Genomic DNA, 55,305 nt, shown 5'->3' with positions numbered 1-55,305 from the left:
GCTGAGGTGGCTCCCGGCGGTCAGCGGATCATCGGCTATGTGGGAAGGCTGGCCGTGGAGAAGCAGGTGGAGGACCTCGCCGCCCTGGCCGGGATGCCTGGCACCCGGCTGGTGATTGTGGGTGACGGACCGCAGCGGGCGGCGCTGGAGGAGGCTCTGCCCGATGCCGTCTTCACCGGGTTCCTGGGCGGCGGGGACCTGGCCCGCGCCGTTGCCTCCTTCGACCTCTTTGTCCATCCCGGCGAGTTCGAAACGTTCTGCCAGACCATCCAGGAGGCCATGGCATCGGGGGTGCCGGTGGTGGCCACGGGCCGCGGCGGCCCCCTTGACCTCGTGGAGAACTCCCGGACGGGCTGGCTATACGAACCCGGTGACCTCTCCGGCCTGCGCACGCGCGTGATGGACCTGATGGGCGACGACGCCAAGCGCCGCGCCTTCGCCGCAGCAGCCCACGCGTCGGTGCAGGACAGGACCTGGCCGGCCCTCTGCCGGCAGCTGGTCCGGCATTACGACGAAGTCATCGCCGGCACCGGACTCCCCCTCGCCGCCGGCAGCGGAACCCGGACAACCAACGCCGAAGGGGCAGCGCTGTGAAGATTTCCGTGATCGGCTGTGGCTACCTCGGCGCCGTCCACGCCGCCACGCTGGCGTCCATGGGCCACACCGTGGCGGGCATCGACGTGGATCCCGCCCGGGTGGACCAGCTGTCCCGGGGCGCGGCCCCGTTCCATGAGCCGGGCCTGGACGAACTGCTGCAGGACGGCCTGGCCACCGGAAGGCTGGCCTTCTCCACAACGGCGGCCGCCGCCAAGGGCGCGCAGGTGCACTTCCTGTGCGTGGGAACGCCCCAGCATAAGACGTCCGACGCCGCCGACCTCACCTATCTCGTCTCGGCTGCGGAGGCGCTGCTGCCGCACCTGGCCGCGGGCGCCGTCGTCGTCGGAAAATCAACGGTGCCCGTGGGCACTGTGGACATGCTCCGCAGGGTGCTGCGTACCCGGCCGGATGTCTTGCTGGGCTGGAACCCGGAGTTCCTCCGGCAGGGCACCGCGGTCAAGGACTCGCTGGTGCCGGACCGGCTGGTCTACGGCGTGGACGGCGGGCGGGCTGCGGCCTTCAGTCCTCAGACGGGTGCGCCCACCGGCGTCACCGCGGCCCTTGACACCGTCTACGAGCCGCTTCTCGGCGCCGGGATTCCCCGTCTGGTCTGCAACTTCGCTACAGCGGAACTCATCAAATCAGCCGCGAACGCCTACCTGGCCACCAAGGTCAGCTTCATCAACGCCGTGTCCGAACTCTGCGACGCGGCGGGTGCGGACGTGGCGGAGCTGAGCGAGGCGATGGGCATGGATCCACGGATCGGCGGGCGCTACCTGCACGCCGGACTCGGATTCGGCGGCGGCTGCCTGCCCAAGGACATCCGCAGCTTCCGGTCCCAGGCGGCGGGCCTGGGCGTCACCGCCGTGGCGGACTGGATGCGGCTGGTGGATGACGTCAACCTGGGCCAGCGCGGCCGGACCGTCACCCTGGCCCGTGAACTCTGCGGCGGCAGCCTCGCCGGCCGTTCCATCACGGTGCTGGGCGCGTCCTTCAAGCCGGACACCGATGACATCCGGGACTCCCCCGCCCTCGACGTTGCTGACCGGCTCGCCGCTGCCGGGGCGCACGTGACCGTCACCGACCCCAAAGCCGTGAACCACCCCTGGCGGCGCTATCCCCGGCTGCGGTTTGAGGCCAAAATCCTGCGCGCGCTGGAGGGGGCCGAGCTGGTGCTGCTCCTGACAGAGTGGGATGAGTACCGGCAGCTTTCGCCCGGGGTTGCGGGCGCGCTGGTACGACGGCGGGTGGTGCTGGATGCGCGCAACGCGCTGGATGCGGCGGCCTGGCAGTCAGAGGGCTGGGTAGTGCGCGGCCTCGGGACCTCCGGCACTGTTCCCGCAGTTGTTGGCCACCTCCCCGGGCCCTACGCGTCACTGCACCCGAGCCTACCGGCGGAAGCGCTCCATAATCTGAGGTGACGGCTGCAGGCCCAGCCCGGCCAACTGAGGCCAGTCCTAGTCGAGGAGCCCCAGGCCGGCAAAGGCGAGCGCCACGCCGTTGCCGGCCGGGCCTGGCGTCAGCCGGTCGGCCACGGCCAGGACCTTGGGGTGGCCGTCCTCCACCGCAATGCCAATGCCCGCGTACTGGAGCATCTCGATGTCATTGGCGCTGTCGCCGATGGCCACGATGTCCTCCCGCTTCAGGCCCAGGCGCTGCTCCACCACCTGGATGCCCACCGCTTTGTGGGTTCCGGCCATAAAGATCTCCCCCGCGGTGTCGCCCAGGGCGGACAGTGAGCTGGGGATGAGCCCCACATCCGGGCCGAGCCCGTCCATCAGGCCGGTCAGCGGGACCGGGGAGTCAAAGCAGGAAATCTTGGCGAAGGACGCGGACCGCAGGTCGTCGCTGTACTGCACCGGGCCCAGGATGTCCTCCACCGGATCAACATCGGTGCTCAGGACGCCGTCGTGCCCGGACCTGCCGGCGAACACCGGCGTCAGCACCCGCCGCAGGCGCTCGTCCACGCCGGTCCTGCCGTGCAGGGCTTCGGGCGCCTCGAGGATGTACGCAACGTCGTTGGAGTCCAGCGTGTCCACGATGCGCGCCGCCAGGTCCGGACTGAAGCGCGTGTCCTTCAGTACCTCCCCGTTCAGCTCCACCCGGGCACCGGCGCCGGTGATCACGCCGTCGAACCCTGCTTCCAGGATGTGGCCCGGGACCATGGCCAGCGGTCGTCCAGTGCACACAAAGACCAGGTGTCCGCGCCGGCGGACTTCCTGCACGGCGTCCACGTGGGCGGCGGGGGCCAGACCGTGGTCCGCGTAGGTCCCGTCAATATCGAGGAAGATGGCACGTGGCCGGGCGGTCTGCTGGCTGGACATGCCGGAGCTCCTTGGTTTGGCGGCGGGATTATTCAACTCTATCGAAAGGGGCTGACCCGGGACCGAAAACGGCGGCTTTCAGGGCTTTACCGCCGCCCCGGCAAGCACCGCCGGCTTTATGAGGCCCGAACTGACAGTCATCCCGTGATAAACAAACCCTTGAAGTGTAGTAAGCACACTGATTGAATTAGGGAACCGGATATGGGGGCACGGCACAACTTACTGATTAAGGAGTGACAACATGGGTATTCTCGGATTTCTCATTTTGGGCCTGATCGCGGGTGCTATTGCCAAGGCCATCCTGCCAGGCCGCCAGGGCGGGGGCTGGGTAGTCACCATGGTCCTCGGCGTTGTCGGCGCCATCCTGGGCGGCTGGATCGGCTCACTGATCTTCGGTGGTGGACTGGCTGAATTCTTCGATCTCCGTACTTGGCTGCTGGCCATTCTCGGATCGATTGTTGTACTGCTGATCTACGGTGCAGTCACCAACCGGAGCAGCCGCCGCGTATAGCCGCAGCTCATAATTCTCTAAGGCAAAGCGCCGTTCCCCGCACGCGGAGGGCGGCGCTTTTGCATGCAGGCTGCCAGGCGTCCACGGCCCGCACCGGAATTTCCAGGAAACCTTCTTCCCGCCCATCAATTTTCCGGCCAGGCACTTTATGATGTGCGAGGGGGTGGTGTAATGGCTGATTCTCAAGGCCACAGCAACGGTTTAACGGCGCAGGCCTTTGGTGCCGTCCTGGACGCCAGCCCCGATGCGCTGCTCGCAGTGGCCGCGGACGGCAGCATCACCATGGCCAACGCCGCTGCCGAGAGGTTTTTCGGAATCAGCCGGCAGGACCTGGCGGGCCGGAGCCACCGGTCGCTGTTTACGGCCGGCTTCCGTGACGAGGTGGACAAGCTGTTTCGGCAGTTGGGGACGGAGCCGGGGAAACCGCCGCCGCTGCGCGAGGTGTTCTGCGTCCACAGCGGCGGGGCGAAGTTTCCCGCAGAAGTGGCCGCGTCGCTGCTCCCCGGCCTGGAAGCGGACGGGCAAACGCCCACCGGCGCCGCACCCCAGCTGCTGCTCTCGGTCCGCGAAACGTCACACCGCGCCGCGGCGGAGGAGGACCTGCGCGAGGCGATGTCCCTGCTGACCGCCACCCTGGAGTCCACCGCGGACGGCATCCTGGTGATGAGCGACCAGGGCCACGTTGCCGGTTTCAACGACCAGTTCCTGTCCATGTGGGGCATACCGCCGGAACTCATCAAAGGCGACAGCGCGGAACCGATCATGCAGCTGGTCAACGCCCAAGTGTCCGACCCTCTGGCGTTTGTGGACCGGATCAACGAGCTGGAGGACAATCCGGCGGCGGAAAGCCATGACGTCCTGGATTTCAAGGACGGCCGCACCTTCGAACGGTATTCCCGCCCGCAGCGCGTGGGCGACATGATTGTGGGCCGGGTGTGGAGCTTCCGCGACGTCACGCCGCGGCGCAAAGCCCAGGAACAGGCGCAGCAGGCCATGCTGGACCTGGCGGCGCAGGCGGAAAAACTCCGGGCCATGGCATTCCAGGATCCGCTGACCGGGCTGGCCAACCGCGCCGTGTTCAACGACGGACTGGCGCAGGCGCTGCAGGAGCCGCGGCTGAAAGCGGTGGACGTGCTCCTGCTGGACCTGGACGACTTCAAGGAAGTCAACGACATCCTGGGGCACCAGGCGGGCGACGACATGCTGATCGAGGTGGCGCGCCGGCTCCGCGGCTGCGTCCCCACCGCGGACGTGGTGGCACGGCTGGGCGGCGACGAATTCGTCGTGTTGCTGACCGCCTGCCCGAACGCCGATGAGATCGCCGCCTGCATTGTCCGCTGCCTGCATGTCCCGGTCACCATCAGCGGCACCGTGCTGCGGCCCAGCCTCAGCCTGGGGCTCGCATCCCTGGGACAGGACAACGTGGGCGCTTCCGAGCTGCTGCGCCGGGCTGACATCGCCATGTACGCCGCCAAGGCCGCCGGAAAGAACCGCTTCCTGCGGTTCCACCCGGACATGATGACAGCCCTGGTGCAGCGCACCGACATGGAAAGCGGGCTGCAGCTGGCGGTGTCCCGCGGGGAGATCTCGGTGGACTTCCAGCCGATTGTCTCGCACCGGATGGGCCAGGTGGTGCAGTTCGAGGCGCTGGCACGGTGGGACAGGAGCGGTGAGCGGGTGCCGCCGTCGGTCTTCATTCCGCTGGCCGAACGCACCGGGCTGATCAGCGAGATCGGCTCCGAGGTAATGGCGCTTGGCATGGTGCAGCTGGCCCCGTGGCTCACGGAGGACCCGTCCCGCTCCCTGTCAGTGAACGTCTCCGGCGTCCAATTGCAGGACCCGCACTTCGCCGAGGAAGTACTGCGGCTGGCGGCCGCGAGCGGAGTGGCCCCGTACCAGCTGATCCTGGAAGTGACGGAAAGCGTATTTTTCGACGCCGACTGCAGCCTGATCAAACAGCTCAGCACGCTGCGCGATGCCGGCGCCCGGGTTGCCTTGGACGATTTCGGCACCGGCTATTCGTCGCTGGGCAGGCTGCAGGACCTGCCGGTGGACACGGTGAAGATCGATAAAACCTTTGTGTCCATGGTGCGCACCGGCACCGAGCGCCTGCCCATCCTCAGTTCCATGATCAACATGGCCCACAGCCTCGGTTTGACTGTCACGGCGGAGGGCGTGGAAACGGTGGCCCAGGCGGATTACCTCACTGCCCTGGACTGCGACTCCCTGCAGGGGTACCTGTTCTCGCTTCCGGAGCCGGGCCGGCGGCTGGAGTACGCCCTGCACCACGCCGAGGAAGCACTCAACGCACTCAACGCACTCAACGGACGGTAGCGCCCACCGATTCCCGGGCCGTTTTCGGCACTGTGAGGCATATCATGGGAAGGCGTCTCCACCCAGGTCTCTGGTGGGCCTCGGGGTCCCGATTTCCGGGGTTTCCCCAGGGTTCCAGGGCGCACCAATGGGGAGGGTTCCGCGTGTCTCAGACTGGTCTCCTGCAGCACCGGCGCGCCGGCGGCAGCACTTCGATGCCGGTGAAGTGGCTGGCCGTGCTGACGGCGGTGGTGCTCGCCGCGCTCGGCCTGTTCTTCGCGGCCAACAGCGGGACGCCGGCCGCCCTGGTGACCGGCGACTTCGTGATTCTGGCGGCTTCCCTGTTGGCCGGTGCGAGCTGCACCCGGGCCGCATTGCGCGGTGGTACGAACGCCAGGGCCTGGTCCTTCATGGCGGCCGCCGCCTTCATCTGGGCCGCGGGAATGGCCGTATACGCGTACTTTGGACTGGCCAACAACCATGTCTATCCCTTCCCTTCCCTGGCGGACGCCCTGTTCATCAGCTACTCGGTGCCCGCCGTCGCCGCGCTCTTCGCGTTCAAGCGGCGCGGCGGCAACCATGTGGCCCTGTACCGGGCGGTGATGGACGCCGCAGTGATCGCCGGGTCCGTCCTGGTGGTCAGCTGGTACATCGTGCTGGGTCCCGCGTTCGATGCCCAGGGGGACCCGCTGGCGCGCCTCGCCGGCATGGGCTACCCCGTGGTGGACCTGGTAATCACCTCACTGGTGCTGGTCCTGGCGATGCGCCGCCAGCCGGGCGAACGGTTGCCGTGGCTGTGTTTCGGCGGCGGCCTCCTGGTGCTGGCCGTGACGGACAGTACCTACGTGCGGTTGACGTTCGACGGCGTCACCGGCACCACAGGTTCGCCCCTCGCCCTGGGCTGGATCGTTGCCTTCCTCCTGGTGGCCCTCGCGCCGCTGGCTCCGTACCGGGAAAGCCCCGGGCCCGACCGGACCGGCTACACCCTGGCCCTGGAGCTGCTGCCGTACGTGCCGCTGCTGGCGGCGGTGGTGCTGTTTGCAGGTCCCCACCTGGCGGAGCTGGATCCCTTCCTGCTGGTGGCGGGCGCCGCGGTGCTGGTGTTCGTTACGGTGCGGCAGGTCCTGATTATCCTGGAGAACGTCACCCTCACCACCGGGCTGGAGGCCGAGGTGGCGGTCCGCACCCGGGAACTGGAGACGGCCCGCGAGGCCGCCATGGAGTCCAGCCGGTTGAAGTCGGAATTCCTGGCCACCATGAGCCATGAGATCCGAACCCCCATGAACGGTGTGGTGGGGCTGACTGCCCTGTTGCTGGAAACCCCGCTCGAGCCCACCCAGAAGCAATATGCCGAGGGCGTCAAGGGTGCCGGCGAGGCGCTGCTGGCGCTGATCAACGACATCCTGGACTTCTCCAAGCTGGAGGCCGGCAAGGTTGACCTGGATGTGCGCCCCTTTGATCCGCGCGTCCTCATCGAGGAGGTGGCCGGGCTCCTGGCCGAGCCGGCGCTTGCCAAGAACCTGGAATTGATCGCCTACTGCGAACCCGAGGTGCCGGCACGGCTGGTGGGCGACTCCGGCCGGATCCGGCAGGTCCTCCTGAACCTTGCGTCCAACGCGGTGAAGTTCACGGCTTCCGGGGAGGTGGCCATCAGGGTCACCACGGAGAATCCAGGCGCCGCTGCCGGGAGCAGCGCCACGGTGTACTTCGAAGTCCGCGATACCGGCATCGGCATCGAGTCATCCCAGCACGGCAGGCTCTTCCAGTCGTTCTCCCAGGCCGATGCTTCCACCACCCGTCGGTACGGCGGCACCGGACTGGGCCTGGCCATCTGCAGCCGGCTGACCGACGCCATGGAGGGCGAAATAGGACTGGAGAGCACCCCGGAGGAAGGCAGCACCTTCTGGTTCCGGTTGCCCCTGCCGGTGGCGCCGCCCTCCACGGATCCGGTGCCGGCGGCCGGCTTCCTTGACGGATTGCGGGTCCTGGTGGTGGATGACAACGCCACCAACCGGCTGGTGCTCGAATCCCAGCTGCGCGGGTGGCGGCTGCAGCCGGAAGCCGTGCCCGATGCCGCCTCGGCGCTGGTCCGTGCCCGCGAAGCGGATGCTGCCGGCGAACCCTTCCACCTGGCCGTCCTGGACTTCTGTATGCCGGACACCGACGGGCTGGAGCTGGCCCGAAGCATCAAGGCCGATGCCGGACTTGCCGATATCGAACTGATCATGCTCACGTCCACCATGCAGGTCAATTCGGCCGAGATCAGCCGGGCGGGCGTCCGTGAATGGCTGATGAAGCCGGTCCGGAGCTCAGAGTTGTACAACCGCCTGGTCCGGCTGATGTCCACGCACGGGCCCTCCGTTCCGGCGGCTGCCACGTCCCAGGCCTCGACCGCTCCGGACGGGCCGTCCCGGGGCCGGATCCTGGTGGTGGAGGACAACGAGGTGAACCAGCTGGTGGCCCGCGCCACCGTCAGCAGGTTGGGCTATGTTGTGGATGTGGTGTCCAACGGTGCCGAGGCACTCACCGCCACCGCGGAATCCCGGTATGCAGTGGTCCTGATGGACTGCCACATGCCGGTGATGGACGGCTTCGAGGCCACCCGCCGGATCCGGCGGCGGGACGGCAGGCACCCGCGCCTGCCCATCATCGCCATGACGGCCGGGGCACTGGACGGTGACCGGGAACGGTGCCTCGCTGCCGGGATGGACGACTACCTCGCCAAGCCGGTGGACGCCGCCGCCCTCGAAGCAACCCTGGCCCATTGGGTCCCGGCGCCCGAGGTCCGGCTGGTTCCCGAACTGGTCCCCCAACTTGTCCCCCAGGCTCTGGCCGTTACGGGCGGACCGGCCGGCTCTGCTACTACCCCGGCCCTGGACCCGGACCGGATTGCCATGCTGCGGGACTTGGGCCCGGACGACGGCCACGGCCTGCTGCCCGAGGCGGTGGCCGCGTTCCGCCGGGACTTGCCCGCCCGCGTCGCTGGCGTGCGGGCGGCCGTGAACGACGGCGACGGGCCGGCTGTGGCGGAGGCGGCGCACGCGCTGAAGGGGTCGGCTGCCAACATCGGAGCCGCTGCCGTTGCAGCGATCTGCGGCGAGCTCGAAGGGCTGGGCAAGGGCGGCACGACCCATGGCGGAGAGGCCATGGTCCGCCGCCTTGAGGCGGAATTGCCCCGGCTGGATGCGGAACTGGACGCGGCGCTGGAGGGGGCCAAATGAAAGTCCTCGTGGCCGACGACGACCCGGGGTCGCTCCTCGTGGCGAGGGCCGCCGTCGAACGTTCCGGCCATGACTGCCTCACGGCCGCCGACGGTGACGAGGCGTGGGCCCTGTACCTGGAGCATCAGCCGGATGTGGTGGTCACGGACTGGATGATGCCGGGCATGGACGGGCTGGCGCTGTGCCGGGCCATCCGGGCGCGCGAACAGGACCTGTACACGTACGTGGTGCTGCTGACTTCTCAGGGCTCACGGGACGATGTCCTGGCGGGGCTGGAGGCGGGCGCGGACGATTACGTCACCAAGCCGCTGGACCCGTTTGTGCTGCACGCCCGGCTGCTGGTGGCGCGGCGCATCACTACCCTGCACGCGGACCTGGCGCACTACCGCCGGGTCCTGTCCCGGCAGGCGCGGACGGATCCGCTGACGGGGCTGCACAACCGGCTCAAGCTGTCGGAGGACCTGGAGCAGCTCCACCTGCGGAGCAAGCGGTACGCGGAGCAGTACAGCGTGGCCATGTGCGATGTGGACAATTTCAAGAGCTACAACGACATCTACGGCCACCAGGCGGGAGACCTGGCCCTGCGGGCGGTGGCGGCGGGGCTGCTGGGTGCCGTCCGCAAGAGCGACGGCGTGTACCGCTACGGCGGCGAGGAGTTCCTGCTGGTGCTGCCCAAACAGTCCGCTTCGAAGGCCAAGGCACTGATGGAGCGGGCGCTGGAGGCTGTCCGGGACCTGGCGATCGTGCATGCCGGTGATCCGTCCGGGCAGCTGCGCCTCAGTGCCGGGATCTCATCGTTTGGTGCGGAGCACGCGGTGGATGCCGACTCGCTCGTGCGTGAGGCCGATGCCGCGCTGTACGCAGCTAAAGCAGCAGGCCGGAACAGGGTGGAACTGGCCCGGTAGGAGGGGTCAGGCAGCCTTTTTGGAGCCGGACTTTTTCAGGACCGGCTTCTTCTGGGCGGGCCGCTGCTGGTGGGCCGGCTGCTGGTGCTTCACAGGCATCTGCTGCGGGACGGCCTTCCCGGCCGGCTGCTGCGGGACCGGTGCTGTGGCGGCTTCCTCTGTGGCAGCGTCTTCCATCGGTGTGAATTCAGCGGCGGTTTCAACAGCTGATGCCACAGGCTGCCCTGCTTCAGCAGCGTTTGCTTCGTCAGCGGCGGCAGCTTCAGCGGCACGGTTGCGCTTCCAGCGGCGGACAAGGTCGATTGCGGCCAGCACGCCCGCAATCGGCGTGAGTACGGCGGCGAGGTAGACGAAAAGCATCCAGGTCAGGGTGGTGAGCGGCGGCTGGTTGTTGTTCAACAGCGAGAGTCCGCCCAACATGCCAACGGCCCAAAAGAGGACCACTGCAGTGAGTACCGCGGCGGCCGGAAAATACTGGTTGGACACGATCTTCTTCAGGGTTTCCACGCACTTCCTCCTGCCTGGCCGGGGCACGGCAACAGCCGCTCAAGACAAGTATGGGGCTGCCTGAGTGCGAATTCCGGCAACACGCAGGCAGTGGTGATGAACATAACGTCCGGCCCAACCCGGCTGGGTTGGTTCCGCCCTCTTCCCAGCCGCCGAGCGCACCTAATACGGTGGTGCTGTCCGGCCCCAGCAGCCGGCGTGCCCGTTCTGTTTCCGCCTGCCTGGAGGTCCCCATGCGAAAAGTCACTGCCGGCCTGTTCCACTCCGTGGATGGGGTTGTGTCCGATCCTTTCAAGTTCCAGTTCGACAGCTTCGATGACGAACTCGGTGTGGGACTGACCAGAATGATGGAGACAGTGGACACCGTGGTGCTGGGCCGGGTCAGCTACCAGGAGTGGGCCGCCTACTGGCCTAACGCCTCCGCGGACCAGGACTTCGCAGCCTTCATCAACCCCGTGGAGAAGTTTGTGGCTTCCAGGTCCTTGAAGGAGCCGCTGGATTGGCAGAACTCGCGCCTGATGGACGCGCCGTTGGAGGAGTTCGTAGGCAAATTGAAGGAGCGCGACGGCGGCGAGATCGCCGTGTGCGGCAGCATCTCAGTGACCCGTCAGCTGCTCTTCGCGGGACTGCTGGATTCGCTGACGCTGATGACCCATCCGGTCATTGCAGGCAGCGGCCGCCGCCTGTTCGAAGACGGCGACCCCACCACCAGGCTCGAACTGCAGGACCAGTACCGGACCAGTAAGGGCAACGTGGTCAGCGTGTATGGACGGCGCGGGGAGTAGCGTTCCCAAACAGCGGGTAAAATTTCCGGGTCATGCATTGCTTGTACTTCGATGCCGGCCGTTGCCGCTCCTGCACCCACATGGGTATCCCCTACGTTGAACAGCTGGCGGGCAAGCAGGCTCACTGCCGGACCCTTCTCGCCGACCACACGTCCTTGCAGTGGCTGCCTCCCCTCGCGGGCCGGGAGTCCGGTTTCCGCAACAAGGCCAAAATGGTGATCGGTGGAACCGCGCAGAACCCCACCATCGGGATCCTCGATGCCGACGGCCACGGAGTGGACCTGCGTAAATGCGGCATCTGCTCGCCAGGCCTGCGCGAGTGCTTCCCGGTGCTGGCGGACTTCATCCGCCAGCACCGCCTGACGCCCTACGATGTTCCGCGGCGCAGCGGCGAGCTCAAGCACCTGATCATCACCGAATCACCGGACGGCGACATGATGCTCCGCCTGGTGCTGCGCTCGGAACAGCTGGTGCCGCGCATCCGGAAGCACCTTCCCGGCCTGTTGACTGCCCTGCCGCAGGTTAAGGTCGTTTCGGCCAACCTGCTCCCGGAGCATAAGGCGGTGCTGGAGGGCGACCGCGAGATCGTCCTGACAGAGCAGTCCACACTGCAGATGCGGGTCAACGACGTCAGCCTGCACCTTCGGCCGCAGAGCTTTTTCCAGACCAACAGCGAGATGGCGGCGGCGCTGTACCGGCAGGGACGTGAGTGGGTGAACGAGCTGGCACCTTCCTCGGTCTGGGACCTCTACTGCGGCGTGGGCGGCTTCGCCCTGCACTGCGCTGCCCCGTCCCGGACCGTCACCGGTATCGAAACCAGCAGCGAGGCCATCGTCTCGGCGCGGCTCAGCAGCGGTGAAGCCGGACTGCAGGGGATGCAGTTCAAGGCCGGGGACGCCACCGCCTTCGCTCTCGCAGCGGAGCAGTCGCCGGAGCTGGTCATCGTCAATCCTCCCCGGCGCGGCATTGGCAAGGAGCTGTGCGGCTGGCTCGAATCGTCGGACGTAGAGCATGTTGTCTACTCGAGCTGCAACGCCCAGTCGCTCGCCCGCGACCTGGCGGCACTCCCCTCGTTCACGGCGCGCCGGGCCCGCGTTCTGGACATGTTCCCGCAAACCACCCACTACGAAACGATGGTCCTGCTCAGCCGGGCGTAGGTTGGTGCCTCAGCCAGTGTTCCGGTCCAGCATCCCGCCGATGATCCGGGCGCCCTCGGGGAAGGCGCCCGGGTTCGTCCCCGAGTAATTGAGCCGGATGAACGGGCCCGCGGGTTCGGCCGGGAACCACTCGTTACCGGGGGCGATGATCACCCCGGCGGATTCGCAGGCCCGCACCAGCCGCTCCAGGTCAGTTCCGTCCGGCAGCCGCACCCACACGTTCAGGCCGCCCTTGGGCACCTGCTCAATGTGCCCCTGCGGCACGTGCTGCCGCAGGCTCATGACCAGCAGGTCTCGCCGGGATTCCAGCTGGTGGCGGACGCTGCGCAGGTGCGTCTGCCACCCCGGCTGCGTGACGACGTCGAGCGCTGCCGCCTGCAGCAGCCCGCTGACGTACATCGACTCGGCCGCCCGGTCAGCAAGGATGCGTTCCCGCGCCGGGCCGCGGGCGATCACCGCTGCCACCCGGATGGACGTCGACACACTCTTGGTCAGCGACCGCAGGTAGACAACATGCCCCGAATCGTCCCGGGAGGCGACCGGAACAGGGTTGCTGGTGATGCCGAAGTCGTGCGCCCAGTCGTCCTCCACAAGGAACGCGCCCTGGGCACGCACCACATCCAGCACCTGGTCGCGCCGCTCAGCCGTCCACTGGGCGCCGGTGGGGTTGGCGTAGTTGGGCTGGGCGTAAAACACCCGGGCTCCGGACTCCTCAAAAGCGCGGGTCAGCTCCTCCGGGTCAGGACCGTCGGGACCTACGGGAACGGGGACCACGCGCACCCCCGCCTGGGCGGCCGCGAGGATCGCGCCCCAGTAGGTGGGCGATTCCAGCAGTAGCGGCTGCCCCCGGCCCACCAGTGCGCTGAAGATGGAGCTGAGTCCGCTCTGGCTTCCCGGGAGTACGACGACGTCGCTCGGGTTCGGCGGCGTTGTCCCGGCGGGCGTCGATGCACCAAGCTCGTGCGCGAACCACGACTGCAGTTCCGGCAGGCCGGCGGCGGGGGGACGCGACAGGGCTGCGTCACCCCGGGCGGCACGGGTAAGGGCGGCACGGACCAGCCGCTCGGGCAGCAACTCGCGCGCAGGATAACCGGAGTGGAACGAGATGACGTCAAGCGGCAGGTCGCGCATGGTGGACGATGCCGGGGGCAGGGCGGCAAGTGGTGACCGCAGCGCCGCCGTCTGCCACCCGTAATCGGACGGCTTCGCTGTCCTGGCGGCGCGCACGAACGTGCCCACGCCCGGCCTGCTCTCGATGAGGCCCTGCGCCGTCAGTGTCTGCAGGGCTTTCTGCACGGTGACAGGGCTCGCCTGGTATTCGGCCACCAGGGAACGGGTGGACGGCAGTTTGGCTCCGGGCGCGGCAGCGGCCATCCACTTTTTCAGGTGCGCCACGATCCGGGAACTGCTATCGTTGTTCATGAGAGACAATAGTAGCGCTACTCGTCCAGAGCGCACAGTGATACTGCCCCCGCAGGCTTCCGGAATTTGGCTGGGACTTGCCGGGGTTGCGGCGTTCTCTTTTACCGTTCCGTTCACCAAAGTGGCCGTTGCCAGCCTGTCTCCCCTATTTATCGGCTCCGGCCGGGCAGTCGTGGCGGCAATTCTCGCAGGCCTAGCCTTGGCACTGACCCGGCAACGGCTCCCCCACGGGATGCAATGGGCACGTCTGGCCGTCGTGGCGGCTGGCGTCGTCATCGGTTTTCCGCTACTGACCTCCTTCGCCCTGACCTCCACGCCCGCCAGCCACGGCGCAGTGGTGATCGCGTTGCTCCCCGCCGCTACTGCAACCGCCGCCGTGATCCGCGGGCGGGAACGTGCGCCTCGCACGTTCTGGCTGGTCACTGGCCTGGGCGCCTGTGCGGCCATCGTGTTCGCTTCCCTTTCCTCCGGCGGCTTCGGGCAGTTGAACTGGACCGACCTGCTGCTCCTCGGTTCGGTGGCTGCCGCTGCCATCGGCTACGCGGAGGGCGGCATGCTGGCCCGCGAACTTGGCGCCTGGCAGACCGTTTCCTGGGCACTGGTGCTCGCGTCGCCGCTGATGGTGCTGCTGACGGCGGTCTCTATAGCCCAGCAACCGCCGTCCGCGGGGCTGGTGCAATGGATGGCGTTCGCCTACCTCGGGGTAATCAGTATGTTCCTGGGGTTCTTCGCCTGGTACCGCGGCCTGGCGATTGGCCCCATCGCGTCCGTCAGCCAGATGCAGCTGATCCAGCCTGTCCTGACCATCTGTTGGGCGGGCCTCCTGCTCGGCGAAAGCCTGACCTGGCCCACCGTCTTTGGTGGCGTGGCTGTCATCTTCTGCGCCGGGGCCGCCGTCCGGGTCAGGCTCAAACCGGCAGCAGCGCCTGCCCATCCCCTCCAGACCCTTCAGCCAGCAAAGGACTAAGCATGTACACCCCAGCCCACTTCACCGCCGGCCCGGATACTGTCCAAGGCCTCCTCGCCAGTCCAGGCGCGGCCAACCTGGTCACTATGACGCCGCAAGGCCTGCTCGCCACGCTTGTGCCGTTTGTTTATGATCCCGGCGCAGGCGCGCACGGTGCGCTGCTGGGGCACCTCGCGCGGAACAACACGCAGTGGTCAGAACCGGCCGTCGGCGAGGCACTGGCAATCATCCAAGGAGGGGACGCCTACGTCTCGCCGTCCTGGTACGCGTCCAAAGCAGAGCACGGACGGGTTGTCCCCACCTGGAACTACACCACTGCTCACGTCTACGGCCGGCTGGTCATCCATGAGGATCCGGAATGGATTTCAAGCCAGGTCTGGCTGCTCACCGGGGTCCATGAGGCCGGCGCCGAGCATCCGTGGAGCGTGGACGACGCACCGGAACGCTTCATCGCCGGGCAGTTGCGGGCAATCGTGGGCGTGGAACTGGTGATCAGCCGCATCGAGGCGAAGGCCAAGCTGAGCCAGAACCGGCCTGCCGCCGATGTCGACGGTGTGGTTGCGGGGCTGACGGCAACGGGGCACGCGGGGATGGCCGCCGATGTGGAGCGCGCCCGTCCCAACTAAGCAGTGCCAAGTGACGCTTCCATGTCTGTCAGGCGGGCGAAACGGGTGCGGACGCAGCTCGTGGTGACCGGCGCGGATCCCGATGCTGACCCGGACCTTGCGGCCGGGCGGAGGTAGGAGCCCCGCGCCGGGAGGTATCACGCGTCAACCGGCATTGGACGATCTGAACACGGTCAGTGCGGGGAAGGGTCTGACGGTGTCTTGCTCGGCTGTGATGCCCTGCGGAGACTTTCGTCGACTCCTGCTTCGTACCAGAAGATTGCCGCGGGGTCCGGGTCGGGGGTATCGAGGCTTTGGTAGAGGCTGTCCAGCAGGATCACCAGGGCACGGTCGGAGAGCCGGGACGTGATGTGTTCGGGCCCGAGGGGGTCATGGATGATTCTGCAGAGCTGCTGCTCTGTCATCGTAGCCCCGGCCCACTTGGGCTCGGGCCGGTAGCTGATGGACCGCGTCCTTGCCGGCCGCCGCAGGGACCGGGCGTGTCTGGTCTTACTGATCATTGTCACTGGGGTGCCTCCTCTGAAATGTTTTGTAGAAGGCGCTGCCGTCAAGCCGGGGCGCCTTTTGGCTGGGTTTAGCTGTTGCCGGTATGGACGATGCTTTCGAGGTCTATCTGGTGGGCGGGGGCGTCGTCGAGTCCGTCAGGTGTGAGGTCCAGGTCCTCGATGTTCGCGGTGCTGCCTGGTGGGGTGGGATTGATGGGTCCGTTCATGAGCGGTACACGTTCCGTTCTGAGGTATGGGATGGGCTCCGGCGCTATCGGGGCAATTCCATTTGGAAACCGCAGCGGCAGCGCAGGACTTTGGTGGCGAAGTAGGCCGCGAGTGAGGCCTCCGGTGGGGAGTGGTTCTCGGCGGGAAAGGTCCGCAGACTGGTTTCGGGACGGGGCCCGGCCGGGACCATGGGCTCGCCGCAGTGGAAGTAGGTGTTGTCCCGGTGGACCAGGTCCCCGTACCGTGCCGAACGATGGGTGAGGGCAGAAAGGTGTTCCCTGGTGGTGTCCAGAACCCTGGACTGGCGGCAGTTGCTGCAGCGGACGGCGACGGCGAGGGTCCCTGTTTGCCGGCCTTGCACAGCCGGGGATTCGATGATGAGGTAAACGTCGGTGTCGCATCCCGGGCACCACGGCTGGTGTCCGCGCGGCTGGTTCTGGTCGTAGGGAAGGTAGCTGCTGGGAGAGGTGGTCATGTCCGGATTCAGACCACTGCCGGGTAGCTGGCCAGAATGTAATCCGCCGCCGCCGGGCCCTTCATCCGCAGGTGCTGCTCTGGAGACAGCCGGTGCTTCATGGCCGCCCAGAAAGCCTGCTCCGGCCGGGGCACCTTGCCGGAGAGGCAGCACCAGCTCGTATAGAGGCCGTAGAAGGAGTCCCCGCCCAAGCCCTTCTCTGACTCCTGCTCGCAGCAGGTGGCTTCCTGAAGGAATTGATCGAAATGTGATGGCGCCATGATGGCTCTTTTCAACAAGGTGCAGGCATCCGCCGAGGGCTACAGCGGATATCAGACCTGATGCTTTGCACGGAGCATCAGACGAAAGTGCCGGGTCCCCGATCGGGTCGCCGGCCTGGTGAGACCAGGTGGAACTGGATAATCACGCCAGCCCTAGAGCTGGTCCGTTACCAAGCGGTCAAGCGGGTCGCTGGTTGAGAGACGTTCTTGTCTGATCAGATGCCTTCCAAAGGTACTGACGTGAAAAGAGCGGCTGCGGGTCCTTGCGAAGTGTGGTCCCGGGGCTGAAACCGTGTCGACAAGTTATCTACACTGTAGACATTAGGCGTAGACTGAGTGATAAGCAAGCCCCTTTATCCTCTCCGAGCGGGTTGGCCCGGCCTAACAGCAGGAGGATTCTCCATGGCCTCATTCAAGAGTAGGCCCAAGCAGCCGACACCCGGCAAAGCCCGGCTGAACAGGGAACTCGTCCTGGTGACCGCGCTCAAGCTGGTGGATTCCGAAGGCTTGGAGGCGTTGAGCATGCGCCGGCTTGCGCAGCAACTGGGGTGTGATCCGATGAGCCTGTACCGGCACGCATCGAACCGCGCTGCCCTGCTGGACGGCGTGACGGAGACGGTCCTGAACGAACTGGCCATCCTTCCCGACGACCCGGACTGGCATGCCCAGCTGCGCCGGGTCGCGCACGACCTCCGCCTCCTTGCTTTGCGGCACCCCAACGTCGTGCCCCTGCTGGTCACCCGGCCGCCCTCCACTCCCCTGGGCCTGAGGCCACTCGGGACGCTGCGACCCCTGGAGCAAATACTGGCGCTGCTGATACGGGCCGGTTTCGCCCCCGCGGACGCCCTGCACGTCTACCGCGCCTACTACGGGTACCTCTACGGGCACATCCTCAACGAACTTCAGGAATTCGTGGTCGACCCCGAAGAATACGAGGCCGTCCTCCGCCTCGGCCTGCACCGCCTGCCGCCCCAAGAGTTCCCCCACCTCCGGGCACTGGGCCCGGCCCTCGCCGACTACGACGGCGGCGCCGAACTCGACCAAGGCCTCAACGTCTTGCTCACCGGACTCACCACCCAACTCACCACCGGGCGCTAGCCAGCAAAACCAGAGGTCCTAACGCACGGGACCAGTGCTGGGAGACGCAGGCACCGGTTCAGCGCACACCCGCAGTCCGGTCAATGCTTCGCTTTAGTCGCTGATCGTGCAGGCTGCAGTTTGTAACTGCCTAATCAAGGTTCCCGTGTCGCCGTCATGCCCACAATGGGAGAGATTTATCCTGGGCAAAACCGCGGGCCAAGCGAACTGCTTCCCCGACTGGGGAACTGGGGCTGCCCGAACCTAGGCTTCCTGAACCAGCTCTTCGCTCTTCTCCCACAGCCCGCGGGCAAGGTCGGCGTCGTAGGCCTGGGGGTTGGCTTTGGCCAAGGCGCGCTTGGCGTAGTAGGCGCCGGAGATCCAGTCCTTGCCCGCCGTGCCGTTGATCAGCCACAGCATGGTGTCGGCACCCTGGTCCGGGGTGAGCATAAACCGGTTGAGCAGCGTCTTGTAGGCGTGCCGGAACGGGCTGGTGGACTCCGCAGCGAAGTTGGTTCGGACCACGCCCGGGTGGAAGGCCGCCGTCGTAATACCCTGGCTGGCGAAGCGGCGGTCCAGCTCGGACGTAAACAGGATGTTGGCGAGCTTGCCCGTGCCGTAGGCGCGGTTGGTGGAGTAGCCGCGCTCGGCGGTGAGGTCGCAGAGGTCCAGTTTGCCGAAGCCGTTGGCCGCGCTGGCGGTGTTGATCACCTTGGCGTTGCTGGCTGCGAGCGTTTCCATCAGCAGTGTGGTGAGCAGGAACGGCGCCAGGTGGTTGACCTGGAACGTGGATTCGTTGCCGTCCACCGTGAGGGTGCGCTTGCCCATGATGCCGCCGGCGTTGTTGGCCAGGACATCGATCCGCGGGTAGTCGGACATCAGCTGCGCGGCGAGCGAACGGACCTGTGCGAGGTCGGCGAAATCGCTGACGAAGTAGTCCGCATTCAGGTCCTTGGCAATGGCGCGGGTCTTCTCTTCGGACCGCCCGACGACGACAACCTGCTCCCCTGCCTTCGCCAGGGTCCTCGCGGCTGCTGCCCCGATGCCGTCGCTGGCGCCGGTGATCACGATGGTGCGAGGAGTCAAGGGATGTCCTTTGGTCGAGGGAGGGCCGGCCTCCCGGCGGGAGCGCCTTGCCTCTGGCACAACGACGACGGGCGGCCGGGTGTTCCCCGGCGCACCCGGCCGGGCATATCCTGCACTCACAGCCGAAGCCGGGGAAGGGAACGATCATGGAGATGCCGAAAGCGTCCGACGAGGACAAAGAGCGGTTCCGGTCGCTGGTCCCGGACCACCCCGATGTGGTGGTCAAGCCGATGTTCGGCAACCTGGGCGCGTTCGTGAACGGCAACATGTTCGCCGGGCTTTTCGGACCCACCATCGGCATCAAGCTGTCCCCGGAAGACCGCGAGGAACTCGAAGGATCGGAACGCACCGTCCCCTTCGGCCCCGCCGAGCGGCCGATGGGCGGCTACACGGGGCTGCCGGAGATGTGGAACGAGGAAGGGGACGGTGACGACGCACGGGCGAAAGCCTGGATCCACAAGGCCTTCGAGTACATCGCGACGCTCCCGCCCAAGGAGCCGAAGCCCTCGAAAGCCCGAGCCGCGGGGAAATAGTCAGTGGGCCGGTTCGAGCGCGAGTTTGAGCCCGAAGCCCACCAGGACCGTTCCCGTGATGCTGTCGATAATGCGGATGCTGCGGGCGCCCTTGAGCCAGCGGGAAGCGTAACCCGTGCCGAAAATCAGCAGGGTGAACCAGGCCATCGTCAGGACGCAGTGGACCCCGGACAGCAGCACGCCCACCAGCAGCGGCGACTCCCCTGCCGGGATGAACTGCGGGATGGTGGCGATGTAGAAGATGCCCACTTTCGGGTTCAGCAGGTTGGTTCCGGTGCCGGTCAGCCAGCCCTTGAACAGCTCATGCCGGCCGGACACCACAGCCTCCGCCTGGGGATTCGCGACAGCCGCCTGGCCGTGCCGCAGGCTTTTCCACAACAGCGACAGCCCCAGCCAGATCATGTATGCCGCCCCGGCAACGGTCAGCAGGCGGTAAGCGAACTCCGACGCCGCCAGCAGCGCGGACGCACCAACCGCCGCAGCGATTCCCCAGATCATCGCTCCGGTACTGATTCCCAGCGCTGTGGCAAACGCGAACGGCCGTGACCTGGAGATGGACGAGCGCAGCACAAGGGCGGTGTCCATGCCGGGCACCAGCGTGAGGAGTCCGGCAACCACAGCAAACGACAAAACAGCCTGAAGCAGAGTCACCATTCAAGGATATGGTGGCCGGCGGGCTTCCCTTGACCCGCAGTTCACTTATGGTTCACGCAGGCAACAACCGATGTCCAACCGTCCTCCCTAGCGTCGAACGCATGGACAACATCTCACGCAGATCCCTTATTTCCGCCGGCCTGGGTGCCGGCCTGGTCGCCGCCCTGCCGGGTGCCGCCGTGGCCACTTCCATCGCGGACGACGCCGGTCTCCGCACCGACCCGTTTATGCTCGGCATCGCATCGGGCGAGCCATCGGCGGACGGCTTCGTGATCTGGACCCGCCTGGCGCTGTACCCCCTCGCCGAGGACGGCCTGGGCGGCATGCCCGCACGCCAGGTACCCGTGGCCTGGGAGGTCGCCGAGGACGCAACCATGCGCACGGCAGTAGCCCGCGGCGTCGAGCACGCCCGGCTCGAAACCGCCCACTCAGTGCACGTGGAACTCAAGGGCCTGAAGCCGGGCCGCGAATACTTCTACCGGTTCCGCAGCGGCCGGCATATCAGCGCGACCGGCCGCACGCTCACCGCGCCGGCACTGCATGAAACTCCCGCCGCATTGGCCATGGCCTTCGCCAGCTGCTCGCAGTACGAGCACGGCTACTTCACCGCGTACCAGCGGCTCGCCGAGGACCACCCGGACCTGGTGCTGCACCTGGGCGACTACCTCTACGAGTACAAGAAGGGCAGCTATGTGATCGGCGGCGGAAATCCGCGCGACCACGCCGGCCCGGAGACGCTCAACCTGGCCGGCTACCGGCAGCGGCATGCGCAGTACAAGGCCGACGCCGACCTGCAGGCAGCACACGCGATCGCGCCGTGGCTGGTGGTGTGGGATGACCACGAGGTAGACAACAACTGGGCGGATGACATTCCGGAGAACCGGGACGCGGGCCAGCTCAACGACACCACAGAACGGTTCCGGCAGCGCCGCGCCGCCGCATTCCAGGCCTACTACGAGAACATGCCGCTGCGGGCCTCGTCCGTCCCGGCCGGGTTCGACATGAAGATCTACCGCACCATCCAGTGGGGCCAGCTCGCCAACTTCCACATGATGGACACCCGGCAGTACCGCGACGACCAGCTGGCCGGCGACGGCTGGCGGAAGAACGTGGCCGAGCGCCTGGCCGAGGACCGCTCCATCACCGTGCCGAGCAGGAGAAGTGGCTGTTGGACGGCTTCAGGAACTCCACCCAGCGCTGGGACATCCTGGGCCAGCAGGTGTTCTTCGCCGAGCGGGACCGGGACAAGGCCCTCGACGTGGACGACGTCTCGATGGACGGCTGGGATGGCTACGCTGCCTCGCGGCGACGCATCACCCAGGGCTGGCTGGACGCGCAGGTACGCAACGCCGTCGTACTCACCGGCGACGTGCACCGCAACTGGGCCAACGACCTGAAGGTGGACTACAAGGATCCCGCCTCGCCGGTGGTGGGCTCGGAGCTGGTGTGCACGTCCATTACGTCCACGGGCAACGGCACGGGCTCCACCACGGACCCCACCATGGCGTGGAACCCGCACCTGAAGTTCTACAATGACAACCGCGGCTACGTGAACACGAAGATCACGCGGGACGCTTTGACGGCCGAGTTCCGGACGCTGGATTACGTCACGACGCCGGGCTCTCCCGTCAGCACGAAAGCCTCCTTCACCATCCGGGACGGCGTCCCCGGGCTCCAGGCCTAGGCGGGTACCTTAAAAAGTAGTAGCGCCAAGCGTCGTTTTAGAGGTTCAAACGACTCTTGGCGCTACTCAGTTGGGGGTAGCTAGCCTGCCAGGCCGGCCACCAGGAAGATCACTGCCGCGATGGCGAAGCCCATCACACCTATGAGCGTTTCCATCACGGTCCAGGTCTTCAGCGTGGTCTTGACGTCCATGCCGAAGAAGCGGCCCACCAGCCAGAAGCCGGAGTCATTGACGTGCGAGACCACCACGGAACCGGCCGCTACGGCGATGACCATGGCGGCGACCTGCATGCCGTTGAGTCCGCCCGCTGCCACGGCGGGCGCGATCAGGCCCGCAGTGGTGGTCAGTGCCACTGTGGCGGAGCCCTGCGCAATGCGAAGGATGGCTGAGATTAGGAAGCCGGCGAGGATCAGCGGGATGCCGAGTCCGCCCAGGACGTCGGCCAGTGCCTTGCCGATGCCGGACGTGCGGAGCACACCGCCGAACATACCGCCGGCGCCGGTGATCAGGATAACGGAGCAGACCGGACCCAGGGAGGATTCCAGCAGCTTCTCCAGGGCGCCGGCATCGCGGCCGCGCCGGGTGCCCAGGACGAACATGGCCACGAGCACGGAGATCAGCAGGGCCACCGGCGTCTCGCCGATGGTGCGCAGGATCTGGAACCATTGCTCCTTCTTGACGTCATCGGAGAGCACGCCGGAGGAGGCCAGGGTGTTCAGGCCGGTGTTGACGAAGATCAGGACCAGCGGAAGGAGCAGCAGCCCGATGATGGTGCGGAAGCGAGGCGGGTGCGATTCGGCCTCGGCGGACGCGTGGCCGAGGATTTCGGGCACCGGCAGGACCAGCTTTTTGCCGGTGTACAGGCCGTAGAGGTAGGCGGTCACATACCAGGTGGGGATTGCGACGATGAGGCCGGCGATCAGGACCAGGCCAACGTTGGCCTCGAAGAACGTGGCGGCGGAGACCGGGCCCGGGTGCGGCGGCAGGAAGATGTGCATTACGGAAAACGCACCGGCGGCCGGCAGGCCATAGCGAAGCACTCCCCCGCCCAGGCGGTGGGCCACGGCGAAGACAACCGGCAGCATGACCACCAGGCCGGCGTCGAAGAAGATCGGGAAGCCGAAGATCAGTGATGCCAGGCCAAGCGCAAACGGGGCGCGCTTCTCGCCGAAGAGTCCGATGAGGTAGTCGGCCAGCACTTTTGCGCCGCCGCTGGTTTCCACGATCCGGCCCAGCATCGCGCCCAGCCCGACAAGGAGCGCCACCGTACCAAGGGTGGAACCGAATCCGTTGACCAGGACGGGAACCACCTGGTTGGCGGGGATGCCGGTGGCGAAGGCTGTGGCGAGGCTGATCAGGATCAGGGCGATCAGGGCGTGCACGCGCAGCTTGATGATCAGGAACAGCAGGGCGAGGATCGCGGCTGCGGCGATGAGCAGCAGGGGGCCTGCTCCCAGCGTCTGGGTCCATCCTTCGATGGTCATGGTTCTCCTTTGAAACGGAACTACTTGTTGGGGATGGGGGTTTAAGAGGCCTGGTCTGCGGGGAACTGCAGTGCAGCGAGGATAGTTTGGACCAGCTCTTCCGGGGACTTTGAGATGTCCAGCCGAAGGCTGCCGGCGGCAAGTTCCTGGTCCGTCAGGGGCTCCAGCGTTGCCAGCTGGCTGGGCAGGAGCGTGGGCGGCATGAAGTGGCCTTCGCGGCCCTCCATGCGCTGGCCGATCAGGTCCGCCTCGCCATGGAGGTGAAGGAACAGGACGCGTCCCTCGGCCTTGGCCAGGAGCTGGCGGTAGCTCTGCTTGAGTGCGGAGCACGTGAGCACAGTGCTCTTGCCGCCATGCGCCTGGGCGGTCATCCAGGCCTGGATTTCCTGGAGCCAGGGCCAGCGGTCCTCGTCCTGCAGGGGATTGCCCTTCGACATTTTCTGGATGTTGGACTGCGGATGGAATTCGTCCGCTTCGGCGCAGGCCCAGCCGAGCTGACGGGAAAGTGCTGCCGCGATGGTCGACTTGCCGGAACCGGCAACGCCCATCACCACCAGGTGCGTGGCGGGATACTGCATGTTCTACCTCCGAAGAAGACGCCGTTGGCTTAGTGAAGAAACCGTGTTTGCGCATTCCTTGCGGTCGTGCGCCGAGAGTTAAGGTATCACCATTTCCTGCGACAGATACTATCTTTTAGTGTCACAAGTCATACCTTTCCCCGTTTCCCGGTAGGCTGGTACCGCGCGCAGGTGCGCAGAGGAAGGCAGGAAGATGTCGACGGCGTCATACCAGTACCAGGGCAACGCGGACGACGGCGGGAGCTCCCCCGCGATGCCCGGCCGGGTTGTCGAGGCCGTGGGCGTGGCCATCGCCTCAGGCGACCTGCCGCCCGGAAGCCGGCTCACCCTGGAGGGGCTGCAGCAGGAGTACGGGATTTCCCGGACGGTCGCGCGCGACACCATGAAGGTCCTCGAATCGATGAACCTGGTGTACTCCCGCCGCCGCGTGGGGATCGTGGTGCAGGAACCTCGGCACTGGAATGTCTTTGATCCCAAGCTGGTGCGTTGGCGGCTTGCCTCGGACCGGCGCGAGCTCCAGTACAGCAGCCTCACGGAGCTGCGCATCGCCGTCGAACCTATTGCCGCCGCGGGGGCTGCCCGGCGGGCAAGCGCCGCCGAGCGGGCCCAGCTGGTTACCCTGGGCGCGGAACTGCGCCGCCTCGGCGAGGCCGGGGATCTCCAGGGGTTCCTGGCGGCGGACATCGAATTCCACCAGCTGCTGCTGCGGAGCTGCGGCAACGAGATGTTCCAGGCGCTGGAAGGCATGGTGGCTGAGGTGCTGACCAGCCGCACCCAGCAGGGACTCATGCCGTTCAAGCCGCGAAACGAGGCGCTGCAGGCGCACGAGGATGTGGCAGCCGCAGTGGCCCGGGGCGATACCGTGGTGGCCGAGACGGCGATGCACCACATCCTGGACGAAGTCCGGAATGCCATGGGCCTGCACTAGAGGGCAGCCAGTCCGGTGCCGCAGAATCACATCGCGCCTGGGACCCGCAGTAGCACGTATGGGTTAAACAAAAGGCAGGGCCGGTCAATGACCGGCCCTGCCTTCAAACTTTGAAACCCTGAGGCCCCAGTTTCCCTAAGAGATTAGAGAGCCTGGATGTTGGTGGCCTGGGGACCCTTGGGGCCCTGCTCGGTTTCGAAGGAAACCTTCTGGTTCTCTTCGAGGGAGCGGAAGCCGTTGGAGTTGATCGCAGAGTAGTGTGCGAAAACGTCCTGTGAGGAGTCATCGGGGGAAATGAAGCCGAAGCCCTTTTCAGCGTTAAACCATTTGACGGTACCAGTAGCCATTATTTTTGTCCTTCGTGAAGGTGGAGGAAAAGTCCCGACTTTCGGGTCCTCCGGTGTGGGGTGTTCAAAACCGCTACTTCAGAAGAACGCGGACTTTCGACCGCGCGTACTGCCTGAACTACCAACTGCATAAACACAACAACAGGATCAACACTACAGGAGATTTGGCACGGCACTTACCACAACGGCTCTACAGGCATATTCTGCGAACAGATTCACACCCCTCCTGACCACCGGGAGAAACCATGGAGAACGCGCAACGGATCAACACCCTGGTTGTCGGCGCTGGCCAGGCAGGGCTTGCCACCAGCTACTGGCTCACCCAGCACGGGGTTGAGCACCGGCTGCTGGAACGGCGTGACCAGCTCGGCGGTGCGTGGCAGGACCGCTGGGATTCGTTCTATCTGAACACCCCCAACTTCGCCTTCAAGCTGCCGGAGCTGACCTACAGCGGAGCGGAGCCGGACGCCTTCATCCCCCGCGACGCCGCTGTTGACCTGTTCCGCGACTATGCCCGGCGCATCGCCGCGCCCGTGCAGCTCGGAACGGAAGCCACCCGGATCAGCCGGACGGACGGTTCCTTCACCGTGGAAACCACAGGCGGCAGGTTCCATGCGACGAACGTCGTCCTGGCGAACGGGGCCTTCCAGCGCCCCCGCATCCCGCCGCCGTCGTCCGCCATCCCTGCCCACGTGCACCAGCTGCACAGCCACAACTACCGCAATCCGCAGCAGCTTCCCGACGGCGCCGTCCTGGTGGTGGGCACCGGCCAGTCCGGCGGCCAGATCACCGAGGACCTGCTGGCCGCGGGCCGGGAGGTGCACCTCTCCGTTTCTTCATGCCCGGAGGCGCCACGACGTTACCGCGGCCATGACATCCTGCACTGGATCATCGAGGTGAACGTGCGTGGGCCCCAGTACGGCATCAACGGCTACCAGGTGGGCAGCCTCCCCTCCCCCGCCGCCCGCTTCATGTGCAACCCGCTGGTGTCCGGCAACGACGGCGGCCACAGCATTCACTTGCGCGATCTGGGCCGGCGCGGCGTTCGGCTGCATGGCCGCTTCGAGGGAGTGGACGACGGTGCCATCAGCTTCTGCGACGACCTCGCCGAACGCCTCGCGATGGTCGAGGCGGGGTTCGGTCTCCGCCTGAAGGCCATGGCCGACGCCTACATCGAGGCCACCGGGGCCGACGCACCGCCCGCGGATCCGGTGCCGGACGATCCATGGCTTCCGGCGGAATCGGGTGCCCGGCTGGACCTGGACAGGGAGAGCATCACCTCGATTATCTGGGCCACCGGCTATGGACTGGACTTCAGCTTCCTCGATGTTCCTGTGCTGGATGAGTGGAACTACCCGCAGCACACCGGTGGCGTCACCAAAGTTCCGGGCCTTTACGCCGTCGGGCTGCCGTGGCTGACCCGGCACCTCTCGGCCACGCTCGCGCTGGTGGGCGAGGACGCCAGGCACGTGGCGGACCACCTCGCCCGGCGCGGGTCCTGACGCCCGGCACGCGAAATGGCACTTCGCGGCAATGTTGTGGTGCAACACTGCTGCGAAGTGCCATCCCGCGTGCGGGTCGCAGTGGGCTACATGATGCCGGTGGGTACCAGCAGGGCCCAGGCCAGCGCCGGAGCCACCAGCACCACGCCGCCGGCGTACATCATGAGCTGCTTGTAGACGCGCTGCCGGTCCTCGTCGCGGGCGTTGGCAACCACCAGGGCGCCGTCGGTGGAGAACGGCGAAACGTCCACCACGGTGGCAGCGATGGCCAGGGCAGCAACGGTTCCGGAGGCGCTGAGGGAGCTGGTGGCCAGCAGCGGGCCGGCCAGCGGGATGAACGCGGTGAGCAGCGCTGTGGAGGAAGCAAAGGCCGAGCCGACGCCGATCACGTAGCAGAGGACCAGGGCCACGAGCAGGGGCGCGCCGAGGGCCAGGGCCTGTTCGGCGAGGGTGTCGATGACGCCCACGTGCTGCAGGAGCGAGACGTAGGTGATCATGCCTGCAACGAGCAGGACCGTGGACCAGGAGACGCCGCCGATGAACGTCTGGTGTTCCTTGATGTTGACGAAGGCGAGCAGGAGCCCGGCGGACAGTGCCACGAAGCCGATGGGCAGGTGGAAGCCCAGGGTGCAGACGAGCATCGCGGTGATCAGGACCAGGGTGAGGATCTGCTGGCCGTGGGGACGGCCGGTGTTGGTGGTGTCGACGTCGGCCAACTGGCCGCCCTTGCCGTCGCGCAGCTTGCCGAAGAGGCCGAACAGCACGATGGTCAGGACCGAGAGGATCAGGTTCAGGGCGAAGCTGGCAATGAAGAGTGCGCCCTGGGAGATGGGAAAGCCGTTCTCAACCGCGATGTTGTGGACCAGCACGCCGGCCACGGACAGCGGGGAGAAGCCGCCGGCGTGGGCACCGTTGATGATGAACGCGCCCATCACCACGGGGTGGATGCGGGACTCGTAGGCGAAGCCGAGGGCTGCCGGTGCGAGTAGCGCGACGGCGGCCGGCGAGAAGGTGCCCAGCGAAGTGAGCGCAGCGGCGATGAGGAAGAAGACCCAAGGCAGCAGCATCGTCTTGCCCCTGACCAGGCGGACGCAGGTCTGGACGATGATGTTGATGGTGCCGTTCCGCTGGGCCATGCTGAAGAAGTACGTGACGCCGATGATGGTCAGGACGATGCTGGCCGGGAACTCCTCCAGGATTTGCTTGTCCGTCATCCCGAGCATGAAATAGCCGACGCCAAAGGAGGCTACCAGCCCCATCACGCCGATGTTCAGCGGCCACTTGGTGGCGACGACGAACATCACCACGAGGATGACCAACGGGATGATCTGTACGGCTGTCATGGTGTGCTCCGGGTCCGCGGCGGCTGCCGGGTTGAGGAAGCCACCCCCCAGCACGAGGGCAGCCAGGCCCAGGATCGTGAGGCCGGCCACCACCATCAGTAGGATACGGCGGCGGCGGTTGGGACGCGGTGACTGTTGGTCCCGGGTCTCTTCAACAGTGTCAGTGGGGCGTTGTGCAGTCTCAGTCATGGTGCTTACTCCTCATTGAGTGGCTCCCGCGAGGGCGGCAGGTGCAGCGCTGCCGGAAACCTCGGGGAGGTGGATGATAGTGGTGGCAATGGTGCGGGCAGTACGGTCGACGCCGACGAGCAGGCTTCCGGCGTGTTCCTCGCTCCAGGTTTCAATCACTCCGGCGGGGGTCCGCAGCCGCAGCGTGGTCCCCTGGACGCCGCCCGTGATGGCGTGCAGCAGGGTGCCCGGGGTGCGGGCGGCCAGGGTCAGCGCGATGCTGCCGGTGATGGCCAGGGCCGGGTGGGGCTTGCCCATGGAAAGCATCATGACGTTGACGTCGGCGCCTGGTTCGCCATCGGCGACGCCGGGGTCCGGGGCGGCCACGATAGCGAGCTTGGGGATGGCCCGGGCTGCTTCGCCGGCGGTGGGAGCCAGCCCCATCAGCACGGCGGCCTGCCGCCGGATGTGGTCCAGGGTTTCCAGTTGGAGCTCCACACCCGCCTGCCAACTCCGGTACCGGGCTGCGTCCAGGCCCAGCTCCTCCGCGCGGACCATCACCACCGGTGCGCCGGCGTCGACCATTGACACGGTCCAGTGGCTACCGCCCGAAGTGATGCTGTCCGTTGCCGCGCCGGTGGGAAGCAGGGCCCCGGTGGTCTTGCCGGCCGGGTCCTGGAAACCGAGGCCCACCGGGTAGCCCGGGAACGGCACGCCGGGCATCTGCCCTTCCGGAATATCGGGCAGGGCGCCGGCCGGGGTGGGTACGCGCTGGACGATGACCTGGTTGGTGTTGGTGTTGCGGGTGACAATGCGGGTGACGTCTCCGGTGGGGACCACCCAGCCCTTCTCGATGGCGTACAGGCCGACCACTGCGGAACCGTTGCCGCAGTTGCTGCCCCAGTCCACGCCGGCTTCTTCGATGCCCACCTGGGCGAAGGTGTACTCGACGTCGACATCCCCGGCAGTGGGCCGGTGCAGGATGATCGCCTTGCTGGTGGTGGACGTTGCTCCGCCTACGCCGTCAATCTGCCGGGGGTCGGGGCTGCCGAACAGCCGCGGGAGAAGCTCATCAAGGCTTGCTCCACCTTTCTGAAGGTGCTCCGCTTCAAACACCCAGCACTTGCTGGTGCCTCCCCGCATCCATTCCGCTTCGATCTTCATCGACTTCCACCTCTCCTTCGCCTCAAAGTTTGTTGAGGGCCTGGAAAAAGATTGAGCCAGATCACACTTTAGGACAATGTTGGATTTTTGTAGGAGGATGTAGGGTTGCTTCATTCATTGCCGCTATAAGCTTGAGGGAACGCTGGCTGGTGCTGTCCGGAGTCATGAAGAGCGGCCGGAGACCCGGGACTGCGGTCTTCCTGCAGGGAATGAACAGAATCTGAAGAAGGGCAAAGCAATGCTTAACGATGAAGACCAGCCCTTATTCGATATCCGCCGGCTGGCCCTCCTCCTGGAGGTGGTGGAGCAGGGGTCCATCACTGCTGCGGCCGAGCTGATGATGTACACGCCGTCAGCCGTCTCCCAGCAGCTCCGCAAGCTCGAACAGGAGGTGGGGCAGCCCTTGCTTAACCGCCGTTCCCGCGGGGTGGTGCCTACCGAGGCCGGCCAGGTGCTCGCCGGGCATGCCCGCAGGATCATCCACCAGATGAAGGCCGCGCAGTCGGACCTCGGCCAGATCGCCGGGCTGAAGCGCGGATCCCTCACCGTAGGCACGTTCCCCACCTTGGCCGGCTCCTTCCTGCCGATCGTCATCCGCACCTTCAAGAAGCGCTACCCCGCCATTGGCCTCTCACTGCGCAGCGCCCGCTTCGATGAACTCGTGGCGGACCTGGAGTCCGGCGTCACGGGGCTGTGCCTCCTCTGGGACTACCCGTGGAACCGCTTCGAGGACGAGTCCATCCGGGTTACCGAGGTTTTCCAGGAGAGCACCGTGATCCTTGTGGCGCGCGGCCACAAGCTGGCCGGACAGGAGCAAGTCAGCATGGAGGACCTGCGGAACGAGTCGTGGATCGTGCGGGCTGAGGCCCACCCAGTGGTGGAAGTCCTGCAGCGGTCCGCCCACGACGCCGGCTTCGAACCAACCATTGGATTCCTTGCCAACGACTACCAGGAGGCCCAGGCGATGGTGAGCGTTGGAATGGGCGTGGCTCTGGTGCCCAAGACCGCCGTTTCACTCCAGCATCCCGATGTGCGGGTGCTCAGCCTTGGCCCCGCGGCACCGCTGCGCCGGATCCTGCTGGCGCAGCGCCACGACAAGGTCTACGCCCCAGCCGAGGTGGCCTTCCATTCCACGCTGGTGGAAATCGCCCGCGAAAGGGCCGGTGACTACCTCTAGAACATTTTTGTGGCCGGGCGCTACGGGCCGCTTGAATCCAGCGCCGGCGAGTACGCCGTGTACCCCTCGCGCAGCCGCACGCTCTTCGCACCGATCATCGCGATGTCCTCCCAGAGCACCAGGAATGAACCCCGGTGGCGCCACCGGAGCAGGGAAGGCAGCGGCCACGGCTGCTGCAGTCCGGTCCGCTCGTACCCCAGGAACGAGGACGCACTGTGGGGACTGACCACCAGCCCCAGCAGGCGGGCCTCGGCGAGAAGCTGCCGCGGGGCGCCGTCCACCACGAACCGGGCGTCGGCCACCCTGCCCAGGCGGGTGCCGTCGTCGTTATAAACGTCGACGCCGAGCAGGTCACCGAGGATCATGGCGGCCTCCCGGGATGCGGGCGATGATCCTGTCGCGGATCCAGCGTTCCACCCAGCCGGCGTCCAGGTTTTCGCCGCTGACGCCCAGCTTCAACACCACGCCCACCTCCGCCACGTCCTCCCAGGGGATGCGGACCAGCCGGGACGCCGGCGGCCTGCCGCCAAAGATGCGCGTCCCCAGCACCGGCCCGGTCAGCAGAGCCGACAGGACCGGGGCCGCCGCGCCCGGCTCCAGCTCCGTGTCAAGGGCAGGCCCGCTCACCTCAAGATCGTCCACGGTGGTGACCGGGACGCCGTCGTGATCCAGGACCTGCCGGTCCAAAAGGTGCAGCTGCGCGTCCAGGATCCGCCCCGCCACCGGAGGCGGGGGCGCCAGGAGGCGGTGGGCAGTCATGCTCCGGCTCCCGTCACAACCATCAGTGGTATGGCTGCCAGCGAGGCTGCGAGGATGATCACCAGGTAGACCATGGCCAGTACGTTGACCGGACGGCCGTTGACGTGCTGGCCCATGTATTGCGGATCGTTGGCCACGATGAGGATGGGCAGGTAGGTCAGCGGCAGGGCGATCGCGGAGAAGACCACGGAGTATTCGGTGACCAGCACGGGGTCCACGCCAGTGGCCAGGACGGCCAGGCCGATGAACAGGCAGATGATCATGGCCAGGTGGAAGCGGGCAGCCTGCGCGGGGCGGCGGAACTTGCCCCAGGACCAGCCGAAGAACTGGGCCAGTGTGTAGCCGCTGGAAAGGGTGGTCTCCAAGGCCGCGCCGAACGTGGCGGCCACCACGCCCACCAGCACAAAGGCCAGCCCTACCTTGCCCGCGCCTTCCGCGACCGGGAGGATCACCTGCGAGAGGGACGTCACGGCGATCCCGGCCGGCAGCAGCACCACGGCCGCGCAACCGGCGATGGCCACGGACAGCAGGCCGCCCAGCGGAAAGCCCACCAGAACGTTGATCCGGGACTGGACCAGGTCCTTGATAGACCACCCCTCCTCCACGGCGCCGGAGGAGAAGAAGAACACTTCGTACGGTGTCATGGCGGCGCCGAACAGGGCGATGGCGTAGTACCAGTACGTGGACACGGTTTCCTCGGCCGGCACTGCAGGCGCCAGGGCCTGGCCGGCGAGGTTTCCCCAGTCCGGTTGGAGCAGGAACAGGGCCACGGCGAACACAATCAGCGTCAGGCCCAGGAGCCCGGTGACGTTTTCCATGCTGGAGAATTTCACCCGCCACACCACCAGCCAGACGGCCAGCGCCGCCACCGGAATCCACAGCAGGTAGTGGACGCTGCTGGCCAGCTGGAGGGCCAGGGCCACGCCGCCGATTTCCGCGGTCACGGTCATCAGGTTGATGAGGAAGGACGCGGACAGGTTGGCCAGCCCCGCGCGCGGCCCCAGCCGTTCGCGGATCACCTCGAACGTTGCCCGGCCGGACGCCGCCGCCACGCGCCCTGACATGTTGGCAAACAGGCAGATGCCCAGCACCCCCACGCCAACCACCCACACGAGGGACAGGCCAAAGCGGGAACCGACGACGGCGTTGGTCACCAGGTCGCCGATGTCCACGAAGCCGCCGATCGCCGTCAGGACGCCGAGCGCGACGCCGAGGAGCCGCTTCACTGTCCGCCGTCCTTTTCTTTTAGTTTGGACACGCGGTCCGCGGCGGCTGCCAGCCCGTCCACGCCGTCCGATACCGCTGGCGTGCCGGTGCTGCTGGCCACGGCGTCCCGGGCGGTGGTCATCGCGGCGGCGCAGTCATCCAGGACGGTGAGCGCTTCCTTGATCGCTTCCCGGTCTTCTTTGCTGGCGGGGGCAAGTTGGAGCACTGTGTTCCGGCTGGTCTGCAGTTCCTTGAGGGCGTCGTCCAGCGCGGTGGCGGTGGCGGCGTTGGTGAGTTTGCCGGCCGTATCGAGGCTGAGTGCGAGGCGGGCGGTGGCGATGGCGGAGGAACTGTCCCGGGCTGCAGCGGAGAGGGTGCTGGCGGTGCTGCCGCAGCCGGTGAGGACTGCGAGGGCGGACAGGCAGGCGGCCAGTGCGGTGCCGCTGCGCCTTTTGATGGGTTGCCGCTCTGTGGGGCACAGGCCTTCGGCGGGTCCCCTCAGCGCTGGTCTTCGCAGCACGGTGCCTCCAGCCTCCGGCACTCCCCCGGGTGGTAGGCATTACCCCTCAGCAAACCGCCGGTAATTTAGTTGCCTTAGGACAGGTATAGCACCCGGGCATCCGTTTGGGGCGAAACAACTCCCTTCCCGGCTTGCTCCAGCAGGCGGACCCGGCGATGTACCGGGCCAAGCACGGCGGCGAGGCGAGGTCCGGAATCCGCGACCGATGAGCGCGAAGAGCCGGTGGAGATTCCCCTCCGCGCTCCCGGGTGTCCTTTTGCTCCAGCAACGCGATGCGCCCGGCGTGTGCACGGCTGCACGACGCCCTCGGCAACGATCCATACGGCGCCAAGTGCTGAACTTGTCCAACAAACGCGTCGGACGCTGAAGTAGGCTGGAACCGCCCACACCAACAGACAAACAAGCGAGGCAAAAACGTGCACCAGGACGCCACCCGGTTCCTGTCCCAGCCGGTGGCCGCCCAGCCCGGCTCACCGCTGCGCGTCGCGGTCTATTCGAGGATCGCCGAGGCCATCCGCAACGGCCTCCTCACCCCCGGCTCCATGATCCCCACCGAAACCGAACTCGGCACGGACATGAAAGTCAGCCGCACCGTGGTCCGCGAAGCCCTCATGCTGCTGGAAGAGGACGGCCTGATCAGGGCGCGGCGCGGCGTCGGACGCTTCGTCTCGGACACGCTCCCCCGCATCGGCATCGAACGCATCCAACCGTTCGAGGAAGTCCTCGCCGGGCCCGGCCAGCAGGTGGAGGTCAAACGTACCCAGGTGGTCCGGCAGGCGGCGTCCGAATTCGTGGCCCCCGGCATCGGCGTGGAGCCCGGCACCGACTGCTGGCTCTGGGAATCCGTCCTGATCCGCGACGGCGAGGCCATCGCCCACCTGCAGGAGAACGTCACCGCCCAGCCGGTCAGCTTCGGCAGCCACGCCGCCGCGCCCCTTGAGATAGAGGACGACGGCGGCGCCACCTTGCTTGCCACGCTCAACAAACAGCTCGGCCGGCTGCCCGGGCCGGGTGAGTGCCAGATCAGCCTCAGCCAGGTGGGTCCCAGCCGCGCGAAACTGCTGGACCTTCGCCCCGCGGACCCGGTGCTGGTCCTGACCCAGTACATCCGGAACGGGAACCGGCCCTTCTACCTGGCCAAGTGCCTTGTCTCCGCCCGCGCCGGCCACCTCTCGGTCATGCAGCAGTTCCAGTCCTGAGGCAGCGAACGTCGGAGTTTTGGTCCAGTTATGCCGGTTTGCGGGCCGCGGAAGCGTGCATACCTGGACAAAAACGCCGTGCGGTGGGAGCGGCTTACCGGGTGAGGGCCCCGGCAGAGGCGAGGGCCGCCGTCGTGCTGTCCAAAACTGCGGCGTCCTCCCCGAGCGTCAGCAGCGTGTCCACCAGGTGCGGGGCGAAGTCTTCCTCCAGTGAGAGCACCACGCGGCACCGCGCCCCCGCCACCGGAGGGTAGCCCGCATACAGGCCCCGCATGTCGCACACGGTCTGCCCGCGGCCGGGCCCGGAGGTGGTGTCGACGGCGGCACGCACCACGGGTGCCAGAGCCGGCCTAACAGCGCCAACAGCGAGCGCCGCCGCCAACGGATCGTGCATGGCGGAGCAGGGCCGGCCGTAGATGCCCTCGTAGAACCGGAAGTAGTAGCCGAGCATCTCCCCCAGTGCCCGCGGCACAGCACCCGAAGACGCCAACAGCTGCTGCTGGTGAGGCTCCTCCAGAACCGAAGCCATGGTCACGTCCAGCGGCACCAGCGTCACGTCCCAGTCGGCAGCCAGCACCAGGGCTGCAGCTTCCGGGTCATGCCAGATGTTTGCCTCCGCCACCGGCGTGATGTTCCCCGGTGCCAGCGCCGCTCCACCCATCACGGTGACCGAGTCCACCAGGGACGGCAGCGCAGGCTCCAGCCGCAACGCCTCGGCGATGTTGGTCAGCGGGCCGATCGCCAGCACCTTCAGCGATCCGGCATGAGTGCGGGCCAGCCGGACCAGCATCTCCGCGGCGCTCTCGCCGGCAAGCGAAGCAGCAGCGGGCGCGAGCGAAACCTCGCCGATCCCGTTCTCGCCATGCACCCACGGCGCCCCGCCGCCAAAGGAGCCCGCCAAAGGATGGTGCGCCCCCACAGCCACGGGGATGTGCGCGTGGCCGGCGAGCTCGAGCAGGTCCAGGGTGTTGCGGGCGCCGACGGCGGCACTGACGTTGCCGCTGACGGTCCCGATGCCCACCACGGAAGCAAGGGGCGAGGCGAGCAGGTAGGCCAGGGCGAGGGCGTCGTCGATCCCGGTGTCGCAGTCCAGGTAGAACGCGGAAGGAGTGGTCATGGTTTTCTTTCGGTTGAAACGGGTTGAAGCGGGGTTAGACCGTCTCGCCCTTGGGGGCGGCGACGAAGAGGCTGACGATGAACGCGGCGGCGGTGATGGCCACCGAGATCCAGAGGGCGGTGGTGTACCCGGCGGCCGTGGCCTGGGCGGCGAAGGGTGCCACGAGCACGACGCCGAGGCTCGCCCCGATCCCGAACGAGGCACCGTTGATGCCGGGCAGCGCAGCCGGGGCTTCCTTGGGTGAGAGCAACACCGAGAGTCCGTTGATGGCGGTGAGGAACAGGCCGTTGTAGAAGATACCCAGGGCCGCAACGGCGATCAGCACTGCGGTCTGGTTGGTGGAGAACGACGCGGCAGCGATGGCGCAGGCCAGGCTGAGTCCCGTGCCAAAGCGCAACGTGCGGATCCAGCCGCGGCGGTCCGCCAGCCAGCCGGCCAAAGGTGCGGCGAAGACGCCAATCAGCGCGGCCGGGGTGAGGAACAGCAAAGCCGAGACTGACGCCGAGAGCCCGAAGCCGCCGTCGTTATCCTGGCTGAGCAGCACCACGGTGAAGTTGATGATCGCGAAGATGCCGGCGAGGGTGAGGACGGTGGTGGCGATGACCGGCCACACCTGGCGGGAGCGCAGGTGGTGGACAGCGATGAGCGGGTGGCTGCGGCGCTTCTCGATGAACCAGAATCCCGCAAAGGACAACACGGTGCCGGCCAGCAGGACCAGGGCGGTGGGCGAGGTCCAGCCGGCGGCCGAACCGTCGGACACGAAGTACGTCAAAAACACCAGGAACAACGAGAGGGAGCCGGCGCCCCACCAGTCCATGGCGCCGCGGACACCGGAAGGCCGTCCGGCGGGTACCAGGCGGAAGATGCAGGAAGCGGCAATGGCGGTCAGCACCAGCACCACCACGAAGATGGACCGGAAGCCGAGGGTCTCGGCCATCAGCCCGCCCACGTAGCCGTCCACGCCGCCGATCCCGCCGTTGATGGCGGCGATGATGCCCACGGAGGTGCCGAAGACCTTGGCCTGCAGGTTCTCGCTGAGCACGATGTAGGCGAGCGCGAACACGGCGCTGGAGACGCCCTGCAGGAACCGGCCGGTGACCAGCAGCGGCAGGGTGGGCGCGGCGATGCAGAGGATGGTGCCGGCGCCCATGATGCCCAGGACCAGCAGCAGCGCGGCGCGGCGGCCGATGAAGTCGCTCCACCGGCCGATCACGGGCCCGGCGATGGCGCCGGCCAGGAAGAACATTGACTGGACGGGCGCGGCGCTGTCGGCACCCTGGCCAAATTCTGCGGCGATCTGCGGCAGCGCGGGCGTCACCATGCTCGCGTTGAGCTGGAAGGACAGCACGCCCAGCAGCAGGGTGGAGATCAGCAGCGCGGCGCGGCGGCCTGTGAAGGTGGTTGCATCCGTAGCCGGGACGACGGCGGGACCGGTTTCCGCGGCAGGCACGGCTGCCGCCGGGGTTGGGGTGTTCACATCAAACTCCTTTGTTCGTGGGCTTCGGGCCATGTGAGTTGTTATACAACCATGTATGACGCACAAGTACAACCGTGCCGTACACTATTTCCTAATCCAGCCGCTTCCGGCTTCATCCCCGTAAGGACTATCCATGAGCAACCACCTTCCTGCCCTCACCGTGGTGGGCAGCATCAACCTGGACCTGATCGCCACCGCCGAAAGGCTGCCCACCGCGGGCGAAACCATCGGCGGCGCAACACTTTCCGAACAGCCCGGCGGCAAGGGCGCCAACCAGGCGGCGGCAGCAGCCCGGCTTACTGGCGGCGCCCGCCTGGTGGGTTCGGTGGGCAGCGATACCACTGGCCGGCGGATGCTGGATGCTCTGGCGAGTGCCGGCGTCGACGCTTCGGACGTCGCCGTCCTGTCCGAGCCCACAGGGACGGCGCTGATTGTGGTGGACGGCGACGGTGAGAACCAGATTGTGGTGTGCCCGGGCGCAAATTCGAGCCTCTCCCTGGACGGGGTGGAGTTTGGCCCCGACGAGACGGTGCTGTGCCAGCTGGAGGTCGGCCTGCCGGTGGTGCTGGAGGCGGCCCGTCGCGCCCAGGGCTTCTTTGTGCTGAACGCGGCGCCGGCGATGGACCTGCCGGCCGAACTGCTGGAGCGCTGCGACCTCGTGATCGTGAACGAGAGCGAGTACGCCCTCATCCCGGCCCTCGCATCGGCCAGGCTGGTGGCGGTGACGTATGGCGGCGACGGCTCGGCGATGTTTGAGCACGGGCGGAAGGTGGCCTCCGCTCCTTCTGTTCCGGTCACCGTGGCGAACACGGTGGGCGCCGGCGACGCGTTCTGCGCCGCGCTGGTCCTGGCCCTGCGGCAGGGACTGGACTACGCCTCCGCGTTGGCCGTGGCCAATGCCGTGGGCGGGGATGCGGTCGGCGACCCTTCATCGCAGCCGGAATTGGCACGGCTGGGCCACTATGTTGAGCGGACCGCCGCAACCGCAGGCGCGCGGTGAACGTCGCACTCAGGCGCGCAACGCCGTCGGACTTTCCGGACGTCCGGCGCATTACGCGCGATGCCTACCTGAAAGCCGGACACTTCTCAGCGGACCATCCCTATATGGGCGTGCTGGAGGACGTGGAGCACCGCGCCGAGCACGCGCAGGTGTGGGTGGCGGAGTCGGCCGGGCGTGTTGTGGCGGCAGTGACGCTGACGTTCGCCGGGCAGCCGTACAGCGAGATCGCAGCTGATGCGGAGCTGGAGTTCCGGATGCTGGCCGTGGACCCATCGTTCCAGGGTGGTGGCGTGGGGCGCACCGTGGTGGGCCAGGTGGTGGAGCACGCCAGGCAATTGCCCGGGATCGAGGCGATCAGCATCACCAGCGCCACGTTTATGGAGCGCGCCCACGCTTTATACGAGTCGGTGGGGTTCCGCCGGGCGCCGGAGCGGGACTGGTATGTGCCGGGCGAGGATGTGCTGCTCTGGGTGTTTACGCTTGAGCTCGGTTGAGCCGTTGCCATCGGTAGTTAGGCCTGTCGAAACCCGGTGGTTGAGCCTGTCGAAAGCCTGTCCCACAGCACGGGCAAATCGGTAAAATGGGACATGCTGTGGTTCGCCTTTCTTTTCGTTGCCATGGTCCTGTGCGGCACCATCTGGGTTATCGTCAACGTCGCTCTGTGGCTACTGGGCGTCGCGTCCCTGCTCAACAAGCGAGGCGGCCGGCCCCTCGCGTCGCGGAGGCCCGCTGGCTACCCTCAGCTGAGCGCGCCCCAGGGACCATTCGTGCGGAGTACTCGGCCGGTCCCTGACCGGCCCGCTGCGGAGGCCAGTGCCGCGTTCGATATGTGGCCCAAATGGACCGCCTCATACCGGCGGTACGTGGCCCAGGAAAAGCTTCTGTGGCAGGAGCAGTTCGACTCGCTGGACACCCAGGAGTAGCGGCATACGACGGCGCATGGCCGGCTGGAGCGCCGGCCATCCGCCGTCGGACTCCAAGAGTGGGTCCCGCTCGCCCGCGCTGCTAGAGGCAGGCGGGCTGGTAGGCGGGATCCGCTGGCCCCTTCGCCCGGCCCAGAGCGTGGGCGACGAACTGGTGCACCACGGGATCGTTGGGCGTCTGGTCGTGTTCAAAGACGTCGGCCGGGCACTTGTCCTGGATGGTGATGTTGGTGACCTGCCGGGCCGGACCGTTTAGGAACTGGCTGTTGTAGGGGATCACTACTTCGTCATAGACGGTGGAGAGCACGGTGTAGGACGGTCCGGCCACCGTGTCACCGGTGGTGTTGAGCTGCTGCATAAACGCGGAACCGGCCTGCTGGTCGGCGCAGGCGGCACAACCGGCAGCGGTGTAGTCAGGTGTTGGCGCCATGTCCGGCGGCGGGACAATCAGGCCTTTGGTGCCGTGATTGGACGGTGCGATGCCCACAAGGTGGTGGACGTACTTGGCGCCGCCCAGGAAGCCCATGTAGTACCGGGGCATCATGCCGCCCTGACTGTGGCCCACCAGGTCCACCTGCCTGGCACCCGTCGCGGAGCGGACCGCGTCCACGAACGGGGCCAGTTGCTTCGCGGATTCGGCCACCGGGGCGGTGGCATAGACGCCGTTGGTCTCGCCGTAGTTGAGGGCAAAGACGCAGTAGCCCTGGCTCTTGAGGTACGGGGAGAGCGTGGACCAGTTCTTCGCCATGCTCTCGAACGTTCCGGGAACCAGGATGACCGGATAGGGGTGCTCAGCGGACGGTTTGCAGGACCAGTCATTGGCCCCCGGCGGGGAAACCTCAACGGCCTGGGCGGGAGCGGCGGCCAGGGAGCCGGCGAGGACGGCGGCAGCAGCAGCGGACAGGATCCGGGATAGGAGTGACATGGAAACCTCTTTGTTTTTGTGCCAACAGGGCTGCCGGAGCTGATGGTCATGGTGTCAATCAGCACCGGCCGGGTTATCCATGCTGGCAGCGCCGCCGCCTCAGCGGACCGGGACTGCACGAACGTGCGGCCCATCGGACGGCTCGTCGGCCCGCTTGGCGAGACGCCGAAACCTACCGTTGTTACTGGTCAGTAGCCAGAATGCGACCGCCGGCACGGTGCACGGGCTTCCATCGTCCCCTGCACGTATGTGCAAACCGCGTTCGCGACCGTAAGAGAACGCGTCTCTAATAACCTGGCCACAAGTGAGCCCGCGTGGGGAAACCCTCCATAAGTGGGCTCGCGTCTCTGGGAACCCCTCCACAAGTGAGCCCGCGTGTGGGGAAAGCGTGCGGGAGGTGATGGGGCGTGGTTTTCTTCCGGCACCGTTCCGGCGCTTGGAGGGAGATTACGACAGGCTCAGGCACGCGGCACCTTCCTGCGCGTTTCGCGCAGAAGGCTTGCGCTAAACGCGCAACGAGTCTATGATCTTAATCATGTTCGGAGCCGGGCGGCTTGATCCCCCCTCCTCTCCCCTCCCCCACAACAATGAGGTTGATTGATGTCTGTTCCAATCAAGGCCACCATGGAAAAAGTTCCGGGCGGCATGATGTTGATTCCCCTGCTCATCGGTGCTCTTCTGGCCACCTTCGCACCGGATTCCGCTAAGTTTTTTGGCTCGTTCACGGGTGCTCTGTTCACCGGTGGCACCACCATCCTCGCCGTGTTCTATGTCTGCATGGGTGCAAGCATCGACATCAAGGCCACCCCGTACATCCTGAAAAAGGGCGGCGTTCTGCTCGGCAGCAAGGTCGCGTTCGCCGTCATCATCGGCATTATTGCGGGTAGGTTCCTTGGCGAACTCCCCATCGAAGGCGGCCTGCTGGCAGGCTTGTCGGTCCTCGCCATCGTCGCAGCCCTTAATGACACGAACGGCGGAATGTACATGGCGCTCATGGGCCAGTACGGAAAGCCCAAGGACGTTGCCGCCTACTCCGTTATGACGCTCGAATCCGGGCCCTTCCTGACGATGGTCACCTTGGGCGTTGCCGGCTTGTCGGCCTTCCCGTGGCAGGCCCTCGTAGGCGCCATCATCCCCCTCCTCCTCGGAGTCTTGCTGGGCACCCTCGACCCGGCCATGCGCAAATTCCTTTCCTCCGCGGCCCCCGTTCTTATTCCGTTCTTCGCCCTCGCCCTCGGTTTCGGTCTGAACCTGGAGAAGGTACTCACTGCTGGTCTTCTCGGTGTTGCACTTGGCCTGTTCGTGCTGATTGTCGGCGGCGCTGTGCTTTTCTTCGCTGACAAGCTGACCGGCGGATCAGGCATCGCCGGCCTGGCGGCAGCAACCACCGCCGGCAACGCCGCCACAGTCCCCATGCTGGTGGCCGCAGCCAATCCTGCCTACCTCCCTGCTGCCGGACCCGCCACCGTTCTGGTTGCCGCCTCCGTGGTTGTCACCGCCATTGGTTGCCCGCTGATGGTGGCTTGGTACGCCAAGCGCCTGAAGGCCAAGGAAGCGGTCGAGACTCCCGAGGTGTCCCCAGCCGTATGAACACTGACGGAACCACACGCTGGGCAATCATCGCCGACGACCTCACGGGAGCGGCAGATGCGGCCGCAGCCTACGGACCCACGCACACCAGTTCCGTAATCCTCGACGTCGACTGCATCTGGCCCGAGGCTGAGATCCTTTCGGTCAACACGGAGAGCCGCTACCTGGCCGCAGAGGAGGCAGCCTCGGCTGTCACCTCCGCCGTGGGGCGCGCCCTGGCTCAGGACCGCCGGATCTTCAAGAAGATTGATTCGCTGCTTCGCGGCAATGTGGGCGCAGAGGTCGCGGCAACACTGGCTGCCACCGCCCAGGGTCGCGGCAGGGGCCTGGCCATTGTGGCCCCGGCCTTCCCGGCCACGGGCAGGACCACACAGGGCGGCCTCGTCCACGTGGGCGGCGTTCAGAACACTGAAGGAAGCTTTGGTGGCGACGTCGCCGGCGCACTTGCCGACGGCGGCCTCACCGCCGAAGTGCAGGCCGGAACTTCCAGACTCACTCCGGAGGAACTGGCGGCGCACCTGCGGGACGTGCGGGAACGCGGGATTGACGCCGTCGTACTTGACGCCAGCTCGGACGGGGACCTGAAAGCCATCGCAGCCGCCGTTGAACGGCTGGAATTCCCGGCGCTCCTGGTCGGTTCCGGCGGACTGGCGGGGCAGATCGCTGCACGTGATAACGAAGGACCGGGTGCGCGAAATGCGCAGCCGCGGCGGGTTACCCGGACCTTGACCGTGATTGGCAGCTACTCCAGCCTTGCCCGACAGCAGACTGAGGAACTCGTCGCGGCCGGCGCGGAGCACATTACGCTGAACCATGACGCGCTGGACGAGCCGGCGGTTGCCCGCCAGGTTGCGGAAGCGATGACCCGGAACGACGTTGTGTTGACGCCGGATCCGGTGGGAACCATCGATAAATCGCAGGCGATTGTGGTGGCAGAGGCCTTGGCCCGCGCCACCGCTGCAGGAATCGGGAACTGCGACGCCCTCGTTATGACGGGCGGGGAAACAGCCACAGCCGTTCTGAAAAGCACTCGGCGCCGGGAGCTTCACCGTCCTCGGCGAGATTGAACCTGGCGTCGTGATGAGCCTCCTGCCCGAGCCCCTCCCCCTGCTGATCACCAAGGCAGGAGCTTTCGGGGACGCCGGTACGCTGGCCCGGACCACACAATTTCTTACTGGTACAACGACTGAAATGAGTATCAAATAATGGGACGCCCGATTGTTGCCATCACCATGGGCGATGCAGCCGGCATCGGTCCGGAGATCATCGTCAAGGCCCTGGCCGACAACGAATTGCGCTCAAAGGCCCGCATGCTCGTCATCGGCGACCTCCGCCGGCTGAAGCTCGCAGCGGACATCGTCGCCAGCCCGCTGACCCTGCGCAGGGTCTCGGAACCGTCGGAGGCCCTGTTCGACGAGGGCACCATCGATGTACTGGACATCGACTGCATCCCGGAGGACCTGGCCTGGGGTGAGCTTTCCGCCGAGGCCGGGCACGGTTCCTACCTCTTCATCGAGAAGGCCGTTGCCCTGGCCATGAACCGCCAGGTGGATGCCATCTGCACCGGGCCGCTGAACAAGGCAGCCCTGCACGCAGCCGGCCACAAGTACCCGGGCCACACCGAACTCCTCGCCGAACTGACCGGCACCGAGGAAGTTTCCATGATGCTGACCGCGCCCAAGATGCGCGTCATCCATGTGACCACCCACATCGGCCTGATCGACGCGATCGCCAAGATCAACGGCGACCTGGTCTACCGGACCATCAAGCGTGGACACGAGCTCTTGCAGGCCTCGGGCATCGAAAACCCGAAGATCGCGGTGTGCGCCATCAACCCGCACGCCGGCGAGAACGGGCTGTTCGGCTATGGCGAAGAGGCCGAAAAGATCCAGCCCGGCATCGAGAAGGCGCAGGCTGACGGCATCAACGCCTTCGGCCCGCTGCCGGCCGACACCCTGTTCTTCCTGGCCGGCCGCGGCGACTTCGACCTGGTGGTGGCCCAGTACCACGACCAGGGCCACGGTCCGGTGAAGGTCCTCGGCCTGGAAAACGGCGTGAACATCACCGTGGGCCTCCCCGTGGTGCGCACGTCCGTGGACCACGGCACCGCTTTCGACATCGCCGGCAAGAACATCGCCGACCACGAGTCACTCCTTGAGGCGCTGCGGCAGGCAGTGGACTTGGCACCGGCGCGGGAGGAATCGCTCTAGGGTCCCAAGGAAAGCGGCCGGCCAGCGTAGAATTGCTGACCGGCCGTTGCCGTCTCCGCCCGGTGGTTGAGCCTTTCGAAACCGATGGAGTGGGGGCCGGAACTAGCATGGGTAGCACTGCCACCACCATGCCCACGGGAAGGAGACCGGGAATGCTCAGCGCAAACGCGCGGCGCGAGGAGATCTACCACCTTGCCGTGACCACCGGCCTGGCCTCCGTGGAAGAGCTCTCCGCGCGGTTCGAGGTGACCGCGTCCACCATCCGCCGGGACCTGGCTTTGTTGAACGGGCAGGGCCGGCTGGCCCGCACCTACGGCGGAGCCATGGCGCTGGGCGCGCACCCGGAGGCGTCGCTGCGGCAGCGCACCGGCGAGGCGTTCGAACAGAAGCACGCCATCGCCCGCTGGGCGGCGTCCGTGATCCAGCCCGGAGAGAACATCCTGCTCGACGCCGGCTCCACCGCAGGCGCCCTGGCCCACGAACTGCGCGGGTTTGAAAAGCTGTCGGTCACCACACCAGGCATCAACACACTGCAGGAGCTGGCCGACTCCGAGGGCATCGAGGTGGACTGCCTGGGCGGCCGCCTGCGCAGCGTCTCGCAGAGTTTTGTCGGACCGCTGGCCGAGGCGGCGCTGGAACGGATGAGCTTCGACCGCGTCTTCCTGGGCGCCGACGCCGTCACCGCCGAGGACGGAATCTGCGAAGCCGACCACGCCCAGACCCGCCTCAAGGAACTCATGGCCCGCCGCGGCCGTGACGTGTACGTCCTGGCCGACTCCTCCAAGCTCGGCCTCCGGCCTTTCCACGCCTGGGTCCGTCTGGCTTTGCCGTGGACGTTGGTGACGGACGACGGCGCCGACCCGGCCCAGGTGCAGAAGTTCCGCGACGCCGGGGTTCAGGTTGAGGTGGCTTCGGTTTCCGGGTAGGTCCCGCCGGGTAGGCTACTCCGACAACGGAAGAAAACACCTGAACGATATGGAGAGGCCCATGCACGCCGTGCTCGAATACGCCTACGAGGACAACTACCTTGAAACCCGCGAAAAATACCGCGCTGTCCACCTCAAAGCGGCGTGGGAAGCCGTCGAACGGGGCGAACTTCTGCTGGGCGGGGCTGTTGGTGACGGACCATTCACCGGGCTGCTGATCTTCGGAGGCGGGAACGCGCTCGAGGCGGCCAAGGCTTTCGCAGCCGCGGATCCTTACGTCACCGGTGGGGTGGTGAGGTCGTGGACCGCCCGCCCCTGGACAACGGTGGTGGGAAACGAGGCGGCCACGCCGGTTCGCCCCTAGTCCTAGAGACCTGCCTCACCTAAAAAGCGCTCCAGCCATTCGGCAAAGTCCAGCGCCAGCGCATCCGCACCAGGGGCTGCGACCACCTGGACGGACAGGGGCAGGCTCTCGGATGACCACGCGACCGGCAGCGAAACAACAGGTGCTCCCACCATGGTCACAGCCCTGCACTGGCCCATGATGTCCCAGCCAAAAATGGACTGTCCGTCAATGTCCAGCTTTCCGGACGCGTCGCACGCAGGACCGCCGGCTACCGGCAGGAGCACGATGTCTGCCGTATCGAAGACCGCCAGGTCCCGTCGTCGTGCCTGGTTTGATTCGGCAACAGCCGCTTCGAGTTCCCCTGCCTCAGTCTGCATGGAACGCTGGATGGGCTCGAGGTTCGCGGGGAGCACCAGGTGCTCCCTGCCGGCGACGGCCGCGGCGTGATCAATCATCGGGTCAAGAGGGCGGAGCCGGTTATAGGCTGCCAGTGATCCCGCAAACAGATCCGGAGCATGTTTCAAGGTCCGGACCTCCGGCGCGAGCTGCTCCGCCAATGAAGAGATCATCGCTGACACCTCACGCCGCACCGGCCCCAATGCGGAACCGTCACTCCAAGCCACCGCAACATTGCTTGGAACCCCACCCAAGCCTCGAACGCCGGGACGGCTATCCGAAAGCACTGCGAGCGCAGTCCGCAGGTCCCGCACTGACCTTGCGAGCGGCCCGATGACTTGAGTGTCGGCTTGCAGGCGTGCAGCGGGCGGGGTCGGGTTGCCGCCTCCGTACCAGCCCCCGGCTCCCGGCACGATGCCAAGGTCCGGAACGGTACCCGGGGTGGGCCGCAGGGCGGTGATACCCACACATTGTGCCGGCCACCGCAGCGATCCGCCGTAGTCGGTGCCCAACCCCAGTGCCGATATGCCGGCAGCGACCGCGGCAGCCTCTCCCCCGCTCGAGCCACCCGCCGTCGCGCCGGGAAACCGGGGATTGAGCGTCCGGCCCCCGACGGCACTCTCGGTGATGGCGCCGAACGCAAATTCGGGGCAATTGGTTTTCCCAATCACTACCGCGCCCGCCTCCTGCAGGCGCCGCACCGCGGTGGCGGTGAACGTGGCAACGTTCCCGGCGTAGGCGGCACTGCCGCCGGTCAGCCGCAACCCTGTTACGGCGATGACGTCTTTGACACTGAGCGGAACTCCCGCCAGCGGCCCGGGGTCCTCCCCGCGGGCGCGACGGCGGTCCACCTCCTTGGCGGCAAGGGCGGCTCCGGGCCAACCCTCCTCAATGAACGCACACAGATCGGGGGCTGCGTCGGCCCGTGACCGCGACTCCGCCAGGACGTCCTCGGCGGAGGCCTGACCTGTGCGAACTGCGGAGACGACGGCCGTGGCGTCACGAAGCGAAGTGTGCATGAACTGAATGTAGCAGCGCGCTTTCGCCCCCAATGCTGCATTTCCCATCTGTTCGCCTTGCGAACTTTTGTACGTGGGGTGAACCTGGAGTATCCTCATCGACAGACCGTATGCCGCGCGTCACATTCGGCGATGGGGCTCTTAGCCTGGGCGTGCGACCAATTCCTTCCCTGATCAATGAGGATTACATGACAACTTCTCCCTCCCCGCGCGCATCCCGCTGGCCGGTCTGGCTCTGCTGGCTGGCCATGGTTCTGGACGGCTTTGACCTGGTGGTGCTCGGCACCGTCATCCCCACCCTTATCAAGACGGGCGAGCTCGGTTTTGACGCGGTGGGCGCAACATTGGTGGCCACCATTTCCCTCGTCGGCGTCGGCGCAGGAGCCTTGTTCATCGCTCCGCTGTCAGACCGCTTCGGCCGCCGAAAACTGATGGTTGCCTGCGTGCTCTGGTTCTCGCTGTTCACCCTCGCGGTGGCGTGGGCACCGAACGTGGCCATGTTCGGCGTTTTCCGCTTCCTGGCCGGGGTGGGACTGGGCGCCTGCCTTCCGGTCGCGCTCGCCTACATGAACGACTACGCACCGGCGGGATCTGCAGGCAAGTCCACCACCCGCACCATGACCGGCTACCACGTGGGCGCGGTGGCTACCGCCTTCCTCGCCTTGATGGTCATCCCCGACTGGCGCACCATGTTCGTCGTCGGCGGCCTTGCAGGCCTGGTCCTTGTGCCGTTCCTGTGGGTCAAGCTGCCCGAGACCCTGCCGGCCGCAGCGGGAACCGCCAAGAAGGAAGAGCAGACCGGCTTCCGGGACCTGGCGAAAAAGCCCTACCCGCTGGTCGCCGTGGCGATCGCCGCCGCGTCCTTCATGGGGCTCCTGCTGGTCTACGGCCTGAACACCTGGCTCCCCCAGCTCATGGCATCCGCCGGATACCCCGTCAGCGCAGGCCTTTCCCTGCTCCTGGTGCTGAACCTGGGCGCCGTCGCGGGCCTCATCATCGCCGGCATCCTGGCCGACAAGCACGGCACCAAACCCATCGTGCTGCTCTGGTTCGGCCTGTCCGCGGCCTGCCTTGCCCTGCTGAGCGTCAAGGTGGACAACGCCATCCTGCTCAACGCCCTGGTCTTCGTCACCGGCGTGTTTGTCTTCAGCGCCCAGGTGCTCGTTTACGCCTGGGTGAGCCAGCTGTTCCCGGCCCGCTTGCGTGCCACCGCCCTCGGATTCGCCGCCGGGGTGGGCCGCGTGGGCGCCATCGCCGGACCCGCCGTCACGGGCGGCCTGGTGGCAGCCGGCATCGCCTACCCCTGGGGCTTCTACGTCTTCGCTGCAGCCGGCGCCCTCGCCGTGGTGGCCCTGCTGGCGGTCCCTCACGCCATTGCAAACACCAATCCCGCCCAGGAACACGTTTAGCTGACCCACGTTGCCCGGCCCGCCCCTCCTGCCCGTAGGGACGGGCCGGGCATTTTCGTCCCCCGCGGGAGGGCCCTCAGGCGACGAAGCCGGCTAAGGCCGGGCCGCCGTCGTACCTGTTTAAGTCACACTATGACGCCGCTGGTGCGTACCCCAGCGCACGGCTGGCTTCCAGTCCCGCCCGGGCCACCACAGGACCCAGCCGTTCAACATCAGCCGGCCCGATCCGCTGCGTGGGGAATCCCAGGCCCACGGCGCATGCAAGCCGCCCGGCATGGTCGAACACCGGGGCGCTGATGGAACCCACATCCTGGTTGCGTTCCCCGAAGGCGGCGAAGTACCCCTGCTCACGGGCAACAGCCGCCTGCTCCCGCAGCTTCTCCAAGGACACCGGGGTATCCGGCGTAAAGCCCTGCAGCCCCTGCTCGTCCAAGGCATCCCACGCACCGGGATCGAAGGCCAGGAACACTTTGCCCGGGGCGCCGGCGTGCAACGGCATGACCATGCCCACCATAAACGGGCGCATCACCACGTGCCGCGTCTCGGCCACCGCCACGATGGTCCGGAACGCCCCGTCCCGGACGTACAGGCACGCAGTTTCACCGGTTTCATCGCGCAGCTGCTGCAGGACCGGCTTCACCAGCCGCACCACGTCCAGCCCGAACGTTCCCGGAGTAGCCCAGCGGACCAGCCCGATGCCGATCCGGTACCGGTCGCCGTCGCGGTCCAGGAATCCCTCACGCAGCATGTTCTGGACCAGCCGCTGGCAGGTGCTCGACGGCAGCCCGGTTTTACGGATGATCTGCTGCAGCGTCGGCTCGGGCTCCTCCACGGAGAAGCAGTCCAGAATCTCCGCCACCTTGTGCAGGACCAACAGGGGTGAGGCCCCAGCTCCCGGTTCCTTCACCACTGTCCAATCATCCCTTCAATCGTTTTCTGCCAGCCCCCAGCTTAGTGAGCGGGGAGCACCGCAAGGAAAGTGATCCACTTGACATCCCACCAGAGTGACCCACATCATGGGATTAGAACCCACTTTATGGGTTTACCCAACAAATCCCCAACACAACGACGTGGAGAAGCCATGAGCACCCCCGCTGTAACCTGCGAAACTGCCCCCGAGCCCAAGCGCCCCGGGATGAGCCGCGTGGGACTGATCGTCCCCAGCTCCAACACCACCATGGAGACCGAGCTGCCGGAACTGTTCCGCCGCCAGGCCGAGGCAACCGGCCACAAGTACACCTTCCACTCCGCCCGCGCCGGCATGAAGAAGGTCACCAAGGAAGAACTGCTGGCCATGGTGGGCAAGGCAGCCCAGTGCGCCGAAGCAGTTTCCGACGCCGATGTGGACGTCATCGCCTACGCATGCCTGGTGGCCGTCATGGCCCAGGGCCCCGAGGCCCACGTGGGCTCGGAGCAGGTCATTGCGGACGCCGCCGCGGGCAACGGGCACCCCGCCCCGGTCACCAGCAGCGCCGGCGCCCTGGTCCGCACCCTGCACGGAATCGGCGCCCGGAAGGTCGCCATGATCACCCCCTACATGAAGCCGCTGACGCAGATGGTGGTGGACTACATCGAAGGATCGGGCATCACGGTGCTGGACGCCATCAGCCTCGAAGTAGCGGACAACCTCGAGGTCGGCTGCCTGGACCCGCAGAACCTGCCCGCGCTGGCCCGCAGCCTGAAGCGCGAAGGCGCAGACGCCGTCGTCCTGTCCGCCTGCGTCCAGATGCCTTCCCTGGCTGCAGTGCAGGCAGTGGAGGACGAGCTGGGACTCCCCGTCATCACCGCGGCCACGGCCACCACCTACGAGATCCTCAAGGCCCTCGGCCACACCCCCGCCATCACCGGCGCAGGCGGCCTGCTGTCAGGCGCCGGCATCTTCGCTCCGGCAAACGTGTAGGCGGTTGACACCATGTCGCTGTCACTCATCGCGTTCCTGGTGCTGGTGGCCGCCTTCGCGGTCGGTTCCTTCACCAAGATCAACGCCGGCCTGCTGGCCACCGTTGCCGCATTCGGCGTGGGCACCCTCCTGGCCGGCATGTCCGTCAAGGACGTCATCGGACAGTTCCCGGCCGGGCTTTTCTTCATCCTCGTGGGCGCTACCCTGCTGTTCGCCATCGTCCGGATCAACGGCACCATAGACCTGCTGGCCTACTGGGCTGAACGGCTCGCCGGCGACCGGAAAATCCTGGTCCCCATCCTGATGTTCCTGCTGACGGCAGCCCTGGCTTCCGCCGGCGCCTTCACGCCCGCCGCCATCGCTATCGTGGCCCCGGTGGGCCTGGCGCTGGGCATGCGCTTCGGCATCAGCACCCTGGCCATGGGCCTGGTCATCGTCCAGGGCGCGAACGCCGGCGCGTTCTCCCCCGTCAACCCCTTCGGTGTCCTCGGCAACAAGATGCTGGATGGCGCGGGTGCCTCGGACGGTTCATTCAAGCTCTACGCGTACTGCTTCATCTTCAACGCCATCCTGGCCGTGATCGCCTACGTCCTGGTGCAGGCCATCATGAAGCGCCGGGCAGCCAAGGCGGAAGCCCGTCAGGCGGACGGCGGCAATGCTGTCAAGAACGACGGCGGCGCTGACGCCCCCTCAGGCGACGGCGTTTCAGGTTCCGGCGGCGCCGGAACGGCCGTACTCACCGCCCCGGCAGAAACTTCCGTAGCTGCCGGAACGAGGACCCGCCCGGAGAAGGTAGCCGCAACCCCCATGCGTATCCTCACGCTGGTGGGCATCGCCTCCCTCCTGGTACTCACCACCGTCCTGGGGCTCGACGTGGGAGTGGCCTCGCTGGTCATCGCCGCGGTCCTGATCGTCCTGGACTCCAACGTGCAGAAGCCGGCGGTGGAGAGCATGCCGTGGTCGGCCATCATCCTGGTCACCGGCATCGTCACCTACGTGGGCATGCTGGAGAAGATGGGTGCGCTGAAGGAACTCCAGGAAGGCATCGCGGGCCTGGGCAACAGCTCCCTCGCGGCGCTGATTGCAAGCTATGTGGTGGCCATCGTGTCAGCCTTCGCCTCCACCACCGGAACCCTCGGCGTCATCAGCCCGGTGATTGAGCCCATCGCCATGGACCCGCTGCTCACCCCCGTGGGTGTGGTGACGGCCATTGCCATCAGCTCCTCGGTGGTTGATGTCAGCCCCATGTCCACCAGCGGGGCCTTGCTGATGGCGAGCGCCCAGCCCAAGGACGAGCGGATGTTCTTCCGTGCCCTGCTGCTGTGGGCCATCGCGATGATCGGTGTGGTGCCGCTCCTCGTCTGGTTCCTGTTCGTCCACCTCGGCCTCGGCTAAAGAGCTCCGGCTGAAAGGGAAAGGGACGTCCTCGTTGGGACGTCCCTTTTTCCTTTCCACTTCCCCGCCAACGCTGGCGGACCGGCCCTTAGCCTTTGGGCCGGAAGTGGCCCGGCCAGTCCTGCACCCGGATCCGGGTGAGGTCCTGGATGTCGCCAAGCGTGCCCCATTCGTCCAGCCCCAGCCGGGCCAATGGCTCGAGCAGGTCGATCCGCGGGTGGCTGCCATCGAGTACTTCCGAACTCACGGCGGCATGGGTCACTTCGCCGAACACCAGCGTGGAGTCCCCTATCGGCAGCACGGAGTGGAGGCGGCATTCAAGCACCGCCGGTGATTCCTTGACCCGCGGCACCGCAACGGTGACGCTCGGCTCCCGCGTCAGGCCGGCGGCGTCGAACTCGCTGACCTGCGGCGGGAAATTGGTGCCGGTGGCGTTGACCTCTTCCAGGAGCGCGGCAGGGGCCAGGTTGACCACAAACTCTCCGGATGCGGTGATGTTGCGGAGCGAATCCTTCTCCCCCACCGAGGTGAACTGCACGATGGGCGGATTGGTGGACGCTACGGTGAAGAAAGAGTGCGGGGCCAAGTTGTCAATGCCCTCCGGGGAGACGCTCGAAACCCACGCGATAGGCCGGGGCACCACCACGGCGGTGAGCAACCGGTAGAAATCACGGGCGGACGTCGCTGAGGGACTGAAATCAGTTCGCATGCTGCCAGACTAACCATGCGGCAGCACGGAAGGAGAAATCACATGGGGTTCGAGCCCTACCGTTCACCATCAACCGGGCGCCCGGTGCGCGCCGTCCTCTTCGACACCTTCGGGACCGTGGTGGACTGGCGCACCGGCGTGGCACGGGAAGTGGCAGCGTTCGCCACGGCACACGGGGTTGCCCTGGACGCGTACGCTTTCGCGGACCGCTGGCGGGCCCTCTACCAGCCGGCCATGGATGCCATCCGCTCCGGGCAGCGCAGTTTCGCGAAGCTGGACACGCTCCACCGCGAAAACCTGGACCAGGCGCTCCGCCAGGACGGCATCGATCCGGACCAGCTGCCCGCCGAGCGACTGGAGGAGCTGAATAAATCCTGGCACCGGCTGCCGCCCTGGCCGGACAGTGTGGAGGGCCTGGCAAGGATCCACCGCCACTACGTCGTGGGCCCGCTGTCCAACGGCAATACGTCACTGCTGCTGGACATGGCCAGCAACGCCGGCCTGCCGTGGGATGTGATCATCGGTTCGGACATGACGCGTACTTATAAGCCATTGCCCGAGGCGTACCTCCGCACCGCTGAATTCCTGGACCTCCACCCTGGTGAGGTGATGCTGGCGGCCGCGCACAACAACGACCTGCACGCGGCCCGGACGGCCGGGCTGGCCACGGCGTTCATCGCCCGCCCCACCGAACACGGCCCGGGCCAGACGGCGGACCTGGCCCCCGAAGGCGACTGGGACCTCGTGGCGCCCAGCATTCCTGACTTGGCGGACCGGCTCGGGGCGTGAACCAGGCTTACTTCGGCGCGGTAATTCCGAGGCGGGCCATCCGCCGGTAAATCGTGGCCCTGCTCATTCCCAGTTCAAGGGCGGCCGCGGCCACCGTGGTGCCTGGCCGGGACAGGGACCGGATGATCTCGTCCCTCTCCACGGCCTCGATCCGGGTGAGATGCGGGCCGGCGCGTCCCACGAGCCGGGAGGGCAGATGCCGCACGTCGATGGTTTCCGTGCGCAAGGCCGCGTCATGGACCATGGTGAAAAGTTCGTCCACGTTCCCTGGCCACCCATAGCCGGCCAGCGCGTGTTCGGCAGCAGCCGTGAAATCCACGTCCCGCATCCGCGCCTGGCGTGCGGCGTACCTCGCCAGGGGCATGACATCAGCGAGGCGTTCACGCAAGGCAGGCACCGGCACCACGGTTTCCACCATGGCGGCCAGGGGCTGCGGGACGGCGGCCAGTTCCTCCGCGGTCATCGCCCAGGTGATCGCGGGCGGGTTGCCGTCCGGTACCGGCGGCGACTGCACCGCGGCGGCAGCCCGGGCGCTCAACTCCTGCGCCGCCCAGGCGGGCAGGAGGTCAACGTTTTCCACGATCACTGCGGTGTCCGGCTTGGACAGCTCAGGGGTCCAGAGCGACAACCACGCCTCCACGTCCTCGGGCTCCGGAGCTGCCGCGCACAGGATGCGGCTTCCGGGACGCGCCTGGCGGATGGCCTGCCCCACCAGCGTGGCCCGGCCGGAGCCTGGTTCTCCGACGGCGGCCACCACCTTGTTTGCCCCGAGGGCCACGGCCGCACGGTCCTGGGCGTCCGTCCAGGCCGGGGACATGGCGCGCAGCGTTCCCGCACCCGGCTCAAGCCGGCCCCGCTGGACCCGGAAGACACCGCCTTTGGGTCCCGCTTTCGGCCTGTGGCCACGGGACTTGGCGAGCATGAGGGCAGCGGTGTTGCTCGCCGCCGACTGGGCCAGGGCCAGGAGCAACTCCGGCGAAGACTTGGACCAGGTGGTGATGTTCACGCTGCCCTCAAGGCGTCCGCTGCGGGGATCGATCACCGGCACGGCAGCGCAGGTGTATGTCCGGAGGCTTGCGCTGTAGTGTTCCTCGGCGCGGACCAGGCTCGGCGTCCGGTCCGCCAGTGCCATGCCCAGCCCGCTGGTTCCCGCTTCCCGCTCGGAAAAGGCAAACCCGGGAGCCAGATGGACCTTGTCGAGTGCCCGCAGCAGTGAGGTGTCGCCACTGAAGCGGTTGACGACCAGCCCGTCGGCGTCGGTGAGCATCAGGCTCAGTGGCTCGTTGGCCAGCGTTTGATGCAGGCTGGTGAGCACCTCCTGGCCGCACTGATAGAACAGCGAGTCAGCGGCCACAGACCCGGCCCAGACGGGGTCGATGGCCTCGGCCGAGACGCCGTATTCCTCACTGCGCTGCCAGGAGGCAAGAAGGCGTCTTGAGACAGCAGTCATCATGCCTTCCGGCCCGCCGGCCTGTGGCCGCGGGACGGGAACGTTCTGATCCGGCACCATCGCCGCCCTCCTTGTCCTGGTCATTCGAGATTACGGTGTGGTGGTTCAAAAGGCGATGTCACCATGTCTCAAAATGAGACACCGGTCACAGGTTGACAGCTGCCTTTTGGCCATAGCGTCTTCTCTGTCGCGACTATGGCAGTCGCGGGGAGGAGAACGATATGTACAGCAAAGACGGCGAGAACTACTTCATCGTCGACGCGCACGTCGCGTTGTGGGACGCCCGCCCGGAGAACCAGCGGAATATCCAGGGCAAGCAGTTCATCGATTGCTTCTACGACTACCACCGCAACCTCGGCCCGGAGGAGGAACACTGGTCCTACGAGGAATTCCTTTACCAGGGCGGCGAACGCCTCATGAAGGATCTGTTCCAGGACGGCTACGTGGACCACGCGATCTTCCAGCCGGCCTACCTCGGCGCGTTCTACAAGAACGGATTCGCGCAGGTGGAGGAGGCATACAACCTGGCCGCGGCGAACCCGGGCAAGCTCACGTACAACCACTGCTATGACCCCCGCGAGGGCGAGGCAGGCCTTGACCGGCTCCGCGCCGACCACGAGAAGATGAAGTTCAAGGGGGTCAAGCTCTACACCGCCGAGTGGCGCGGCGAATCCCGCGGGTACAAGCTCTCCGATCCCTGGTCCTACCGGTATTTCGAGGAGTGCCGCAAGCTCGGCATCAAGAACATCCACATCCACAAGGGCCCCACCGTCCGCCCGCTGGACCGGGACGCCTTCGATGTGGCCGACGTGGACCATGCCGCCTCCGACTTCAACGACCTGAACTTTGTGGTGGAGCACGTGGGCCTGCCCCGGCTGGAAGACTTTTGCTGGATCGCCACCCAGGAACCGAACGTCCACGGCGGCCTGGCGGTCGCTATCCCCTTCATGCACACCCGGCCGCGGTACTTCGCCCAGATCATGGGCGAGCTCATCTACTGGATCGGCGAGGACCGGATCCAGTTCTCCAGCGACTACGCCATCTGGTCCCCCCGCTGGCTGATCGAGCGGTTCGTTGATTTCCAGATCCCGGAAGACATGACCGAGTACGCCCCGCTCACTGTGAACCAGAAGAAGAAGATCCTGGGACTGAACGCGGCGAAAATGTACGACATCCCGGTGCCCGCAGACCTCCAGCTCCCCAACGCGGATGAGACCAAGACAGGACCGCGGCAGCCCGAACGGGCGGACCTGGCAGGCGTGGCATGACGGCGGCATTGACGGAGCGCACCCTCCGGCGCCGGGACGTGTCGGTGACAGCCGAGGACGTCCGCCAGGCGCTGGGGGCCGTGCTGGATCCGGAGCTGGACGAGCCCATCACGGATCTGGGCTTCGTCCGTTCCCTCGAGATCACCCGTTCCCTTGCCGGCGCCGTGGTGACCGTGCACCTGCGGCTGCCCACGTCATTCTGCTCGCCGAACTTCGCCTACCTGATGGCGGCCGACAGCAAGGACGTGATCTCGGCTCTGCCTG

At 66.7% G+C, this 55,305-nt stretch carries 54 protein-coding genes and 2 pseudogenes (2 of these 56 cut by a window edge); 31 read left to right on the top strand and 25 right to left on the bottom strand.

Going from position 1 to position 55,305, the window contains the following annotated elements:
* Together BACI348_RS06535 and BACI348_RS06530 are read left to right on the top strand one after the other, a co-directional pair.
* Positions 1-594, top strand: a pseudogene (locus BACI348_RS06535) (glycosyltransferase family 4 protein); it begins 581 nt to the left of the window's first position.
* Complete coding sequence (locus BACI348_RS06530; protein ID WP_159824479.1) at positions 591-2,018, top strand: UDP-glucose dehydrogenase family protein; 1,428 nt, start codon at positions 591-593, stop codon at positions 2,016-2,018. The pseudogene BACI348_RS06535 and the gene BACI348_RS06530 overlap by 4 nt, the downstream one beginning before the upstream one ends.
* Before the next feature lie 36 nt (positions 2,019-2,054).
* Here BACI348_RS06530 and BACI348_RS06525 read toward each other — a convergent pair whose 3' ends face one another.
* Positions 2,055-2,921: an HAD-IIB family hydrolase gene (locus tag BACI348_RS06525; RefSeq protein WP_159824478.1), complete on the bottom strand. Its 867-nt coding sequence runs from the start codon at positions 2,919-2,921 to the stop codon at positions 2,055-2,057.
* Positions 2,922-3,162: 241 nt separating this feature from the next.
* On the opposite strand from BACI348_RS06525, the gene BACI348_RS06520 reads away from it, so the two are divergent.
* From BACI348_RS06520 to BACI348_RS06505, 4 genes are all read left to right on the top strand, one after another.
* Positions 3,163-3,432 (top strand): GlsB/YeaQ/YmgE family stress response membrane protein, encoded by a 270-nt coding sequence (locus BACI348_RS06520; RefSeq protein ID WP_159824477.1) that lies wholly within the window; start codon positions 3,163-3,165, stop codon positions 3,430-3,432.
* Between the two features lie 171 nt (positions 3,433-3,603).
* The gene (locus BACI348_RS06515; RefSeq protein WP_159824476.1) at positions 3,604-5,766 is read left to right on the top strand and encodes a putative bifunctional diguanylate cyclase/phosphodiesterase; all 2,163 of its coding nucleotides are present in this window, start codon (positions 3,604-3,606) and stop codon (positions 5,764-5,766) included.
* 143 nt (positions 5,767-5,909) lie between these two features.
* A complete protein-coding gene (locus BACI348_RS06510; RefSeq protein WP_236557476.1) occupies positions 5,910-8,966 on the top strand; it encodes a response regulator in 3,057 nt (1,018 codons plus the stop codon).
* Positions 8,963-9,871, top strand: a complete 909-nt coding sequence (locus tag BACI348_RS06505; protein WP_159824475.1) for a GGDEF domain-containing protein — start codon at positions 8,963-8,965, stop codon at positions 9,869-9,871. The genes BACI348_RS06510 and BACI348_RS06505 overlap by 4 nt, the downstream gene beginning before the upstream one ends.
* Positions 9,872-9,877: 6 nt before the next feature.
* On the opposite strand, the gene BACI348_RS06500 is transcribed toward BACI348_RS06505, so the two are convergent.
* Positions 9,878-10,378, bottom strand: a complete 501-nt coding sequence (locus BACI348_RS06500) for a hypothetical protein (protein ID WP_159824474.1) — start codon at positions 10,376-10,378, stop codon at positions 9,878-9,880.
* 233 nt (positions 10,379-10,611) lie between these two features.
* Between BACI348_RS06500 and BACI348_RS06495 the strand changes: the two genes are divergently transcribed.
* Positions 10,612-11,163 (top strand): dihydrofolate reductase family protein, encoded by a 552-nt coding sequence (locus BACI348_RS06495; protein WP_159824473.1) that lies wholly within the window; start codon positions 10,612-10,614, stop codon positions 11,161-11,163.
* A gap of 32 nt (positions 11,164-11,195) precedes the next feature.
* On the top strand, positions 11,196-12,320 hold the full coding sequence (gene rlmC / locus BACI348_RS06490) for a 23S rRNA (uracil(747)-C(5))-methyltransferase RlmC (protein WP_159824472.1): 1,125 nt from the start codon (positions 11,196-11,198) through the stop codon (positions 12,318-12,320).
* 9 nt (positions 12,321-12,329) lie between these two features.
* Here the strand turns inward: rlmC and BACI348_RS06485 are convergent, their stop codons facing one another.
* Positions 12,330-13,742: an aminotransferase-like domain-containing protein gene (locus BACI348_RS06485; protein ID WP_159824471.1), complete on the bottom strand. Its 1,413-nt coding sequence runs from the start codon at positions 13,740-13,742 to the stop codon at positions 12,330-12,332.
* Between BACI348_RS06485 and BACI348_RS06480 the strand changes: the two genes are divergently transcribed.
* Entirely contained in the window at positions 13,741-14,709 is a 969-nt protein-coding gene (locus BACI348_RS06480; protein WP_159824470.1) for a DMT family transporter, read from the top strand. The two genes, BACI348_RS06485 and BACI348_RS06480, sit on opposite strands and share 2 nt — an antisense overlap.
* Positions 14,710-14,711: 2 nt before the next feature.
* Positions 14,712-15,335: an FMN-binding negative transcriptional regulator gene (locus BACI348_RS06475; protein WP_159824469.1), complete on the top strand. Its 624-nt coding sequence runs from the start codon at positions 14,712-14,714 to the stop codon at positions 15,333-15,335.
* A gap of 173 nt (positions 15,336-15,508) precedes the next feature.
* Here BACI348_RS06475 and BACI348_RS06470 read toward each other — a convergent pair whose 3' ends face one another.
* From BACI348_RS06470 to BACI348_RS06455, 4 genes are all read right to left on the bottom strand, one after another.
* Positions 15,509-15,841 (bottom strand): hypothetical protein, encoded by a 333-nt coding sequence (locus BACI348_RS06470; RefSeq protein ID WP_442858492.1) that lies wholly within the window; start codon positions 15,839-15,841, stop codon positions 15,509-15,511.
* 68 nt (positions 15,842-15,909) lie between these two features.
* A complete protein-coding gene (locus tag BACI348_RS06465) occupies positions 15,910-16,047 on the bottom strand; it encodes a hypothetical protein (RefSeq protein WP_159824468.1) in 138 nt (45 codons plus the stop codon).
* A 44-nt stretch (positions 16,048-16,091) separates the two neighbouring features.
* On the bottom strand, positions 16,092-16,523 hold the full coding sequence (locus BACI348_RS06460) for a hypothetical protein (protein WP_159824467.1): 432 nt from the start codon (positions 16,521-16,523) through the stop codon (positions 16,092-16,094).
* Between the two features lie 8 nt (positions 16,524-16,531).
* On the bottom strand, positions 16,532-16,783 hold the full coding sequence (locus tag BACI348_RS06455) for a hypothetical protein (RefSeq protein WP_159824466.1): 252 nt from the start codon (positions 16,781-16,783) through the stop codon (positions 16,532-16,534).
* Between the two features lie 402 nt (positions 16,784-17,185).
* Between BACI348_RS06455 and BACI348_RS06450 the strand changes: the two genes are divergently transcribed.
* Positions 17,186-17,881: a TetR/AcrR family transcriptional regulator C-terminal domain-containing protein gene (locus tag BACI348_RS06450; RefSeq protein ID WP_159824465.1), complete on the top strand. Its 696-nt coding sequence runs from the start codon at positions 17,186-17,188 to the stop codon at positions 17,879-17,881.
* 243 nt (positions 17,882-18,124) lie between these two features.
* Here the strand turns inward: BACI348_RS06450 and BACI348_RS06445 are convergent, their stop codons facing one another.
* The gene (locus tag BACI348_RS06445) at positions 18,125-18,946 is read right to left on the bottom strand and encodes an SDR family NAD(P)-dependent oxidoreductase (protein ID WP_159824464.1); all 822 of its coding nucleotides are present in this window, start codon (positions 18,944-18,946) and stop codon (positions 18,125-18,127) included.
* Positions 18,947-19,092: 146 nt separating this feature from the next.
* Between BACI348_RS06445 and BACI348_RS06440 the strand changes: the two genes are divergently transcribed.
* A complete protein-coding gene (locus BACI348_RS06440) occupies positions 19,093-19,479 on the top strand; it encodes a TfoX/Sxy family protein (protein ID WP_159824463.1) in 387 nt (128 codons plus the stop codon).
* On the opposite strand, the gene BACI348_RS06435 is transcribed toward BACI348_RS06440, so the two are convergent.
* Positions 19,480-20,133, bottom strand: a complete 654-nt coding sequence (locus tag BACI348_RS06435; protein WP_328699921.1) for a LysE family translocator — start codon at positions 20,131-20,133, stop codon at positions 19,480-19,482.
* 101 nt (positions 20,134-20,234) lie between these two features.
* On the opposite strand from BACI348_RS06435, the pseudogene BACI348_RS06430 reads away from it, so the two are divergent.
* Positions 20,235-21,817: pseudogene (locus BACI348_RS06430) on the top strand (alkaline phosphatase D family protein).
* Positions 21,818-21,897: 80 nt separating this feature from the next.
* Here BACI348_RS06430 and BACI348_RS06425 read toward each other — a convergent pair.
* Both BACI348_RS06425 and BACI348_RS06420 read right to left on the bottom strand, forming a co-directional pair.
* A complete protein-coding gene (locus BACI348_RS06425) occupies positions 21,898-23,301 on the bottom strand; it encodes a GntP family permease (protein ID WP_159824462.1) in 1,404 nt (467 codons plus the stop codon).
* Between the two features lie 41 nt (positions 23,302-23,342).
* A complete protein-coding gene (locus BACI348_RS06420) occupies positions 23,343-23,879 on the bottom strand; it encodes a gluconokinase (RefSeq protein WP_159824461.1) in 537 nt (178 codons plus the stop codon).
* Positions 23,880-24,072: 193 nt separating this feature from the next.
* Here BACI348_RS06420 and BACI348_RS06415 point away from each other — a divergent pair, with 193 nt between their 5' ends.
* Positions 24,073-24,807, top strand: coding sequence for a FadR/GntR family transcriptional regulator (locus tag BACI348_RS06415; RefSeq protein ID WP_201298389.1), 735 nt, complete (start codon positions 24,073-24,075; stop codon positions 24,805-24,807).
* Between the two features lie 143 nt (positions 24,808-24,950).
* Here the strand turns inward: BACI348_RS06415 and BACI348_RS06410 are convergent, their stop codons facing one another.
* Positions 24,951-25,154 (bottom strand): cold-shock protein, encoded by a 204-nt coding sequence (locus tag BACI348_RS06410; RefSeq protein WP_050056011.1) that lies wholly within the window; start codon positions 25,152-25,154, stop codon positions 24,951-24,953.
* Positions 25,155-25,399: 245 nt separating this feature from the next.
* Between BACI348_RS06410 and BACI348_RS06405 the strand changes: the two genes are divergently transcribed.
* A complete protein-coding gene (locus tag BACI348_RS06405; protein WP_159824460.1) occupies positions 25,400-26,656 on the top strand; it encodes a flavin-containing monooxygenase in 1,257 nt (418 codons plus the stop codon).
* Positions 26,657-26,742: 86 nt separating this feature from the next.
* On the opposite strand, the gene BACI348_RS06400 is transcribed toward BACI348_RS06405, so the two are convergent.
* Together BACI348_RS06400 and BACI348_RS06395 are read right to left on the bottom strand one after the other, a co-directional pair.
* Entirely contained in the window at positions 26,743-28,188 is a 1,446-nt protein-coding gene (locus tag BACI348_RS06400) for an SLC13 family permease (protein WP_159824459.1), read from the bottom strand.
* Positions 28,189-28,200: 12 nt separating this feature from the next.
* Positions 28,201-29,331 (bottom strand): PrpF domain-containing protein, encoded by a 1,131-nt coding sequence (locus tag BACI348_RS06395; protein WP_159824458.1) that lies wholly within the window; start codon positions 29,329-29,331, stop codon positions 28,201-28,203.
* A 238-nt stretch (positions 29,332-29,569) separates the two neighbouring features.
* On the opposite strand from BACI348_RS06395, the gene BACI348_RS06390 reads away from it, so the two are divergent.
* Entirely contained in the window at positions 29,570-30,508 is a 939-nt protein-coding gene (locus tag BACI348_RS06390) for a LysR family transcriptional regulator (RefSeq protein ID WP_159824457.1), read from the top strand.
* Between the two features lie 20 nt (positions 30,509-30,528).
* Here BACI348_RS06390 and BACI348_RS06385 read toward each other — a convergent pair whose 3' ends face one another.
* The 4 genes from BACI348_RS06385 to BACI348_RS06370 are packed head-to-tail and all read right to left on the bottom strand — an operon-like array spanning position 30,529 to position 32,993.
* On the bottom strand, positions 30,529-30,873 hold the full coding sequence (locus BACI348_RS06385; protein WP_159824456.1) for a PRC-barrel domain-containing protein: 345 nt from the start codon (positions 30,871-30,873) through the stop codon (positions 30,529-30,531).
* The gene (locus BACI348_RS06380) at positions 30,860-31,267 is read right to left on the bottom strand and encodes a hypothetical protein (RefSeq protein ID WP_159824455.1); all 408 of its coding nucleotides are present in this window, start codon (positions 31,265-31,267) and stop codon (positions 30,860-30,862) included. The genes BACI348_RS06385 and BACI348_RS06380 overlap by 14 nt, the downstream gene beginning before the upstream one ends.
* Positions 31,264-32,493 carry an Nramp family divalent metal transporter gene (locus BACI348_RS06375; RefSeq protein WP_159824454.1) on the bottom strand — a complete coding sequence of 410 codons (1,230 nt, stop codon included), beginning with the start codon at positions 32,491-32,493 and terminating at the stop codon, positions 31,264-31,266. Before BACI348_RS06375 ends, BACI348_RS06380 begins: the two co-directional genes overlap by 4 nt.
* Positions 32,490-32,993, bottom strand: coding sequence for a hypothetical protein (locus BACI348_RS06370; RefSeq protein ID WP_159824453.1), 504 nt, complete (start codon positions 32,991-32,993; stop codon positions 32,490-32,492). Before BACI348_RS06370 ends, BACI348_RS06375 begins: the two co-directional genes overlap by 4 nt.
* Before the next feature lie 416 nt (positions 32,994-33,409).
* On the opposite strand from BACI348_RS06370, the gene BACI348_RS06365 reads away from it, so the two are divergent.
* Entirely contained in the window at positions 33,410-34,192 is a 783-nt protein-coding gene (locus BACI348_RS06365) for a GntR family transcriptional regulator (protein WP_159824452.1), read from the top strand.
* 94 nt (positions 34,193-34,286) lie between these two features.
* Here the strand turns inward: BACI348_RS06365 and BACI348_RS06360 are convergent, their stop codons facing one another.
* Both BACI348_RS06360 and BACI348_RS06355 read right to left on the bottom strand, forming a co-directional pair.
* On the bottom strand, positions 34,287-35,309 hold the full coding sequence (locus BACI348_RS06360) for a nucleoside hydrolase (RefSeq protein WP_159824451.1): 1,023 nt from the start codon (positions 35,307-35,309) through the stop codon (positions 34,287-34,289).
* 34 nt (positions 35,310-35,343) lie between these two features.
* Complete coding sequence (locus tag BACI348_RS06355; protein ID WP_159824450.1) at positions 35,344-36,786, bottom strand: MFS transporter; 1,443 nt, start codon at positions 36,784-36,786, stop codon at positions 35,344-35,346.
* Between the two features lie 133 nt (positions 36,787-36,919).
* Here BACI348_RS06355 and BACI348_RS06350 point away from each other — a divergent pair, with 133 nt between their 5' ends.
* The 3 genes from BACI348_RS06350 (at position 36,920) to BACI348_RS06340 (ending at position 38,709) form a co-directional block, all read left to right on the top strand.
* On the top strand, positions 36,920-37,786 hold the full coding sequence (locus BACI348_RS06350; RefSeq protein ID WP_159824449.1) for a ribokinase: 867 nt from the start codon (positions 36,920-36,922) through the stop codon (positions 37,784-37,786).
* The gene (locus BACI348_RS06345; protein ID WP_159824448.1) at positions 37,783-38,280 is read left to right on the top strand and encodes a GNAT family N-acetyltransferase; all 498 of its coding nucleotides are present in this window, start codon (positions 37,783-37,785) and stop codon (positions 38,278-38,280) included. Before BACI348_RS06350 ends, BACI348_RS06345 begins: the two co-directional genes overlap by 4 nt.
* Positions 38,281-38,373: 93 nt before the next feature.
* Positions 38,374-38,709, top strand: coding sequence for a hypothetical protein (locus BACI348_RS06340; protein ID WP_236557474.1), 336 nt, complete (start codon positions 38,374-38,376; stop codon positions 38,707-38,709).
* Positions 38,710-38,791: 82 nt separating this feature from the next.
* Here BACI348_RS06340 and BACI348_RS06335 read toward each other — a convergent pair whose 3' ends face one another.
* Complete coding sequence (locus tag BACI348_RS06335; RefSeq protein WP_159824446.1) at positions 38,792-39,634, bottom strand: esterase/lipase family protein; 843 nt, start codon at positions 39,632-39,634, stop codon at positions 38,792-38,794.
* Positions 39,635-40,234: 600 nt separating this feature from the next.
* On the opposite strand from BACI348_RS06335, the gene BACI348_RS06330 reads away from it, so the two are divergent.
* From BACI348_RS06330 to BACI348_RS06310, 5 genes are all read left to right on the top strand, one after another.
* Positions 40,235-41,224, top strand: coding sequence for a 2-keto-3-deoxygluconate permease (locus BACI348_RS06330; protein WP_159824445.1), 990 nt, complete (start codon positions 40,235-40,237; stop codon positions 41,222-41,224).
* Positions 41,221-42,291: a four-carbon acid sugar kinase family protein gene (locus BACI348_RS06325; protein WP_159824444.1), complete on the top strand. Its 1,071-nt coding sequence runs from the start codon at positions 41,221-41,223 to the stop codon at positions 42,289-42,291. The genes BACI348_RS06330 and BACI348_RS06325 overlap by 4 nt, the downstream gene beginning before the upstream one ends.
* Positions 42,292-42,429: 138 nt before the next feature.
* Positions 42,430-43,434: a 4-hydroxythreonine-4-phosphate dehydrogenase PdxA gene (gene pdxA, locus BACI348_RS06320; protein WP_159824443.1), complete on the top strand. Its 1,005-nt coding sequence runs from the start codon at positions 42,430-42,432 to the stop codon at positions 43,432-43,434.
* Positions 43,435-43,586: 152 nt separating this feature from the next.
* The gene (locus tag BACI348_RS06315) at positions 43,587-44,360 is read left to right on the top strand and encodes a DeoR/GlpR family DNA-binding transcription regulator (RefSeq protein ID WP_159824442.1); all 774 of its coding nucleotides are present in this window, start codon (positions 43,587-43,589) and stop codon (positions 44,358-44,360) included.
* A gap of 61 nt (positions 44,361-44,421) precedes the next feature.
* Entirely contained in the window at positions 44,422-44,724 is a 303-nt protein-coding gene (locus BACI348_RS06310) for a YciI-like protein (RefSeq protein ID WP_159824441.1), read from the top strand.
* 2 nt (positions 44,725-44,726) lie between these two features.
* On the opposite strand, the gene BACI348_RS06305 is transcribed toward BACI348_RS06310, so the two are convergent.
* On the bottom strand, positions 44,727-46,121 hold the full coding sequence (locus BACI348_RS06305) for an amidase (RefSeq protein WP_159824440.1): 1,395 nt from the start codon (positions 46,119-46,121) through the stop codon (positions 44,727-44,729).
* Between the two features lie 188 nt (positions 46,122-46,309).
* Between BACI348_RS06305 and BACI348_RS06300 the strand changes: the two genes are divergently transcribed.
* On the top strand, positions 46,310-47,530 hold the full coding sequence (locus tag BACI348_RS06300) for an MFS transporter (RefSeq protein WP_159824439.1): 1,221 nt from the start codon (positions 46,310-46,312) through the stop codon (positions 47,528-47,530).
* A gap of 130 nt (positions 47,531-47,660) precedes the next feature.
* On the opposite strand, the gene BACI348_RS06295 is transcribed toward BACI348_RS06300, so the two are convergent.
* Positions 47,661-48,440, bottom strand: coding sequence for an IclR family transcriptional regulator (locus BACI348_RS06295; RefSeq protein WP_159824438.1), 780 nt, complete (start codon positions 48,438-48,440; stop codon positions 47,661-47,663).
* A gap of 171 nt (positions 48,441-48,611) precedes the next feature.
* Here BACI348_RS06295 and BACI348_RS06290 point away from each other — a divergent pair, with 171 nt between their 5' ends.
* A complete protein-coding gene (locus BACI348_RS06290) occupies positions 48,612-49,430 on the top strand; it encodes a maleate cis-trans isomerase family protein (RefSeq protein WP_159824437.1) in 819 nt (272 codons plus the stop codon).
* A gap of 12 nt (positions 49,431-49,442) precedes the next feature.
* Complete coding sequence (locus tag BACI348_RS06285) at positions 49,443-50,825, top strand: SLC13 family permease (protein WP_159824436.1); 1,383 nt, start codon at positions 49,443-49,445, stop codon at positions 50,823-50,825.
* An 88-nt stretch (positions 50,826-50,913) separates the two neighbouring features.
* Here the strand turns inward: BACI348_RS06285 and BACI348_RS06280 are convergent, their stop codons facing one another.
* Entirely contained in the window at positions 50,914-51,534 is a 621-nt protein-coding gene (locus tag BACI348_RS06280; RefSeq protein ID WP_159824435.1) for a flavin reductase family protein, read from the bottom strand.
* A 42-nt stretch (positions 51,535-51,576) separates the two neighbouring features.
* On the opposite strand from BACI348_RS06280, the gene BACI348_RS06275 reads away from it, so the two are divergent.
* Positions 51,577-52,323, top strand: coding sequence for a haloacid dehalogenase type II (locus BACI348_RS06275; RefSeq protein WP_159824434.1), 747 nt, complete (start codon positions 51,577-51,579; stop codon positions 52,321-52,323).
* A gap of 7 nt (positions 52,324-52,330) precedes the next feature.
* Here the strand turns inward: BACI348_RS06275 and BACI348_RS06270 are convergent, their stop codons facing one another.
* Positions 52,331-53,833, bottom strand: a complete 1,503-nt coding sequence (locus tag BACI348_RS06270) for an AAA-type ATPase lid domain-containing protein (RefSeq protein WP_201298388.1) — start codon at positions 53,831-53,833, stop codon at positions 52,331-52,333.
* 161 nt (positions 53,834-53,994) lie between these two features.
* Here BACI348_RS06270 and BACI348_RS06265 point away from each other — a divergent pair, with 161 nt between their 5' ends.
* Together BACI348_RS06265 and BACI348_RS06260 are read left to right on the top strand one after the other, a co-directional pair.
* Entirely contained in the window at positions 53,995-55,041 is a 1,047-nt protein-coding gene (locus tag BACI348_RS06265; protein WP_159824433.1) for an amidohydrolase family protein, read from the top strand.
* Positions 55,038-55,305, top strand: the beginning of a protein-coding gene (locus BACI348_RS06260) for an iron-sulfur cluster assembly protein (RefSeq protein WP_201298387.1). The gene runs 554 nt beyond the window's last position; 268 of the gene's 822 nt are visible here — the first part of the coding sequence; it begins with the start codon at positions 55,038-55,040; the stop codon falls past the right edge of the window. Before BACI348_RS06265 ends, BACI348_RS06260 begins: the two co-directional genes overlap by 4 nt.

The organism is Arthrobacter sp. 9AX (genome assembly GCF_902506095.1).
Taxonomy (GTDB): Bacteria; Actinomycetota; Actinomycetes; order Actinomycetales; family Micrococcaceae; genus Arthrobacter.
This window is presented reverse-complemented; position numbering and strand designations above follow the sequence as displayed.

Bases quoted from the DNA above. Each gene is read 5' to 3' on its own strand.
- BACI348_RS06440 (WP_159824463.1), top strand. From the start codon at position 19,093: ATGGAGATGCCGAAAGCGTCCGACGAGGACAAAGAGCGGTTCCGGTCG.
- BACI348_RS06515 (WP_159824476.1), top strand. From the start codon at position 3,604: ATGGCTGATTCTCAAGGCCACAGCAACGGTTTAACGGCGCAGGCCTTT.
- BACI348_RS06460 (WP_159824467.1), bottom strand. From the start codon at position 16,523: ATGACCACCTCTCCCAGCAGCTACCTTCCCTACGACCAGAACCAGCCG.
- BACI348_RS06325 (WP_159824444.1), top strand. From the start codon at position 41,221: ATGAACACTGACGGAACCACACGCTGGGCAATCATCGCCGACGACCTC.
- BACI348_RS06465 (WP_159824468.1), bottom strand. From the start codon at position 16,047: ATGAACGGACCCATCAATCCCACCCCACCAGGCAGCACCGCGAACATC.
- BACI348_RS06435 (WP_328699921.1), bottom strand. From the start codon at position 20,133: ATGGTGACTCTGCTTCAGGCTGTTTTGTCGTTTGCTGTGGTTGCCGGA.
- BACI348_RS06305 (WP_159824440.1), bottom strand. From the start codon at position 46,121: ATGCACACTTCGCTTCGTGACGCCACGGCCGTCGTCTCCGCAGTTCGC.
- BACI348_RS06335 (WP_159824446.1), bottom strand. From the start codon at position 39,634: ATGTCACTCCTATCCCGGATCCTGTCCGCTGCTGCTGCCGCCGTCCTC.
- BACI348_RS06405 (WP_159824460.1), top strand. From the start codon at position 25,400: ATGGAGAACGCGCAACGGATCAACACCCTGGTTGTCGGCGCTGGCCAG.
- BACI348_RS06280 (WP_159824435.1), bottom strand. From the start codon at position 51,534: ATGCGAACTGATTTCAGTCCCTCAGCGACGTCCGCCCGTGATTTCTAC.
- pdxA (WP_159824443.1), top strand. From the start codon at position 42,430: ATGGGACGCCCGATTGTTGCCATCACCATGGGCGATGCAGCCGGCATC.
- BACI348_RS06380 (WP_159824455.1), bottom strand. From the start codon at position 31,267: ATGACTGCCCACCGCCTCCTGGCGCCCCCGCCTCCGGTGGCGGGGCGG.
- rlmC (WP_159824472.1), top strand. From the start codon at position 11,196: ATGCATTGCTTGTACTTCGATGCCGGCCGTTGCCGCTCCTGCACCCAC.
- BACI348_RS06385 (WP_159824456.1), bottom strand. From the start codon at position 30,873: ATGATCCTCGGTGACCTGCTCGGCGTCGACGTTTATAACGACGACGGC.
- BACI348_RS06360 (WP_159824451.1), bottom strand. From the start codon at position 35,309: ATGACCACTCCTTCCGCGTTCTACCTGGACTGCGACACCGGGATCGAC.
- BACI348_RS06395 (WP_159824458.1), bottom strand. From the start codon at position 29,331: ATGAAGATCGAAGCGGAATGGATGCGGGGAGGCACCAGCAAGTGCTGG.
- BACI348_RS06275 (WP_159824434.1), top strand. From the start codon at position 51,577: ATGGGGTTCGAGCCCTACCGTTCACCATCAACCGGGCGCCCGGTGCGC.
- BACI348_RS06270 (WP_201298388.1), bottom strand. From the start codon at position 53,833: ATGGTGCCGGATCAGAACGTTCCCGTCCCGCGGCCACAGGCCGGCGGG.
- BACI348_RS06390 (WP_159824457.1), top strand. From the start codon at position 29,570: ATGCTTAACGATGAAGACCAGCCCTTATTCGATATCCGCCGGCTGGCC.
- BACI348_RS06410 (WP_050056011.1), bottom strand. From the start codon at position 25,154: ATGGCTACTGGTACCGTCAAATGGTTTAACGCTGAAAAGGGCTTCGGC.
- BACI348_RS06450 (WP_159824465.1), top strand. From the start codon at position 17,186: ATGGCCTCATTCAAGAGTAGGCCCAAGCAGCCGACACCCGGCAAAGCC.
- BACI348_RS06265 (WP_159824433.1), top strand. From the start codon at position 53,995: ATGTACAGCAAAGACGGCGAGAACTACTTCATCGTCGACGCGCACGTC.
- BACI348_RS06330 (WP_159824445.1), top strand. From the start codon at position 40,235: ATGTCTGTTCCAATCAAGGCCACCATGGAAAAAGTTCCGGGCGGCATG.
- BACI348_RS06420 (WP_159824461.1), bottom strand. From the start codon at position 23,879: ATGCAGTATCCCGCCACGCACCTGGTGGTGATGGGCGTTGCCGGTTCC.
- BACI348_RS06290 (WP_159824437.1), top strand. From the start codon at position 48,612: ATGAGCACCCCCGCTGTAACCTGCGAAACTGCCCCCGAGCCCAAGCGC.
- BACI348_RS06400 (WP_159824459.1), bottom strand. From the start codon at position 28,188: ATGACTGAGACTGCACAACGCCCCACTGACACTGTTGAAGAGACCCGG.
- BACI348_RS06505 (WP_159824475.1), top strand. From the start codon at position 8,963: ATGAAAGTCCTCGTGGCCGACGACGACCCGGGGTCGCTCCTCGTGGCG.
- BACI348_RS06310 (WP_159824441.1), top strand. From the start codon at position 44,422: ATGCACGCCGTGCTCGAATACGCCTACGAGGACAACTACCTTGAAACC.
- BACI348_RS06340 (WP_236557474.1), top strand. From the start codon at position 38,374: ATGCTGTGGTTCGCCTTTCTTTTCGTTGCCATGGTCCTGTGCGGCACC.
- BACI348_RS06285 (WP_159824436.1), top strand. From the start codon at position 49,443: ATGTCGCTGTCACTCATCGCGTTCCTGGTGCTGGTGGCCGCCTTCGCG.
- BACI348_RS06485 (WP_159824471.1), bottom strand. From the start codon at position 13,742: ATGAACAACGATAGCAGTTCCCGGATCGTGGCGCACCTGAAAAAGTGG.
- BACI348_RS06480 (WP_159824470.1), top strand. From the start codon at position 13,741: ATGAGAGACAATAGTAGCGCTACTCGTCCAGAGCGCACAGTGATACTG.
- BACI348_RS06475 (WP_159824469.1), top strand. From the start codon at position 14,712: ATGTACACCCCAGCCCACTTCACCGCCGGCCCGGATACTGTCCAAGGC.
- BACI348_RS06525 (WP_159824478.1), bottom strand. From the start codon at position 2,921: ATGTCCAGCCAGCAGACCGCCCGGCCACGTGCCATCTTCCTCGATATT.
- BACI348_RS06415 (WP_201298389.1), top strand. From the start codon at position 24,073: ATGTCGACGGCGTCATACCAGTACCAGGGCAACGCGGACGACGGCGGG.
- BACI348_RS06520 (WP_159824477.1), top strand. From the start codon at position 3,163: ATGGGTATTCTCGGATTTCTCATTTTGGGCCTGATCGCGGGTGCTATT.
- BACI348_RS06315 (WP_159824442.1), top strand. From the start codon at position 43,587: ATGCTCAGCGCAAACGCGCGGCGCGAGGAGATCTACCACCTTGCCGTG.
- BACI348_RS06455 (WP_159824466.1), bottom strand. From the start codon at position 16,783: ATGGCGCCATCACATTTCGATCAATTCCTTCAGGAAGCCACCTGCTGC.
- BACI348_RS06495 (WP_159824473.1), top strand. From the start codon at position 10,612: ATGCGAAAAGTCACTGCCGGCCTGTTCCACTCCGTGGATGGGGTTGTG.
- BACI348_RS06425 (WP_159824462.1), bottom strand. From the start codon at position 23,301: ATGACCATCGAAGGATGGACCCAGACGCTGGGAGCAGGCCCCCTGCTG.
- BACI348_RS06350 (WP_159824449.1), top strand. From the start codon at position 36,920: ATGAGCAACCACCTTCCTGCCCTCACCGTGGTGGGCAGCATCAACCTG.
- BACI348_RS06300 (WP_159824439.1), top strand. From the start codon at position 46,310: ATGACAACTTCTCCCTCCCCGCGCGCATCCCGCTGGCCGGTCTGGCTC.